The 43,640-nt window shown below is 76.7% G+C and carries 47 protein-coding genes and 1 tRNA gene; 25 read left to right on the top strand and 23 right to left on the bottom strand.

All coding sequences use genetic code 11. The features are described from left to right. A partial coding sequence (locus ACI8AC_RS19870; RefSeq protein ID WP_456899560.1) for an integrase core domain-containing protein occupies nucleotides 1–132 on the top strand: 132 nt, incomplete at its 5' end. Here the strand turns inward: ACI8AC_RS19870 and ACI8AC_RS19865 are convergent. Then, nucleotides 129–1,085, bottom strand: a complete 957-nt coding sequence (locus ACI8AC_RS19865) for a cation diffusion facilitator family transporter (RefSeq protein ID WP_456899559.1) — start codon at nucleotides 1,083–1,085, stop codon at nucleotides 129–131. The genes ACI8AC_RS19870 and ACI8AC_RS19865 overlap by 4 nt on opposite strands. Nucleotides 1,086–1,160: 75 nt before the next feature. Then, the gene (locus ACI8AC_RS19860) at nucleotides 1,161–2,132 is read right to left on the bottom strand and encodes a M23 family metallopeptidase (protein ID WP_456899558.1); all 972 of its coding nucleotides are present in this window, start codon (nucleotides 2,130–2,132) and stop codon (nucleotides 1,161–1,163) included. A gap of 288 nt (nucleotides 2,133–2,420) precedes the next feature. On the opposite strand from ACI8AC_RS19860, the gene ACI8AC_RS19855 reads away from it, so the two are divergent. The 3 genes from ACI8AC_RS19855 (at nucleotide 2,421) to ACI8AC_RS19845 (ending at nucleotide 5,858) form a co-directional block, all read left to right on the top strand. Further along, entirely contained in the window at nucleotides 2,421–3,602 is a 1,182-nt protein-coding gene (locus ACI8AC_RS19855; RefSeq protein ID WP_456899557.1) for an alcohol dehydrogenase catalytic domain-containing protein, read from the top strand. 156 nt (nucleotides 3,603–3,758) lie between these two features. After that, nucleotides 3,759–4,970 (top strand): MFS transporter, encoded by a 1,212-nt coding sequence (locus ACI8AC_RS19850; protein WP_456899556.1) that lies wholly within the window; start codon nucleotides 3,759–3,761, stop codon nucleotides 4,968–4,970. A gap of 9 nt (nucleotides 4,971–4,979) precedes the next feature. Beyond that, nucleotides 4,980–5,858 carry an oxidoreductase gene (locus ACI8AC_RS19845; RefSeq protein ID WP_456899555.1) on the top strand — a complete coding sequence of 293 codons (879 nt, stop codon included), beginning with the start codon at nucleotides 4,980–4,982 and terminating at the stop codon, nucleotides 5,856–5,858. A 24-nt stretch (nucleotides 5,859–5,882) separates the two neighbouring features. Here ACI8AC_RS19845 and ACI8AC_RS19840 read toward each other — a convergent pair whose 3' ends face one another. Continuing rightward, nucleotides 5,883–7,220, bottom strand: coding sequence for a D-arabinono-1,4-lactone oxidase (locus ACI8AC_RS19840; RefSeq protein WP_456899554.1), 1,338 nt, complete (start codon nucleotides 7,218–7,220; stop codon nucleotides 5,883–5,885). Nucleotides 7,221–7,308: 88 nt separating this feature from the next. Here ACI8AC_RS19840 and ACI8AC_RS19835 point away from each other — a divergent pair, with 88 nt between their 5' ends. Further along, nucleotides 7,309–8,517 (top strand): alanine racemase, encoded by a 1,209-nt coding sequence (locus tag ACI8AC_RS19835; protein WP_456899552.1) that lies wholly within the window; start codon nucleotides 7,309–7,311, stop codon nucleotides 8,515–8,517. Between the two features lie 212 nt (nucleotides 8,518–8,729). Here ACI8AC_RS19835 and ACI8AC_RS19830 read toward each other — a convergent pair whose 3' ends face one another. Continuing rightward, nucleotides 8,730–10,349 (bottom strand): ABC-F family ATP-binding cassette domain-containing protein, encoded by a 1,620-nt coding sequence (locus tag ACI8AC_RS19830; RefSeq protein ID WP_456899551.1) that lies wholly within the window; start codon nucleotides 10,347–10,349, stop codon nucleotides 8,730–8,732. 31 nt (nucleotides 10,350–10,380) lie between these two features. Further along, nucleotides 10,381–10,575, bottom strand: a complete 195-nt coding sequence (locus tag ACI8AC_RS19825; RefSeq protein ID WP_117378051.1) for a three-helix bundle dimerization domain-containing protein — start codon at nucleotides 10,573–10,575, stop codon at nucleotides 10,381–10,383. A 166-nt stretch (nucleotides 10,576–10,741) separates the two neighbouring features. On the opposite strand from ACI8AC_RS19825, the gene ACI8AC_RS19820 reads away from it, so the two are divergent. Further along, entirely contained in the window at nucleotides 10,742–11,392 is a 651-nt protein-coding gene (locus ACI8AC_RS19820; protein WP_456899550.1) for a phosphoribosyltransferase, read from the top strand. Nucleotides 11,393–11,521: 129 nt separating this feature from the next. Here ACI8AC_RS19820 and ACI8AC_RS19815 read toward each other — a convergent pair whose 3' ends face one another. Genes ACI8AC_RS19815 through ACI8AC_RS19805 form a run of 3 tightly spaced genes read right to left on the bottom strand, consistent with a single transcriptional unit; the run spans nucleotide 11,522 to nucleotide 13,046 of the window. Then, the gene (locus ACI8AC_RS19815) at nucleotides 11,522–11,647 is read right to left on the bottom strand and encodes a hypothetical protein (protein ID WP_255419349.1); all 126 of its coding nucleotides are present in this window, start codon (nucleotides 11,645–11,647) and stop codon (nucleotides 11,522–11,524) included. 10 nt (nucleotides 11,648–11,657) lie between these two features. After that, a complete protein-coding gene (locus tag ACI8AC_RS19810) occupies nucleotides 11,658–12,257 on the bottom strand; it encodes a class I SAM-dependent methyltransferase (protein ID WP_456899549.1) in 600 nt (199 codons plus the stop codon). A gap of 48 nt (nucleotides 12,258–12,305) precedes the next feature. Beyond that, entirely contained in the window at nucleotides 12,306–13,046 is a 741-nt protein-coding gene (locus ACI8AC_RS19805; protein ID WP_456899548.1) for an SDR family NAD(P)-dependent oxidoreductase, read from the bottom strand. 232 nt (nucleotides 13,047–13,278) lie between these two features. Between ACI8AC_RS19805 and ACI8AC_RS19800 the strand changes: the two genes are divergently transcribed. From ACI8AC_RS19800 to ACI8AC_RS19790, 3 genes are read left to right on the top strand one after another with little or no spacing between them, the layout of a single operon-like run. Further along, nucleotides 13,279–14,082 carry a cation:proton antiporter regulatory subunit gene (locus ACI8AC_RS19800; protein ID WP_456899547.1) on the top strand — a complete coding sequence of 268 codons (804 nt, stop codon included), beginning with the start codon at nucleotides 13,279–13,281 and terminating at the stop codon, nucleotides 14,080–14,082. Between the two features lie 47 nt (nucleotides 14,083–14,129). Further along, entirely contained in the window at nucleotides 14,130–15,209 is a 1,080-nt protein-coding gene (locus tag ACI8AC_RS19795; RefSeq protein ID WP_456899546.1) for a winged helix DNA-binding domain-containing protein, read from the top strand. Nucleotides 15,210–15,266: 57 nt separating this feature from the next. Then, nucleotides 15,267–16,238 (top strand): aldo/keto reductase, encoded by a 972-nt coding sequence (locus ACI8AC_RS19790; protein WP_456899545.1) that lies wholly within the window; start codon nucleotides 15,267–15,269, stop codon nucleotides 16,236–16,238. A 45-nt stretch (nucleotides 16,239–16,283) separates the two neighbouring features. Here the strand turns inward: ACI8AC_RS19790 and ACI8AC_RS19785 are convergent, their stop codons facing one another. Next, complete coding sequence (locus ACI8AC_RS19785; RefSeq protein ID WP_456899544.1) at nucleotides 16,284–17,252, bottom strand: ABC transporter substrate-binding protein; 969 nt, start codon at nucleotides 17,250–17,252, stop codon at nucleotides 16,284–16,286. 82 nt (nucleotides 17,253–17,334) lie between these two features. After that, nucleotides 17,335–17,778, bottom strand: coding sequence for a nitroreductase family deazaflavin-dependent oxidoreductase (locus ACI8AC_RS19780; protein ID WP_456899543.1), 444 nt, complete (start codon nucleotides 17,776–17,778; stop codon nucleotides 17,335–17,337). Nucleotides 17,779–17,881: 103 nt separating this feature from the next. Between ACI8AC_RS19780 and ACI8AC_RS19775 the strand changes: the two genes are divergently transcribed. From ACI8AC_RS19775 to ACI8AC_RS19760, 4 genes are read left to right on the top strand one after another with little or no spacing between them, the layout of a single operon-like run. After that, complete coding sequence (locus ACI8AC_RS19775) at nucleotides 17,882–18,730, top strand: formate/nitrite transporter family protein (RefSeq protein ID WP_456899542.1); 849 nt, start codon at nucleotides 17,882–17,884, stop codon at nucleotides 18,728–18,730. Between the two features lie 7 nt (nucleotides 18,731–18,737). After that, on the top strand, nucleotides 18,738–19,370 hold the full coding sequence (locus ACI8AC_RS19770) for an SIMPL domain-containing protein (RefSeq protein ID WP_456899541.1): 633 nt from the start codon (nucleotides 18,738–18,740) through the stop codon (nucleotides 19,368–19,370). Then, nucleotides 19,367–20,278, top strand: coding sequence for a KPN_02809 family neutral zinc metallopeptidase (gene ypfJ, locus ACI8AC_RS19765; protein ID WP_456899540.1), 912 nt, complete (start codon nucleotides 19,367–19,369; stop codon nucleotides 20,276–20,278). The genes ACI8AC_RS19770 and ypfJ overlap by 4 nt, the downstream gene beginning before the upstream one ends. A gap of 2 nt (nucleotides 20,279–20,280) precedes the next feature. Further along, nucleotides 20,281–21,060 carry an enoyl-CoA hydratase/isomerase family protein gene (locus tag ACI8AC_RS19760; RefSeq protein WP_456899539.1) on the top strand — a complete coding sequence of 260 codons (780 nt, stop codon included), beginning with the start codon at nucleotides 20,281–20,283 and terminating at the stop codon, nucleotides 21,058–21,060. Between the two features lie 15 nt (nucleotides 21,061–21,075). Here the strand turns inward: ACI8AC_RS19760 and ACI8AC_RS19755 are convergent, their stop codons facing one another. Next, nucleotides 21,076–21,921, bottom strand: coding sequence for a siderophore-interacting protein (locus ACI8AC_RS19755; RefSeq protein ID WP_456899538.1), 846 nt, complete (start codon nucleotides 21,919–21,921; stop codon nucleotides 21,076–21,078). Nucleotides 21,922–22,292: 371 nt separating this feature from the next. Here ACI8AC_RS19755 and ACI8AC_RS19750 point away from each other — a divergent pair, with 371 nt between their 5' ends. The 5 genes from ACI8AC_RS19750 to ACI8AC_RS19730 all read left to right on the top strand — a co-directional run bounded on the left by ACI8AC_RS19750 (nucleotide 22,293) and on the right by ACI8AC_RS19730 (nucleotide 26,626). Beyond that, the gene (locus ACI8AC_RS19750) at nucleotides 22,293–23,120 is read left to right on the top strand and encodes a hypothetical protein (protein ID WP_456899537.1); all 828 of its coding nucleotides are present in this window, start codon (nucleotides 22,293–22,295) and stop codon (nucleotides 23,118–23,120) included. A 7-nt stretch (nucleotides 23,121–23,127) separates the two neighbouring features. After that, entirely contained in the window at nucleotides 23,128–23,655 is a 528-nt protein-coding gene (locus ACI8AC_RS19745; protein ID WP_456899536.1) for a phage holin family protein, read from the top strand. Between the two features lie 31 nt (nucleotides 23,656–23,686). Continuing rightward, nucleotides 23,687–24,388, top strand: a complete 702-nt coding sequence (locus ACI8AC_RS19740) for a DUF3618 domain-containing protein (RefSeq protein WP_456899535.1) — start codon at nucleotides 23,687–23,689, stop codon at nucleotides 24,386–24,388. Between the two features lie 139 nt (nucleotides 24,389–24,527). Then, a complete protein-coding gene (locus ACI8AC_RS19735) occupies nucleotides 24,528–25,826 on the top strand; it encodes an ATP-binding protein (RefSeq protein ID WP_456899534.1) in 1,299 nt (432 codons plus the stop codon). 107 nt (nucleotides 25,827–25,933) lie between these two features. Continuing rightward, on the top strand, nucleotides 25,934–26,626 hold the full coding sequence (locus ACI8AC_RS19730; protein ID WP_456899533.1) for a hypothetical protein: 693 nt from the start codon (nucleotides 25,934–25,936) through the stop codon (nucleotides 26,624–26,626). Here ACI8AC_RS19730 and ACI8AC_RS19725 read toward each other — a convergent pair. Next, a complete protein-coding gene (locus ACI8AC_RS19725; RefSeq protein ID WP_456899532.1) occupies nucleotides 26,608–27,309 on the bottom strand; it encodes a response regulator in 702 nt (233 codons plus the stop codon). The two genes, ACI8AC_RS19730 and ACI8AC_RS19725, sit on opposite strands and share 19 nt — an antisense overlap. 326 nt (nucleotides 27,310–27,635) lie before the next feature. Here ACI8AC_RS19725 and ACI8AC_RS19720 point away from each other — a divergent pair, with 326 nt between their 5' ends. Next, nucleotides 27,636–27,926, top strand: coding sequence for a hypothetical protein (locus ACI8AC_RS19720; RefSeq protein ID WP_456899531.1), 291 nt, complete (start codon nucleotides 27,636–27,638; stop codon nucleotides 27,924–27,926). 109 nt (nucleotides 27,927–28,035) lie between these two features. Continuing rightward, nucleotides 28,036–28,176 carry a hypothetical protein gene (locus ACI8AC_RS19715; RefSeq protein ID WP_456899530.1) on the top strand — a complete coding sequence of 47 codons (141 nt, stop codon included), beginning with the start codon at nucleotides 28,036–28,038 and terminating at the stop codon, nucleotides 28,174–28,176. 245 nt (nucleotides 28,177–28,421) lie between these two features. On the opposite strand, the gene ACI8AC_RS19710 is transcribed toward ACI8AC_RS19715, so the two are convergent. After that, the gene (locus ACI8AC_RS19710) at nucleotides 28,422–28,985 is read right to left on the bottom strand and encodes a methyltransferase domain-containing protein (protein WP_456899529.1); all 564 of its coding nucleotides are present in this window, start codon (nucleotides 28,983–28,985) and stop codon (nucleotides 28,422–28,424) included. Between the two features lie 277 nt (nucleotides 28,986–29,262). Between ACI8AC_RS19710 and ACI8AC_RS19705 the strand changes: the two genes are divergently transcribed. Next, nucleotides 29,263–30,255, top strand: coding sequence for an alpha/beta fold hydrolase (locus ACI8AC_RS19705; RefSeq protein WP_456899528.1), 993 nt, complete (start codon nucleotides 29,263–29,265; stop codon nucleotides 30,253–30,255). 252 nt (nucleotides 30,256–30,507) lie between these two features. Here ACI8AC_RS19705 and ACI8AC_RS19700 read toward each other — a convergent pair whose 3' ends face one another. The 5 genes from ACI8AC_RS19700 to ACI8AC_RS19680 all read right to left on the bottom strand — a co-directional run bounded on the left by ACI8AC_RS19700 (nucleotide 30,508) and on the right by ACI8AC_RS19680 (nucleotide 34,257). Then, nucleotides 30,508–32,241, bottom strand: a complete 1,734-nt coding sequence (locus ACI8AC_RS19700) for a DUF222 domain-containing protein (RefSeq protein WP_456899527.1) — start codon at nucleotides 32,239–32,241, stop codon at nucleotides 30,508–30,510. A gap of 229 nt (nucleotides 32,242–32,470) precedes the next feature. Beyond that, nucleotides 32,471–32,543: transfer RNA gene (locus ACI8AC_RS19695), tRNA-Ala, on the bottom strand. An 87-nt stretch (nucleotides 32,544–32,630) separates the two neighbouring features. Continuing rightward, entirely contained in the window at nucleotides 32,631–33,044 is a 414-nt protein-coding gene (locus tag ACI8AC_RS19690; RefSeq protein ID WP_456899526.1) for a VOC family protein, read from the bottom strand. A gap of 20 nt (nucleotides 33,045–33,064) precedes the next feature. Then, the gene (locus tag ACI8AC_RS19685) at nucleotides 33,065–33,478 is read right to left on the bottom strand and encodes a helix-turn-helix domain-containing protein (protein WP_456899525.1); all 414 of its coding nucleotides are present in this window, start codon (nucleotides 33,476–33,478) and stop codon (nucleotides 33,065–33,067) included. 56 nt (nucleotides 33,479–33,534) lie between these two features. Further along, nucleotides 33,535–34,257: a M23 family metallopeptidase gene (locus tag ACI8AC_RS19680; RefSeq protein WP_456899524.1), complete on the bottom strand. Its 723-nt coding sequence runs from the start codon at nucleotides 34,255–34,257 to the stop codon at nucleotides 33,535–33,537. 332 nt (nucleotides 34,258–34,589) lie between these two features. Between ACI8AC_RS19680 and ACI8AC_RS19675 the strand changes: the two genes are divergently transcribed. Further along, a complete protein-coding gene (locus ACI8AC_RS19675) occupies nucleotides 34,590–35,741 on the top strand; it encodes a CDP-glycerol glycerophosphotransferase family protein (RefSeq protein ID WP_456899523.1) in 1,152 nt (383 codons plus the stop codon). Beyond that, nucleotides 35,738–36,568, top strand: a complete 831-nt coding sequence (locus ACI8AC_RS19670; protein ID WP_456899522.1) for a phosphocholine cytidylyltransferase family protein — start codon at nucleotides 35,738–35,740, stop codon at nucleotides 36,566–36,568. Before ACI8AC_RS19675 ends, ACI8AC_RS19670 begins: the two co-directional genes overlap by 4 nt. A gap of 36 nt (nucleotides 36,569–36,604) precedes the next feature. On the opposite strand, the gene ACI8AC_RS19665 is transcribed toward ACI8AC_RS19670, so the two are convergent. Genes ACI8AC_RS19665 through ACI8AC_RS19645 form a run of 5 tightly spaced genes read right to left on the bottom strand, consistent with a single transcriptional unit; the run spans nucleotide 36,605 to nucleotide 41,531 of the window. After that, complete coding sequence (locus ACI8AC_RS19665) at nucleotides 36,605–37,675, bottom strand: hypothetical protein (protein WP_456899521.1); 1,071 nt, start codon at nucleotides 37,673–37,675, stop codon at nucleotides 36,605–36,607. Next, complete coding sequence (locus ACI8AC_RS19660) at nucleotides 37,672–38,331, bottom strand: SCO family protein (protein WP_456899520.1); 660 nt, start codon at nucleotides 38,329–38,331, stop codon at nucleotides 37,672–37,674. The genes ACI8AC_RS19665 and ACI8AC_RS19660 overlap by 4 nt, the downstream gene beginning before the upstream one ends. Continuing rightward, a complete protein-coding gene (locus ACI8AC_RS19655; RefSeq protein WP_456899519.1) occupies nucleotides 38,328–39,071 on the bottom strand; it encodes a YcnI family protein in 744 nt (247 codons plus the stop codon). Before ACI8AC_RS19655 ends, ACI8AC_RS19660 begins: the two co-directional genes overlap by 4 nt. A 28-nt stretch (nucleotides 39,072–39,099) precedes the next feature. Beyond that, on the bottom strand, nucleotides 39,100–40,887 hold the full coding sequence (locus ACI8AC_RS19650; RefSeq protein ID WP_456899518.1) for a copper resistance CopC/CopD family protein: 1,788 nt from the start codon (nucleotides 40,885–40,887) through the stop codon (nucleotides 39,100–39,102). Beyond that, nucleotides 40,884–41,531 (bottom strand): zf-HC2 domain-containing protein, encoded by a 648-nt coding sequence (locus tag ACI8AC_RS19645; RefSeq protein WP_456899517.1) that lies wholly within the window; start codon nucleotides 41,529–41,531, stop codon nucleotides 40,884–40,886. The genes ACI8AC_RS19650 and ACI8AC_RS19645 overlap by 4 nt, the downstream gene beginning before the upstream one ends. Before the next feature lie 86 nt (nucleotides 41,532–41,617). Between ACI8AC_RS19645 and ACI8AC_RS19640 the strand changes: the two genes are divergently transcribed. Both ACI8AC_RS19640 and ACI8AC_RS19635 read left to right on the top strand, forming a co-directional pair. After that, a complete protein-coding gene (locus ACI8AC_RS19640) occupies nucleotides 41,618–42,166 on the top strand; it encodes a sigma-70 family RNA polymerase sigma factor (RefSeq protein ID WP_456899516.1) in 549 nt (182 codons plus the stop codon). 349 nt (nucleotides 42,167–42,515) lie between these two features. Continuing rightward, a complete protein-coding gene (locus tag ACI8AC_RS19635) occupies nucleotides 42,516–43,532 on the top strand; it encodes a sulfite exporter TauE/SafE family protein (protein ID WP_456899515.1) in 1,017 nt (338 codons plus the stop codon). Nucleotides 43,533–43,640 lie beyond the last annotated feature (108 nt).

Below are 43,640 nucleotides of genomic sequence, written 5' to 3'. Positions count from 1 at the left end.
CTCAGCGAGTCAGCCCGCCGGAAAGCCCTGCCGGCCTGGCTGCACGAGTACAACCATCACCGGCCCCACACCGCGATCGGCAACCGCCCGCCCATCACCCGCTTGACCAACCTGTCCGAGCAGTACATCTAGTCGTGGTGGACCGGCGCCTCGTGGCCGGCGTGCGTGCCGGCCTCCAGCTGGAAGGTGCAGTGCTCGACGTCGAAGTGGTCGCCGAGGCAGGCGCACAGCGCGTCGAGCACCCGCCCGCCGTGCCCGGCCTCGAGCTCCTCGTCGGCGACCACCACGTGCGCGGAGAGGACCGGCATCCCCGAGGTGATGGTCCAGGCGTGCAGGTCGTGCACGCCGGTGACGCCGGGCACCCCGAGGATGTGCTGCCGCACCCGGTCCAGGTCGACCCCGCGGGGGGCCGCCTCGAGCAGGACGTCGAGAGCCTCGCGCAGCAGCGACCACGCCCGCGGCGCCACGAGGACGGCGATGACCAGCGAGGCCACCGTGTCGGCGGGTGTCCAGCCGGTGAGCGCGATGACGACGGCGGCGGCGATCACGGCGACCGAGCCGAGCGCGTCGCCGAGCACCTCCAGGTAGGCGCCGCGGACGTTGAGCGACCCGGTGCGGCCGCGGTGCAGCAGCGCGAGCCCGACCAGGTTGACGGCCAGGCCGAGCGAGGCGACGCCGAGCATGACGCCGGAACCGACCTCGGGGGTCTCCCCGATCCGGCGCACCGCCTCCACCACCACGTACGCGGTGACCGCGAGCAGCAGCAGCCCGTTGGCCACCGCGGCGAGGATCTCCAGCCGCTGCCAGCCGAAGGTCCGCCGTCCCCGGGGTGGCCGCTGCGCCAGGGACACCGCCCCCAGGGCGAGGCCGACGCCGAGCGCGTCGGTGGCCATGTGGCCGGCGTCGGCGAGCAGCGCGAGGGACCCGGAGACCAGGGCGCCGACGACCTCGGCGGCCATCACCAGGAGGGTGAGGACGAGCACCACCGCCAGCCGGCGGCGGTGCGCCGCCGACGCCGTCCCGGCCCCGTGGCCGTGACCGTGGCCGTGCCCGTGCCCGTGGCCGTGCCCGTGGCCATGGCCCATCAGCAGTCCCTCCCGGTCGCGCGCGGCATGCCGCCATCCTCCCGCAGCGGGCCGCCGGCGCCCGGGCGGCGACCGTCAGACGGCGACGCCGCGCTCCCGCAGCCACGGGACGGGGTCGACCTTCTCCCCGCCGAGCCCGCCGATGATGACCTCGAAGTGCAGGTGCGGGCCGGTGGACTGGCCGCGGTTGCCCAGCAGAGCGATCGTGTCGCCGGCGCGGACGACCTGCCCGGGCTGCACGAGGATCTCGTCCATGTGCCCGTAGACGGTGACGTCGCCGTTCTCGTGCTGGATGTAGACGACCAGGCCGTAGCCGCTGGCCGGGCCGGCCTCGAGGACGACGCCGTCCATGGCCGCGTACTCCGGCGTGCGCATCGGCGCGGCCAGGTCGATGCCGGCGTGCATGCGTCCCCAGCGCTCCCCGAAGCCGCTGGTCAGCCGGGCCCCGGCCACCGGGAGGACCGCCTGCGGCCGGGCCGCCTCGGCCGCCGCCGCGGCCGCCGCCTCCGAGGCGAGCCGGTCGGCCTCGACCTGCGCCTGCGCGGCCGCGGCCTGCTCGGCCTCGCGGGCGGTGCGGCTGGCCGTCAGCTCCTGCAGCCGCTCGGCGTCGGGCAGCACGGGGGTCGCGTCGGACCGGGTGTCCAGCCCGAGCTCCTCTGCCACGCTCACCGAGGAGCCGCTGCCCGCCGCCTGCGCGACCCGGTCCCCGACCGTGAGGGCGCCCAGCGCCGCCGCGCCCACCAGAGCCGCGGCCAGGTACGCCGCCGGACGACGCGCCCGGGCCGGGGGGGCGTGCCACCGGCGGCGGGGACGCCCGGGCAGCACCGGGGCGGGGGCGAGGTCCGGGACGCCGGCGAGGGCGACCGCCTCGGCGTCGGACGTCAGGGCGGACAGGTCGTCGACGGGAGCCAGCCCGGGTGCGGCCGCCTGCGGCGCGTCCCCCACGCGCCGGCCGATCCCCCGGTCGGCCCGCCGGCGGCCGGAGGGCCGGGCGGGGACGGAGGGGGCGGGCACCGTGCGGGACCGGTCGGGGTGGAGGGGGCTCATGCACCAGGCTTCCGGGAGGTGACAGGACTCGGCCCACCACCCCGGCGGGTGGTGGGCCGGGGCCCATGTAAACACGCCGTGACCATTTCGTGATGTGACGGTCGGGGCACTGACCAGCGCCTTTGTGTCCTGGCTCACCGAGATGCACCGGCGCGGTTCGACGGAGCGTCACCTGGTGTGACGCACCGCGCTCGACGCGCCGGGTGGGCTCAGGTGCCCGGGGCGATGCACCTCACGCCGGGCAGGAGAGGCCCGACCGAGCTCACCGACCCCCGAGGAGCAGCTCTCATGCGCGCAGTCACCTGGCACGGCCGGGCCGACGTCCGGGTGGACACCGTCCCCGACCCGACGATCCAGGAGCCGACCGACGTGATCGTGGAGATCACCTCGAGCGGCATCTGCGGGTCGGACCTGCACCTGATCGAGGTCATGGCCCCGTTCATGACCGTCGGCGACGTCATGGGCCACGAGCCGATGGGCATCGTCCGCGAGGTCGGCTCGGAGGTCACCGCCGTCCGGCCCGGTGACCGGGTCGTCGTCCCCTTCAACATCTCCTGCGGCACCTGCTGGATGTGCTCCGAGGGCCTGCAGTCGCAGTGCGAGACCACGCAGAACCGGGAGCAGGGCTTCGGCGCATCCCTGTTCGGCTACACGAAGCTCTACGGGCAGGTGCCGGGCGGGCAGGCCGAGTACCTGCGCGTCCCGTTCGGCAACACGCTGCCGATCAAGGTCCCCCAGGGCCTGCCCGACGACCGGTTCGTCTACCTCTCCGACGTGGTCCCGACCGCCTGGCAGGCGGTCCAGTACGCCGCGACCCCGCCCGGCGGGACGCTGCTCGTGCTCGGCCTGGGCCCGATCGGCGACATGTGCACCCGCATCGCCCGCCACCTGGGCATCGAGAAGGTGTACGGCGTCGACGTCGTCCCCGAGCGGCTCCGGCGGGCGACCGCCCGCGGCACGGAGGTCATCCGCTCCACCGACCAGGACGACGTGGTCTCGGCCATCCGCGACGCCACGCAGGGGCGCGGGCCCGACGCGGTCATCGACGCGGTCGGCATGGAGGCGCACGACTCGCCGTTCGCCTGGGCCGCGCAGAAGGCCTCGGCCGTGATCCCGGACGCGATCATGGAGAAGGTCATGCAGGTGGCCGGCGTCGACCGCCTGGCCGCGCTCAACACCGCCATCGAGGCGGTCCGCCGCGGCGGGACGATCTCCCTGTCGGGCGTCTACGGCGGCGCCACCGACCCGCTGCCGCTCATGCGGATGTTCGACAAGCAGATCCAGCTGCGCATGGGCCAGGCCAACGTCTGGCGCTGGGTGCCCGACATCCTGCCGCTGCTCACCGAGGGCGACCCCCTGGGCGTCGACGACTTCGCCACCCACCGGGTGCCGCTCGAGCAGGCCCCGGAGGCCTACGCGAACTTCCGGGAGAAGAAGGACGGCGCGGTGAAGGTCCTCCTGCAGCCCTGAGCGGGAGCCGGCGCCCCCGCGTGTGAGGAGCCCCACCCGGCGTGCGGGGCATGCCGCGCGGGGGTAGCGGCTTGGCCTGGGGGAGGGTCGTCCGCGGCCCCGGCCGGACGACGACGTCCGCCGCCCACCGTCGTCGTCCCCCAGGAGCCCTCCCCCGTGCCCCGCGGTCTGCTCGCCCTCGCCATCGGTGCCTTCGGCATCGGCACCACCGAGTTCGTCGTCATGGGGATGCTGCCCCAGATCGCCGGCGGGCTCGGTGTCTCCGTGTCGGCCGTCGGGCTGCTCATCTCCGCCTATGCGGTCGGCGTGGTGCTGGGCGCCCCCACGCTCACCGCCCTGGGGGTCCGCTTCCCGCCCCGGCGGGTCCTGGTCGCGCTGATGGTCGTCTTCACCGTCGGCAACCTGCTCTCGGCGCTGGCCCCGACCTACGAGACGCTGGTCGCCGCCCGGGTGCTCACCGCGCTGGCGCACGGCTCGTTCTTCGGGGTGGGTGCGGTCGCCGCCCGGAAGCTGGTCCCGCCCGGCCGGGCCACCCGCGCGATCTCGCTGATGATGACCGGGCTCACCCTCGCCAACGTGATCGGCGTGCCGCTGGGCACCTTCGTCGCCCAGCAGACCAGCTGGCGGCTCGTGCTCGGCGGGATCGCGGTCATCGGCCTGGTCACCATCGCCGGCCTGCTGGCCTGGTTGCCCGACGAGGCCGGCGAGGGCGGGGACCTGCGGGCCGAGCTGCGCGCCTTCCGGCGCGGCCAGGTCTGGCTGGTCCTCGGGCTCACCATGGTCGGCTTCTCGGCGCTGTTCGCCGTCTACAGCTACGTCAGCCCGATCCTCACCGACCTCGGCGGCATCCCCGAGGTCTGGGTGACCCCCGTCCTGGCGCTGTTCGGCATCGGCACCACCGTGGGGACGCTGGCCGGCGGCCCCCTCGGCGACCGCTTCGGCTTCGCCTTCGTCGTCGTGGGGCTGCTCGCCACGGCCGGCGTGCTCGTCGCCTTCGCCGTCCTGGCCCGGACCCCGGTCGCCGCGGTCGTGCTGCTGGTGCTCTTCGGCACGCTGGCCTTCGCCCTCGGCCCGGTCGTGCAGAACGGGGTGATCGTCGCCGCGCGGGTGCCCGGCGGCAGCCTGGTGTCGGCGGCCAACCAGGGCGCGTTCAACGTGGCCAACGCCCTGGGGGCGGCCCTCGGCGCGGCCGTGCTCACCGCCGGGTTCGGCTACACCGCCCCCGTCTGGGTGGGTGCGGTCCTCGCCCTGGCCGGCTCGGGCGTCGCCGTCCTCGCCCTGGTGGCCGAGCGGCGGGCGGCCGCGCCGGCGGCGCTCCCCGGCGACCGGGTCCCCGCACCGGAGGTGAGCGGCGCCGCACGCGGGTAGGAGGCGGGCATGACCGCCACCGCCGGCCGGTCCGGTGCCTTCCCCCTCGGCGACCGGTCGGTGCACCGGCTCGGCTACGGCGCGATGCAGTTGGCCGGGCCGCACGTCATGGGTCCGCCCGCCGACCGGGCCGGCGCGCTCGCCGTGCTGCGCCGCGCGGTCGAGCTGGGCGTCGACCACATCGACACCAGCGACTACTACGGCCCGCACGTCACCAACGAGGTGATCCGCGAGGCGCTGCACCCCTACCCGGACGACCTGGTGCTGGTCACCAAGATCGGGGCGCGCCGGACGCCGGACGGCGCCTGGCCCGAGGCGCTCTCCCCCGCCGAGCTGCGGCAGGCGGTCCAGGACAACCTCGACCACCTCGGCCTGGACGTGCTCGACGTGGTGAACCTGCGCATGCCCGGCTTCAGCGCCCCGGTGCAGCGCTCGCTGGCCGAGCCGTTCGAGGCGCTGGCCCGGATGCAGCAGGAGGGGTTGGTCCGGCACCTCGGCGTCAGCAACGTGACGCCGCAGATGCTGGCCGAGGCCCGGTCGATCGCCCCGGTCCTGTGCGTGCAGAACCACTACAACCTGGTGCACCGCGGCGACGACCCGGTGGTCGACGCACTGGCCCGCGAGGGCGTGGCGTTCGTGCCGTTCTTCCCCCTGGGCGGGTTCACCCCGCTGCAGTCGGCCGCGCTGGAGACCGTGGCGCGGCGGCTGGCGGCCACGCCCATGCAGGTGGCGCTGGCCTGGCTGCTGGCCCGCAGCCCCAACGTGCTGCTCATCCCGGGCACCTCCTCGGTGGCCCACCTGGAGGAGAACCTCGCCGCGGGTGCGCTGGTGCTCGGGCCGCGGGAACTCGAGGAGCTCGACGCGATCGGCGGCACGCCCGCGGCGTGACGCCGGCGGCCGGGCGCGGGACCGTCAGCGGCCGGGCGCGGGACCGAGGACCCGGTCGAGGTGCGCGTTGGCCAGCACCCCGGTCGGGTCCAGCCGGTCGCGCACGGCGAGGAACTCGTCGAAGCGCGGGTATCGGCCGCGCAGCGCGGCGGCGTCCAGCCCGTGCAGCTTGCCCCAGTGCGGCCGGCCGCCCACCGCCGCGGCGATCGACTCGAGGGCGCGGAACCACGGGCCCGGGTCGGTCCCGGCCGGCACGTGGGCGGCGACGTAGGCGGTGTCGCGCCCGCCGGCCGTCGACAGCGGGATGTCGTCCGCGGCGGCCAGCCGCACCTCGACCGGGAAGGCGGTGCGCCAGTCGCCCGCCTCGTGCACCCGGCGCAGCTCGGCGAGGACCGCCGGGGCCTCGGCGCGCGGCACCGCGTACTCCATCTCCAGGAACCGCACCCGCCGGCGGCTGACGAACACCCGGTGCGAGTGGTCGGTCCAGGTCCGCGGGCCCAGCGCCCGGGCGGAGAAGCGGGCCAGCGGCGGGACGAGGGCGGGCACCCGCCGCCCGGCCGCGACCACGCCGGCGAAGGCGACGTTGGCGAGCACCTCGTCGTCCCACACCGCCCTCCAGCGGGGCAGCGGGTCCATCCCGTCGTCCAGGCCCACCCGGGTGTGGCACTTGAGCAGCGTCGCGTCGGTGTGCGGGAACCAGTAGAACTCGACGTGGTCGGTGGAGGTCATGAGCTCCTCGAAGCGCTCCAGCGCCTCGTCCAGCCGACCCGGGCCCTCGACGGCGTGCAGGGCGAACGCCGGCTCGGCCTGCAGGGTCACCGCCGTCACGACGCCCAGCGCGCCCAGCCCGACCCGGGCGGCGGCGTACACGTCGGGGTGCTCCTCCGGCGTGCAGCGCAGCACCTCCCCCGCCGGCGTGACCAGCTCCAGCGCGCGCACCTGCGTGGCCAGCCCCCCGAAGGCGGCGCCGGTGCCGTGCGTGCCGGTGGCCAGCGCACCGGCCACCGTCTGGCGGTCGATGTCCCCCAGGTTGGTCAGCGCCCACCCCGCCCGGCACAGCTCGGCGTTGAGCCGGTAGAGCGGCGTCCCGCCCCCGACGGTGACCAGCCCGTCGCCGGTCACCGAGATGCCGGTGAGCCCGTCGAGCACCAGCTGGACCTGCTCCGGGCGGCCGATCGCCGAGAAGGAGTGGCTGCTGCCGATCGGCCGGACCCGGCTCCCCGAAGCGGTGGCCGCGGTCAGCTCGGCCACCACCTCGTCGACCGAGCCCGCGTGCACGACCCGGGCGTCGGCGCGCTCGTTGCCGGCCCAGTTGCGCCAGCGCGCCTCCCCCGCGTGCGCGACCGCCGCCGACCCTGGCACGCGGGCACTCTGCCCGGCGGAGAGTGCGCAGGTCAACCGGCCGATGCCACCCTTGACCCTCCGCGGTCGCGCGGCCACGCTCACCCCGGTGAGCGCCGTCCCACCCCCGGCCCGCGCCCGGCTCGACCGGGCGACCGCGGACCTCGACCCACCCCTCGCCGTCCTCGACCTCGACGCGCTCGACGCCAACGCCGACGACCTGGTGCGGCGCGCCGGCGGCCTGCCCGTGCGGGTGGCGAGCAAGTCGGTGCGCTGCCGGGCGGTGCTTCGACGGGTGCTCCCGCGGCCCGGCTTCGCCGGCGTCCTGGCCTACACGCTGGCCGAGGCGCTGTGGCTGGCGGGCGGCCCGGACCCGGTCAGCGAGGACGTGGTCGTCGGCTACCCCACCGCGGACCGCGCTGCGCTGCGCCGCCTGGTCGCCGACGGGATGGCGGCGGCGCGGGTCACCCTGGTCGTCGACTCGACCGACCAGCTCGACCTCGTCGACGCGGTGGCTCCTCCTCCGCGGCGGCCGCCGGTGCGGGTCTGCCTCGACGTCGACGCCTCGCTGCGGGCCGGGCCGCTGCACGTCGGGGTCCGCCGGTCACCGGTGCACACCCCGGCGGAGGCCGCCGCGCTGGCCCGCGCGGTGACCGGCCGGCCGGGCTTCGTCCTGGCCGGGGTGCTGGCCTACGAGGCGCAGGTCGCCGGCGTGCCCGACGCCCCGCCCGGGCGGCGGGCCCGCGGCCTGGCTGTGCGCGGTCTGCAGGCGGTGTCGGTCCGCGAGCTGGCCGGGCGCCGGGCCGCGGTCGTGGCGGCGGTCGCCGCGGTCGCCGGGCCCGGGTTCGTCAACGGCGGCGGCACCGGCAGCCTGGAGCGCACCGCCGCCGACCCCGCGGTCACCGAGGTCGCGGCCGGCTCGGGGCTGTTCGGGCCGACGCTGTTCGACGGCTACCGCGCCTTCACCCCGCGCCCGGCGGTCCTGTTCGCCCTGCCGGTGACGCGGCTGCCGGGCCCCGGGCTGGCGACCGTCGCCGGTGGTGGCTGGGTCGCCTCCGGCCCGCCCGGCGAGGACCGGCTCCCCCGCCCGGTGCTCCCCGCGGGCCTGCGGCTGCTGGGCACCGAGGCCGCCGGGGAGGTGCAGACCCCGCTGCGCGGCCCGGGGACGGCGGGGCTGCGGGTCGGCGACCGGGTGTGGTTCCGGCACGCCAAGGCCGGGGAGCTGTGCGAGCACGTCGACGTCCTGCACCCGCTGTCCGGGGATGCGCGGGGCGAGCCGCTCCCGACCTACCGGGGCGAGGGGCAGGCGTTCGGCTGAGGTCGGTCCGCGGACCCGCCGGCCAGCGCCCGCGCCGCCGTCACGTCGTCCTCGTCGAACCCCCGACCGTCGGGTCGGCCCGACACCGGGCCGACCGTCGGACGGTGATCACGGGGTTCTTGCCGGGGACACGCGCGGGCGCTCCGGCGGAGCGGGCAAGAAGCCCATGATCACGAGAGAGCCGAGGGCCCCCGCGTGCTCGGGCCACGGCGTCAGCGGGCGCGGGCCACCCGTGCCTCGTCGAACACCGGCTCGGCCGACTCGTAGACCCGCCCGTCCCCGCCGAAGACGAGGAAGCGGGCGAAGGAGCGGGCGAACCAGCGGTCGTGGGTGACCGCGAGCACCGTGCCCTCGAAGGCGGCCAGCGCCTCCTCCAGCGCTTCGGCGGACAGCACGTCGAGGTTGTCGGTCGGCTCGTCGAGCAGGAGCAGCGTCGCGCCGGAGAGCTCGAGGCGCAGGACCTGGAAGCGCGCCTGCTGCCCGCCGGAGAGCGTTCCGAAGACCTGGTCACCCGACGCCGCCAGGCCGTAGCGGCGCAGCGCGGCCATCGCCCGGCCGCGGTCGACCCCCGGCCGCCCGGGCTCGCCGTGCCACAGCAGGTCGACCAGGGTCCGGTCGAGCCACCCGGGGTGGGCGTGGGTCTGCGCGAACAGCCCGGGGACGACGCGGGCACCGAGCCGCCAGCTGCCGGTGTGGACGACGTCCTCCCCGGCCAGCAGCCGCAGGAAGTGCGACTTGCCCGCCCCGTTGGCGCCCAGCACGCCGACGCGGTCGCCGTACCAGACCTCCAGGTCGAACGGCCGCATGAGCCCGGTGAGCTCCAGCTGCTCGGCCACGACCGCCCGCACCCCGGTCCGGCCGCCGCGCAGCCGCATGGCAACCGCCTGCTGCGGCGGGCGGTCCGGCGGCGGGCCGGCCGCCTCGAACCTCGCCAGCCGGGTCTGCATCGCCCGGTACCGCGAGGCCATGTCCGGGGAGTTGGCGGCCTGCTGCTGCAGCGTGCGCACCAGGTCCACGAGGCGCTGGTGCTCCTCGTCCCAGCGGCGGCGCAGCTCGGCCAGCCGCTCGTGGCGGGCCTCGCGCGCCGGGGCGTAGGAGGCGAACCCACCGCCGTGCACCCACGCCGTCCCGCCCTCGACGGTGACCACCCGGTCGGCCACCCGCGCCAGCAGCTCCCGGTCGTGGCTGACGAACAGCACGGTCTTGCGCGTCTCCAGCAGCCGCTGCTCGAGCCACCGCTTGCCGGGCACGTCGAGGTAGTTGTCGGGCTCGTCGAGCAGCAGCACCTGGTCGGGCCCGCGCAGCAGCGCCTCCAGGGCCAGCCGCTTCTGCTCCCCGCCGGAGAAGGTGGACAGCTCCCGGTACTTGCAGCGCTCGTAGGGCACCCCGAGCGCCGCGACCGTCACGGCGTCCCAGGTCACCTCGGCCTCGTAGCCCCCGGCGTCCCCCCACTGCGCCAGCGCGTCGGCGTAGGCAAGCTGCGCGGCGTCGTCGTCGGTCTCCATGAGGGTCAGCTCGGCGGCCTCCACGGCCTCCCACGCGGATCGCACGGCGGGCGGCGCGAGGTCGACCAGGAAGCGCTGCACGGTCGTGTCGTCGCGGACCGAGCCGATGAACTGGCGCATGACGCCGAGGCCGCCGGAGCGCGCCACCGCGCCCGCCTCGGGGACGAGGTCGCCGCCGATGATGCGCAGGAGCGTCGTCTTGCCGGCGCCGTTCTCGCCGACCAGCGCCGCGCGGGCTCCCTCGCCCACCCGGAAGGACACCTCGTCGAGCAGCACCCGCCCGTCGGGGAGGGTGTGCCGGACACCGGTCACGTCGACGTAGCCCACCCCGACATGGTGGCGGGCGGGGCAACAGGTTTCAGACGCCGGCTTCCAGCCGGGTCCGGGCCAGCCGCTCGACGAGCTCCGGGAGCGCCGTCACGGGCACCCCCGAGAGGTCGCGGCGGCAGGTGCGCACGACGGTGCCGATCACCTGCGGGCGCAGGCGGGCGGCGAACTCGTCGGAGAGGCGGGCGACGGCCTGGTCGACGGCTGGGTCGTCGGTCAGCGTCATGCGGGGAAGACCCTCTCTCGCGTCCGGGCGCCGGTGCGGCGCGGAACGTCCCCACCGTCACTCCTGTCCCGCGCGCACACCAGGGCCCTTCGTCCCGGCCGGGGCCCGGGGGCTGCGCGGGGCCCCCTGCGGGGCCACGATGGGCGGCGACCGAGGAGGTGACCGCGTGCCCTTCGCCGACCGCCGGGACGCCGGGCGGCAGCTCGGCGCCCGCCTGGCCGACCTCGGGCCGGCCGACCCCGTGGTGCTCGGGCTGCCCCGCGGCGGGGTGCCGGTGGCGGCCGAGGTGGCCCGGGCGCTCGGCGCGCCCCTGGACGTGGTGCTGGTGCGCAAGCTCGGCCTGCCGGCCCGGCCCGAGCTGGCGATGGGCGCGGTCGGCGAGGACGGCGCGGTGGTGCTCAACCGGGACGTGCTCGCCCGGTCCGGGGTCGGCGAGGAGGCCCTCGCCGCGGTGGAGCGGCAGGAGCGGGCCGAGCTCGACCGGCGGGCGCGCGCCTTCCGCGGCGACCGCCCGCGGGTCCCGCTGGCCGGCCGGACGGCCGTGGTGGTGGACGACGGCGTGGCGACCGGGGCCACCGCTCGGGCGGCCTGCGCGGTGGCGCGGGCCCTGGGCGCCGCCCGCGTGGTGCTCGCCGTGCCGGTCGCCGCGCCCCGGGTGGTGGCCGAGCTGGCCGGCGAGGTGGACGAGCTGGTGGCGCTGGAGTCCCCGCCGGGGTTCCGGGCCGTGGGTCAGGTCTACGGCGACTTCACCCAGACCCCCGACGAGGAGGTGGTGTCGCTGCTGGCCGGCGGCGGAGCCGGTCAGCCCGACGCGTAGCCGTCCCGCCCGGCCGCGGGGGCCGGCCACGGCGTCGCGGACGCCCGCGGCCGGCCCTCAGCCCAGGGCGGGTGCTCGGCCCAGGGCGGGTGCTCAGCCCAGGGCGGGTGCTCGGCCCAGGGCGGGTGCTCAGCCCAGGGCGATCGAGAGCACCGTGGCCCCCGCGGCGAGCAGCATCGCCAGCACCACGACGGCGGCGACCAGCCGCCGGCGCCGCTCGGCGTCCCGGCCGCCGGCGCCTCCCATCCCCATCACGGCGCGGAGGCTACCCCCGGGCACCGATGGGCCGGGCCGCTGCCCGGCCCCACAGCAGGGTGTCGAGGGCGGTCCCCGCCGGGGTCTCCCGGCGCACCTGCTCCAGCCGGTCGACCTCCAGCAGCGCGGCCACGGGCGCCAGCCGCTCGACGCTGTGCAGGATCGCCGGGTCCTGCGGGCCGCCCACCCCGTGCGCGATGTTGTCGGCGTCGTGGCCCAGGACGAGCAGCCGGCCGCCGGGCCGCAGCCAGCCCACCGCCCGCCGCAGCAGCGCGGCCGTCTCGGCCTCGGGCAGGTGCAGGTAGGCCACGAGGACCAGGTCCAGCGAGCCCTCGGGCGCCGCCCAGGTGCGGACGTCCGCGGTCACCCACCGGACGCGGTCGGCGCCCGGCCGCGCCTGCCCGCGGGCCAGCCCGGTGGCGGAGAAGTCGACCGCGGTCACCCGCCAGCCGAGCCCGGCCAGCCACAGCGCGTGCCGCCCCTCCCCCGCGGCCAGGTCCAGCGCCCCGCCCGGTGGCAGGTCGGCCAGCAGCTCGGCGACCAGCGCGTTGGGCTCCCCGGACCACTGCTGGCTCTCGGCGTAGCGCGCGTCCCAGTCCTGTGCTCGCACGGCGCCGAGTGTGCCCCCGCCGTCCCGCGGTGGCGCAGGACGCCCGCATCAGTGCAGGACCATCCCCCCGGCCACGTGGAGGGCGTCGCCGGTCAGGTAGTCGGAGTCGCTGGAGGCGAGGAACACCGCCGCGCGGGCGACGTCCTCGGGCTCCCCGACCCGGCCCAGCGGGGACAGCGCCGACCACGAGGCGGCCTCCGGGCGGTCGGCGGCGGTGTGCGGGTCGCGCACGTAGCCCGGGCACAGGCAGTTCACCGTGATCCCGTGCGGGCCGAGCTCGTGGGCGGCCGCCCGGGTCAGCGCCATGACCGACGCCTTCGCCGCGGCGTAGTGCGCCTGCCCGCCGGCGCCCCTGCCCGCGCTGGCCACGTTGACCACCTTCCCGGCGCACTCGTCGCCGGGCGCCCGGAAGCCGACCATGGCCAGGGCCGCGGTCTGGGTCGTGGTGAGCATGGTCCGGGCGGGCAGCGAGAAGCACGAGGCGAGCTCCGCCGGCTCCATCTCCAGGAGGGGGGCGAAGCGGCCGGGCCCGGCGTCGTTGACCAGGACGTCGATGCCCCCGAGCCAGGCGATCGCCTTCTCCATCGACTCGCGGGCCTGGCGGACGTCGTCGAGGTCCACCGCCCACGTCCGGCAGCCGATGGCGGCCGCGAGGCGGTCGAGCGCGGGACCGTCCCGGTCGAGGACGACGACCCGCGCCGCCTCGGCGGTGAAGGCCCGGGCGATGGCCGCCCCGATGCCGGTCGCGCCGCCGGCCACCACGACCCGGCGTCCGGAGAGCCGCCTCACCGGGCCGTCCGCCGGGGAGCCGGGGCGGGGGACTGCTGCAGGGGGTGGAGCATGGGCTCGCGGTGGAGCATGGGCTCGCGGTGGAGCATGGGCTCGCGTCTTCCGTCGGGGGTTCCGGTCCGCGCGCCCGTACCCACTCTCCCCGGCGGCTCACCTCCCTCTTCCGGAACAGCTCGTGCCGGATGGCCCGGCGGCGGGTGTGGGACCGCGCTGCCGGCGGTAGCCCCCGGGCATGGCCGCCGTCATCTCGCTGATCGTCGTCGTCATGCTCGGGCTGGTCGTCACCCGGGTGGCCACCGTCGCCCTCACCATGACGGGGATGACCCTCCAGCACGCCCGGTTCCAGGCCCGGTCGGCCTTCACCGGGACCGGCTTCACCACGTCCGAGGCCGAGTCCGTGGTCGACCACCCCGCCCGCCGCCGGATCGTCATGGTGCTCATGCTGGTCAGCGGCGCCGGTGCGGTGTCGGTGCTCGGCACCCTCATCCTCAGCTTCACCGGTGTCGACTCCACCGCCGGCGGGTTCGCGCGGGCCGCGGTCATCGTCGGCTCGCTGGCCGTGCTGCTCTGGCTGGCCCGCAACCGGGTCGTCGACCGGGCGCTGCGGCGGGTCATCGAGCGCTACCTCCGGCGCTGGACGGACTTCGACGTCCGCGACTACGCCGCCCTGCTGCACCTGCGGGGCCGGTGGCGGGTCGTCCAGCTCCCGGTGGCCGACGGCGACTGGGTCACCGCCCGCCCGCTGGGCGAGCTGCGGCTGCCCGAGGAGGGCATCACCGTGCTGGGCATCGAGCGCGCGGGCACCTGGATCGGCGCGCCGAGCCTGGACGAGCACCTGCGGGCGGGCGACGTCGTCGTCCTCTACGGCCGGGAGGCCATGCTCGCCGACGTCTCCGAGCGCCTGCACGGGGAGGAGGGTGACGTGGCCGGCGAGCGGGCGCGGGCCTGGCACGCGGCGACCCCGCCGATCGAGCGGCTCGAACGCCCGACCCGCCGCCGGGAGCGGGGCGGGCAGGAGGGCGGCGCCACCCGGTGAGCCGGCCCCGGGCCGTTTTCGTCGCAGGTCCGTGCCAGGGTCAGGAGGTGACCACGCCGGCCGGGGGGACGTCGCCGCGGGAGGTGGCGCTGCTGCGCCTGGTGGCCCAGCGGGTCGCCGGGCCGCCGTTCCCCGACGCCGCCGCGGCGGTCCGCGCCCTCGGCGCGGTCCAGGGCCAGGACCTCCCCGGCGCACTCGTCTCGGTGGCGCTGCGCACCGCCGGCCGGTCACGGGCCGGGGTGGCGGCCGCCCTGGACGCCGGGGAGGTCGTCCGCTCCTGGCCGATGCGCGGCACCCTGCACCTGGTCGCGGCCGAGGACCTGCCCTGGATGCTCGACGTGCTGGGCCCGCGGGTGCTGGCCGGGGCGGCGAAGCGCCGCGCGACCGTCGGCCTGACCGAGGCGGACCTCGAGCGGGCGCGGGAGGCCGCCGTCGCCGCGCTCTCCGGTGGCCGGCGGCTGGGCCGCACCGACCTGCTGGCCGCGATCGGCTCGGCCGGGGTCGACGTCTCCGCCCAGCGGGGCTACCACACCCTCTGGTACCTCGCCCAGACCGGGACGCTGGTCCTCGGGCCGACCGCCGGCGGGGACCAGGCCTTCGTGCTGCTCGACGAGTGGGTCCGCACGCCACGGCGGCTCGAGGGCGCGGAGGCGCTCGGCGAGCTGGCGCTGCGGTACTTCACCGGCCACGGCCCCGCCACCGTCGCCGACCTCGCCCGGTGGGCCGGCACCACGGTCCGGGACGCCCGCACCGGGCTGGCGCTGGCCCGGCCGCGGCTGGAGACGATCGCCGTCGACGGCACCGAGCTGCACCTGGACCCGGCCACGCCCGAGCGGCTGGCCGCCTGCCGGGCCGAGGCCGCGGCCCTGCACCTGCTCCCGGGCTTCGACGAGTTCGTGCTCGGCTACGCCGACCGCACCTGCGCCGTGCCGGCCGGGTTCGCCGACCGCATCGTCCCGGGCGGCAACGGCGTCTTCCGGGCCACCGTGGTCAGCGGCGGCCAGGTGGTGGGCACGTGGCGGTGGACCGGGCGCGGCACCGGCCGTGCGGTGGCCGCCGAGCCGTTCACCGCCTTCACCGACGACGTCGCCGCGGGCATCCCGGGGGCGGCCGCGCGGCTGCCGTGATCCGGGTGGCCGGGCCCCGGCCGCACGCGGTTGGCTGGGCGCGTGGAGTCTGGGCGCATGGAGTACACGCGCCTGGGCAGCACCGGCCTCGAGGTCTCGCGGATCTGCCTGGGGATGATGAGCTTCGGCGACCCCGCCCGCGGCAACCACCCGTGGAGCCTGCCGGAGGAGGACAGCCGCCGGCTGATCGAGAAGGCCCTGGCCGCGGGCATCACCTTCCTCGACACCGCCAACGTCTACTCGGACGGCTCGAGCGAGGAGATCACCGGCCGGGCGGTCCGGGACTTCGCCGACCGCGACGACGTCGTCCTCGCGACCAAGGTGCACGGCCGGATGCGCCCGGGCCCCAACGGCGCGGGGCTCTCCCGCGTGGCGATCATCCGCGAGTGCGAGGCCAGCCTGCGGCGGCTGGGCACCGACCACGTCGACCTCTACCAGATCCACCGCTGGGACCCGCACACGCCGGTCGAGGAGACGCTGGAGGCGCTGGACTGGCTCGTCCGGTCGGGGAAGGTGCGCTACCTGGGCGCCTCGTCGATGTGGGCCTGGCAGTTCAGCAAGGCGCTGCACACCGCCGGCGAGCACGGCTGGCACCGCTTCGTGTCGATGCAGGACCACTACAACCTGCTCAACCGCGAGGAGGAGCGGGAGATGCACCCGCTGTGCGTCGACCAGGGCATCGGCGTGATCCCGTGGAGCCCGCTGGCCCGCGGCCGGCTGACCCGCGACTGGGACGAGAGCACGCAGCGCTCGGGCACCGACGAGTTCGGCAAGCGCCTCTACGACCAGGTCGGCGACCGCGAGATCGTCGCCCGGGTCGCGGAGGTGGCCGCTGCGCGGGGGGTCCCGCGCGCCCAGGTGGCGCTGGCCTGGGTGCTGTCCAAGCCGGTGGTGACCGCACCGATCGTCGGCGTGACGAAGGAGGCGCACCTGGACGACGCCGTCGCCGCGGTCGACCTGGAGCTGACCGACGAGGAGGTCGCCCGGCTCGAGGAGCCCTACACCCCGCACGCCGTCGTCGGGTTCTGACCACCGGTGCCCGGCCGGCCCGCGGGGGGCCGGCCGGGCACCGGTTCAGCCCTCGAGCCCGGCGGCGAACTGCTCGAGGTCGTCGAGCACCAGCCCGGCGCCCAGCGGGCCGATGGCGAGGAACCAGCGGTCGTCGCTCACCTCGTAGGCCCGCCCCTCCTGCACCGCGGGGATCGTCTGCCAGAGCCCGCCGCCGGTGACCTCCGCGGCCGCACCGGCGCCCTCCGGGCCGTAGGAGGACCAGAAGACGACGTCGCCCCCGGCCTGCGCGATCTCCTCCGGGCCGACCTCGACGAAGGTCTCGGCGGTGCGCTGGACCTCCGGCCGGGCGAAGCCGACGTCGGCGAGGACGGCGCCGATGAAGGAGCCCTCGCCGTAGAGCCGGATCGCGGTGGGGTCGGTGAAGCGCACCATGCTGACCTCCGTGCCCGCCGGGTCGCCGTAGAGGGCGCCGACCTCGGCGGCCCGCTCCTCGTGGTCGGCCAGCAGCCGCTCGGCCTCCTCCTGGAGACCCAGGGCCTCCCCGGCCAGGAGCAGGTTCTCCTTCCAGGTCTCGCCGATGTCCTCCGCCATGACCGTCGGGGCGATCGCGCTCAGCTGGTCGTAGATCGCCTCGTGCCGGATGACGTTGGACAGGATGAGGTCCGGCTCCAGCGCGGCGATCCCCTCCAGGTTGGGCTCCTGGATCGTGCCGACGTTGGCGATGTCGGCCGGGTCGGCCCCGGCGTCCTCGATGTAGGCCGGCAGCTCGTCGCTGACCGCCGTGCGGACCGCGCCGACCGGCGTCACGCCGAGCGCCAGGGCCGTGTCGAGCTCCCCGGTGTCGAGGACGACGACCCGCTCGGGGGTGCCGGTGATCTCCGTGCTGCCGAGCGCGTGGTCGACCGTGCGGCTCTGCTCGGCCGCCGGTTCCGTCGTGGTCGTCGTCGCGCCGCCGTCCGAGCCGCACCCGGCGAGCAGCAGCCCCGCCACGGCGGCGAGCGCCCCCCGGCGGTACCGCACCGTTGCCTGCACCGTGGTCCTCCTCCCGCGCACCGGACCGTCCGGCACACGGAAGACAACTTAGGCCAGCCTCACCTCACCCGGTGATCCGGGTTCAGCGGCGCTCGACCACGAAGACGGGGATGTCGCGGTCGGTCCGCTCCTGGTACTCCGCGTACGGCGGGTAGGCGGCCACGGCGCGCTCCCACCAGGCGCGCTTCTCCTCGCCGTGCACCTCCCGGGCCACGCCGTCCCACGGCTCCGGCCCGTCCTGCACGGTCACCTGGTCGGGGTGGGCGCGCAGGTTGGCCACCCAGGCGGGGTCCGCGGGCGCCCCGCCCTTGGACCCGACCATGGCGTAGGCGCCCTCGTGCTCGACCCGCATGAGCGGCTGCTTGCGCACCTTCCCGGAGCGCGCGCCGCGGGTGCTGAAGACCACCACCGGGAGGCCGGTGTCGAGCAGGGTGTTCGCCTCGCGCCCCCCGGTGGCCTCGTAGCGCTCCACCTGGTCGCGGACCCAGGCCTCGGTGCTCGGTTCGTACTCGCCTTCCAGGGGCATGACCCGACCCTAGGGGTGCCCCGCCGTGCCCGCCGCTCGTCGGGAGGCCGCCCTCCGTTCCGGCCGCTAGCGTCTCGCCCAGGATCGCTGCAGGGAGGTGCCCATGACCGCGCGGCAACCAGCCGAGATGGCCCAGGCCGCCAGCGAGACCGGCGCGAAGAAGGTCCACCGGACGTGGGACCGGGTGCTCGTCAGCGCCTTCCTGGCCGGGGCCTACATCGCGTTCGGCGGCCTGGTGGCGATCACCGTCTCCGCCGGCCTCGACCCCGCGACCTGGGGCACGCTGCCGACGCTGTTCACCGGCGCGGTGTTCACCCTGGGCCTGGTCCTGGTGCTGATCGCCGGCTCGGACCTCGCGACCGGGAACATGCTCCTCGTCCCGCTCAGCGCCATGCACGGGCGGATCGGGTTCGGCGACATCGTGCGCAACCTGACCCTCGTGCTGCTGGGCAACCTGGTCGGCGCCCTGTTCGTCGCCTACTTCCTCGCGGTCTCCACCGGGGTCATCGGCGACGCCGGGGCCGAGCCGGGCAGCAGCGGGGCCCTCACCTACGAGCGGCTGGCCGACATCGCCGAGGGCAAGGCCGGCGGGCACACCGCGTGGGAGACGTTCCTGCGCGCGGTCGGGTGCAACTGGCTGGTCTGCCTGGCCGTCTGGATGTCCCTGGCGGCGACCACGGTGTCCGGGAAGATCCTGGCCATCTTCTTCCCGATCATGGCGTTCGTGGCGATGGGCTTCGACCACGTCGTCGCGAACATGTTCTTCCTGCCCGCGGCGATCTTCGCCGGGGTCCCCGACCTGGGCTGGGGGGACACGCTGCTCAACTGGCTGCTCGCCGGGGCCGGCAACCTCGTGGGGGCCGTCATCTTCGTCGGCACCTCCTACTGGTACCTCTTCCTCCGTGACAAGCCGGCAGAGCCCGCGCAGGCCGAGGAGGCCGAGCGCGCCTGAGCGCCCCGTGCCCGAGGTCGCGGTCCGCGGCGAGGCGCTGCTGGTCGCCGACCCCGAGGTCGCCGACCTGACCGTCTCGGTCCAGGTGCGGGCACCCGACCGGCAGCGCGCGCTGGAGCGCTGCACCGCCCGGCAGGGGGAGGTCACCCGCCTGCTCGACGCGGCGGGGGACGCCGTCGAGGACCGCCGCACCGCGCACCTGGCGCTCCTGCCCGAGGACGTCCCCGGGCGCCCCGGCTGCCGGGCCTCGCTCACCACCCGGGTGACCGTCCCGCCCGGTGCGGTGGCCGACCTCGCGGCGGCCCTGGGGCGGCTGGAGGACGTCGCGGTCACCGGCCCGCACTGGCGGCTGCGTCCCGACAGCCCGGTGCACGAGCAGGCCCGGCTGGCCGCCGTCCGCGACGCCGTCGTCCGGGCGCGGCACTACGCGGCGGCGTTCGGCGCCCGCCTCACCGCCCTGCTGGAGGTGGCCGACGCCGGCCAGGGCGGCCCCCGGGTCGCGGTCCCCCTGGCGGCGGTGGCACGGTTCGGGTCCGACGAGCCGCGGCTCGACCTCACGCCGGCCCCCCAGGAGGTGTTCGGCGCGGTCGAGGTGCGCTTCGCGATGTCGCCCCCCGACCCGGAGGTCTTCCGAGCATGAGGTACCGCGAGGACGCCAGCCTGGACACCTCCGGCGTCCGCGACCGCCGCGGGGTGCCCGGCGGTCGCGGGCTGGCCGTCGGCGGTGGCGGGCTGGGACTGGTGGGCGTCGTCGTCCTCGTGCTGTTCCAGCTGCTCGGCGGCGGGGACGGCGGTGGTGCGGGCGCCGCGCTCGGCGGGCTGTCCGGCCTCGGCCAGGGCGAGACCGCGGACAACACCGAGCTGGCGCAGGCGTGCCGCACCGGGGCCGACGCCAACGCCTCGCGCGAGTGCGCCGTCGTGGCCGACGTCGAGTCGATCCAGGACTACTGGACCGGCGTGCTCGGCGACGCCTACGTCCCCACCGAGACCGTCTTCTTCTCCGGCTCCGTGCAGACCGCCTGCGGCGGGGCCACCAGCGGGTCCGGGCCGTTCTACTGCCCGGCCGACCAGCTCGTGTACATCGACCTGACCTTCTTCGACGACCTGCGGGCCCGGTTCGGCGCGGAGGGCGGCGCCTTCGTGGACGCCTACGTCATCGCCCACGAGTACGCCCACCACGTGCAGAACCTGCTGGGCACCGACCAGCGGGTGACGCCGGGCGAGACCGGCCCGCTGTCGGGCACCGTCCGGCTCGAGCTGCAGGCCGACTGCTACGCCGGGGCGTGGGCGCGGCACGCCGAGACGGTGCCCGACGACTCCGGCGCCCCGCTGATCGCCGAGATCACCCAGGACGACGTCGACCGGGCGCTGGACGCCGCCGGCCGGATCGGCGACGACTTCATCCAGCGCGAGCTCGGCGGCGGCACCGTCGACCAGGACGCCTTCAGCCACGGCACCTCCGAGCAGCGGCAGCGCTGGTTCCTCACCGGCTACGAGACCGGCGACCCGGCGCTGTGCGACACCTTCGCCACCGACGACCTGGGCTGACCGTGACCGACCACCTGCGACTCGCCACCGACGGCCCCGTCGCCGTCCTCACCGTCGACCGGCCGGAGAAGCGCAACGCCTTCAGCGCGGCGATGTGGGCGGCGCTGCCCGAGGTGCTGGCCGGGCCGGCCGCCGACCCGGCCGTCCGCGTGCTCGTGGTCACCGGCGCGGGCGGGAGCTTCTGCGCCGGAGCGGACATCGGCGACCTGCTCGGCGGTCCGGACGCCGAGGACCCGATGGCCGCCCTGCGCCGCGACAACCTGGCCGCGCAGGCCGCGCTGCGGTCGTTCCCGAAGCCGACGATCGCCATGGTGCGCGGGCACTGCATCGGCGGCGGGGTCGAGCTGGCCACCTGCTGCGACCTGCGGCTGACCGACCCGACCGGGCTGTTCGGGGTGACCCCGGCCAAGGTGGGCGTCGTCTACGCGCCCGAGTCCACGCGGGCGCTGCTCGACCTGGTGGGGCCGGCGACCACGCGGTGGCTGCTGTTCAGCGGCGAGCTGCTCGACGCCGACGCCGCACTGCGCACCGGGCTGGTCGACCGGGTCGTGCCGGCCGACGGCCTCGAGGCGGAGGTGACCCGGCTGGCCGGGGTGCTGGCGTCGCGCTCGGCGCTCTCGCAGCGGGCGACCAAGGAGGTCGTCGCAGCCCTGACGACCGGCCGGGACGGGCAGGCCGAGGCGGCCCGGTGGTACCGGGAGACCATCGCCTCCGGCGAGCTGGCCGAGGGGGTCGCCGCCTTCGCCGCCCGCCGTCCGCCGCGCTTCCCCTGGCGCGGCTGACGCCGCCGGACCCGGTCAGGAGGCCGCCGCGAGCTCCTGGTCGTCGGCCTCGACGGCGGCGTTCCAGTCCGCCTTCTCGGCCCGCCACCCCTCGTCGGTGCGGCCGAGCCGCCAGTAGCCGGAGGCGGAGAGCAGCTCCCGCGGCACGGCGAGCTCGGCGCGCAGGTGGCGGCGCAGCTCGCGGACCGCGCCGGCCTCGCCGTGCACGAAGGCGTGCACCCGGCCGGCGGGCAGCTCGGCGGTGCGGACGGCGTCCACCAGGGCCGCACCCGGCCGCCCGTCGCGGTGCACCCAGACCAGCTCCACCCGGGGCGGGAGGTCCAGCGGCTGCTCCTCGGTCGCGTCGGCCACCTCGACGAAGACGCGGGCCGCCGCCCCTGCGGGGAGCCGCTCGACGGCCGCCGCGATCGCCGGGAGGGCGGTCTCGTCGCCGGCCAGGAGGTGCCAGTCGACCTCGGGCAGCGGCGCGTAGGCGCCACCGGGGCCGAGCAGCTGCACCAGGTCCCCGGGGCGCGCGGCGACCGCCCACGGCCCGGCGACGCCCTCGTCGCCGTGGACCACCACGTCGAGGGTGAGCTCGGTCGCCGCGGCGTCCCAGCGGCGCACCGTGTAGGTGCGCAGGACCGGCCAGTGCTCGCGCGGGTGCTCCCGCTGCACGTCGTCCATGTCGAAGGGGGCGCGGTAGCCGGCGCCGGTCGGCGGCAGGACCAGCTTGACGTAGGAGTCGGCGTGCTCCGGGGCGAAACCGGCCAGCCCCTCCCCCCCGAGGACCAGGCGCACCACGTGCGGGGTGACCCGCGAGACCTGGCGGACGGTGGCCAGCCGCGGGGTCCGCGGACGGCGCCGGGCGGGTTCGGGCATCGGGGACTCCTCGCCTCGGATCAGGGAAGCCTCACCTTACCCGGCCCGGTGGGGCCGACGGGTTCGCCCACCGGCGCACCCGCGGACGGGCCTGTTTCGCCGAGGCGCGACCGGGGGTATCCCGATCGCGGTGCGCGGCAGCCGGCCTCGCACCCGGACCGAGCGGCCGCCATCGGCGCCCGGCCGCTCCCCACCACACGGTCGCACCGTGCGCGCCCGTCCGGGGCCCTCCCCCGATGGCACCGGCGCGCCGACCTGCACACGGATGGTCGACGACCGTTGATCACCGATGTGTGGGTGATCGCGTGGTGGGTACGCGCCTCAATCGACACCAGATCGTCACCTTCGTGACCCACCGCCCAGGAGGAGCGATGACCCACTCCGTAGACACGCCGTTCCCGCCGCCCCCCGCAGCCGGCACGGGCGGCCCCGGCGCCACCTCCCCGCAGTCCCAGGGCCAGTCGACCAAGGACGTCGCCAAGGACGAGGCCCGCGCCGTCGGCCAGACCGCCGGCGAGCGCGGCAGCCAGGTCGCCTCGACCGCCGCGGACCAGGCCAAGGAGGTCGCCGCCGAGACCAAGCAGCAGGCCCAGGCGCTGGTCGACCAGGGCCGCAGCCAGCTCCGCTCGCAGGCCGTGTCCCAGCAGCAGAAGGCCGCGCAGGGGCTCACCGGCATCGCCGAGCAGCTGCGCTCCATGGCCGAGGGCAACGGTGCGCCGTCCGGCCCGGCCCGCGACCTGGTCACCGAGGCCACCGACCGCGTCGAGCAGGTGGCCCGGTGGCTGCAGGACCGCGAGCCGGCCGACCTCCTCGACGAGGTCCGGTCCTTCGCCCGCCGCAAGCCCGGCACCTTCCTGCTCGGCGCCGCGCTCGCGGGCGTCGTCGCAGGTCGCCTCACCAGCGGGGTGAAGGCCGCGCACTCCGACTCCGACAGCAGCCGCGGCCGGTCCGCCGGTTACCGGCAGACCAACTACGTGGAGCCGGCGCCCACCTACTCGACGACCCCGGGCTACGGCGAGACCGCCGGCTACGCCGAGACCACCACGCCGGCCACGACCGCCCCGACGGCCGGCACCACCGCGGGCACCGCGGTGCCGCCGCCGCCGTACGGCACCGTGCCGCCGGCCGGCACCGCCGTCCCCCCGACCACCCCGGCCGGCTGGGACGACCCCACCCGCCGCCCGGGCCAGGGGGTGTGAGGCGACGATGAGCTCTCCCTACTCCGGCGCCACGCCGGTGACGCAGCAGTCCCCGCAGGCCGGGGCCTCCACCCACGGCAACTACACCGTGCCCGCCGACCAGGACGCACCGCACAGCGGCGACATGGGCACCCCGATGACCGCCGAGGGCCGCCCCGACGTCGCGGGCACCAGCGTCGGCCAGCTCTTCGGCGAGGTCGCCAAGGACCTCTCCACCCTGATGCGCCAGGAGCTCGCCCTGGCCAAGGCCGAGGTCAAGGCCGAGGCCGGCAAGGCGGGCAAGGGCGCCGGCATGCTCGGCGCCGCCGGGTTCGCCGGCTACATGGTGCTGCTGTTCCTCTCCTTCGCCCTGTGGTGGGCCCTGGAGAACGTGATGGACGCCGGCCTGGCCGCTCTGATCGTGGCCGTGCTCTGGGCCGTCGTCGGTGGCATCGCCTACGCGATGGGCAAGAAGGAGCTCAAGCGCGTGAACCCGAAGCCCGAACGCACCGTGGACACGCTGCAGCAGGTTCCCGGCGCCCTCAAGCCCCACTGACCCCGCCCTCCCGAGACCTGGAGCGACAGACATGACCACGAGCAACGACCCGGACGCCATCCGCCGGCAGATCGAGCAGACCCAGCGCGAGATCAGCTACGACGTCGACGCGCTCAACGAGAAGGTGAACCCGGCCCGCGTCATGGACCGACGGGTCACCTCGGCCAAGGGCCGGTTCTCCCGCATGCGCGACCGCGTCATGGGCAGCGCCCACGACACCCGGGACTCGGCGCGGTACCGGGCGCACGACGCGGCCGGTTCCGTCCAGGACCGGGCCCACGGGGCGGCCGAGTCCGTCCAGGGCGCGGCCTCGTCGGCGGCCGACTCCGTCCAGGGCGCGGCCTCGTCGGCGGCCTCGGCCGTCCAGCAGGCCCCGGACACCGTCGTCCGGCAGACCCAGGGCAACCCCCTGGCCGCCGGGGTCATCGCCTTCGGCGTGGGGTGGCTGGTCTCCAGCCTGCTGCCCGCCTCCGAGCGCGAGCGTCAGCTGGCCCAGCAGGCCGAGCAGGCCGTCCGCGAGCACAAGGACGAGCTGCTGCAGCCGGCCAAGCAGGCCGCCCAGGAGATGCGCGAGGAGCTCCAGCCGGCCGCCCAGCAGGCCGTCCAGGAGGTCAAGTCCACCGCGCAGGACGCCACCGAGACGGTCAAGCAGGAGGGCCAGTCCGCGGCCCAGGACGTGCAGGGCCGCGCCCAGCAGTCCCGGGAGACCGTGCAGAGCAACTCCGGCAGCTGAGCCCCGCACACCCCCGTATGCACCGCGCCCCCCGTCCGGCACCGCCGGGCGGGGGGCGCGGTGCGTCCGCCTCCCCCGTCGGGGTGAGGTCCGCTCCGATCGGCTGCGGCCGGGCGGCCGGGCGGCCGACGTCCTCCGTGTGCCGCCCGCGCCCGCCCTGCCCCCGCGCGCGCCGGCGGACACGGACCCGCCGGCGGAGCCGGCCGAGGCCGCGCTGCGGGCCGAGGTGGAGCGGTTGCGCGCCGAGAACGCCGAGCTGCGCGCCCTGCTGCGGCAGCCCGGCGGTGACCAGGCGGACGACCCGGCCACCGCGGCCCGCATGCTGGCCGCCCGCGCCCGCACCATGACCAGCGTCGTCGACGCGGTCACCGAGCAGTCGATCATCGGCACCGACCCCGACGGCGTGGTCCGGGTCTGGAACCCCGGCGCAGAACGGTTGCTCGGCCTGCCCCGCGCCGCCGTGGTCCGGCGGCGGCGGGTCACCGACTTCCACCTGGCCGAGGAGCTGGACGCGGCCGGCGGCGGGCTGGAGGCGCTGGTCGCCGCGGCCCGCGCCGAGGGTCGCGACGTCCGGGACTGGACCTACGTCGCCGCCGGCGGCCGGCGGCGGACCGTGTCGGTGGCCGTCACCCCGCGCGCCGACGAGGACGGCGCCCCCGCGGGCTGGAACTTCGTCGGCACCGACGTCACCGACGCCCGCGAGACCGAGCGGCTCAAGGAGCAGTTCCTGGCTCTGGTCAGCCACGAGCTCCGCACGCCGCTGACCTCGATCCTCGGCTACCTCGAGCTCGTCCTCGACGCGCCCGGTCTCGACCTCCCCGAGCCGCTGCGCGGGTACCTGGCGACGGTGGGCCGCAACGCCGAGCGGCTGCAGCGCCTGGTCGGCGACCTGCTGTTCACCGCGCAGGTCGACGCCGGCAGGTTCTCCCTCGACCGGGCCGAGGTGGACCTCGCCGAGGTGGTCCGGGCGGCCGAGGAGTCGCTCCGGCCGAGCGCCGGGGCCGCGGGTGTCGCCGTGACCGTCGCGGTGCCGCCCGGCGGGCTGGTGGTCTCCGGGGACGCCGTCCGGCTGGGGCAGGTGTGCGACAACCTCCTGTCCAACGCGGTCAAGTACACCCCGCGCGGCGGCCGGGTGGAGCTGTCGCTGGCCGGGGCGTGGCGGGCCCCGGACGGTGCGGTCACCGCCGACGAGGTCCCCGGGGCGGTCCCGGTCGCCCGCCTCACCGTGGCCGACACCGGGATCGGCATCCCCGAGGACGAGCAGCGGCTGCTCTTCACCCGCTTCGCCCGCGCCTCGACGGCCCGGCGCTCCGGGGCCCCCGGGATCGGCCTCGGCCTGGCGGTCACCGCGGCCATCACGGCGGCGCACGGGGGCGACCTCGCGGTGACCAGCGCGGAGGGCCGCGGGACGACGGTCACGCTCACCCTCCCCCGCTGACGCGGCCCCGCACCCCCGGGTCTTGCGGCGGTCTTGCGGCCGCCGGGCGGCGCTGCTGCGGCCGGCCCGGCACGGTGGACGGCGCACCCCACCGTCTCGGAGGACGCATGCCCGCCCACCGGCCGCCGCCCGCGGCCAGCCCCACCGCCCTCGTCGTCGCCGAGGACCCCGCCGACCGCGGCCGCGCCGCCGGCCTGCTCACCGCGGGCGGGTGGGCCGTGGCCGCCGCCGCGGACGTCCGGGAGGCCGTGCGGGCCGCCCGCCGGACGGGCCCGGACCTGGTGGTCAGCGCGCTGGCCCAGCCGTCGGAGAGCGCGGCGCTGCTGCGGCGGCTGCGCCTGGCCGGTTGCCGGGCACACCTGGTGGTCGTCGCGCGCGGCGCGCGCGAGGGGGACCGCGCCGAGCTCCTGGCGGCCGGCGCCGTGGCCTGCCTGCCCGACCTGCCCGAGCCCGGGCTGGTCGCGCGGCTGCTGCTCACCCGGCTGCCGGTGCCCGCGCCCGGGCCCGGCTCGCCGCCCCCCGACGACCGCGAGGTGGGCCGGCTGGAGGCCGACCTGCGGCAGGACCACGCGCGGGCGCTGCCGGCCCGCGTGCGCGCCGTCGCCGACGCGGCGCACGGCGGGGACCCGGTCGAGCTCGCCGCGGCCGCCGGCGCGCTGGCCGGGGTCAGCGGCCAGCTCGGGGACGCCGAGGTGGCCGAGCTCAGCTCGTCGATCGCCCGGGCCGCCCGTCGCGGCGAGGTCGCCGACGACCTGGTGGACGTGCTCGTGACCGTGGCCGGTCAGCCCACGAGCCGGTAACCGACCCCGCGGACGGTGCGGATCTCGGCGTCGGCCAGCCCGGCGGCCTGCAGCTTGCGGCGCAGGTTGGACATGTGCGCCTCGACCAGCCGGACGCTGCCGGCCCAGTCGGTCTGCCACACCTCGCGCAGCAGGGTCTCCCGCTGCAGCACCCGACCCGGCCGCGCGGCCAGCGCGGCGAGCAGGTCGAACTCGGTGCGGGTCAGGTCGACCACGGCACCGTCCACCCGCACCTCGCGGGTGTCCTCGTCGACCTCGAGGTCGGCCAGCCGGAGGACCGACCCCGCCGGCTCCGGGCCGGTCGGTCGCGCCGGCACCCGCGGCCGGCGCAGCATGACCTGCACCCGGGCCACCAGCTCGCGCGGCGAGAACGGCTTGGCCATGTAGCCGTCGGCGCCGACGGCCAGGCCGACCAGCAGGTCGACCTCCTCGGCGCGCGCGGTGAGCATGAGCACGTAGCACGCGCTCGACGCCCGGATCTGCCGGCAGACCTCGGTACCGTCGGCGTCGGGAAGGCCCAGGTCGAGGACGACGAGGTCCGGCTCGGCGCGCCGGATCTCGGCCAGCGCCGCCGCGGCGGTCCCCACGGCCGTCACCGCGAGCCCGGCGCGGCGCAGCACCGTGCTGACGAGGTCGCGGATCTCCTCGGTGTCCTCGACGACGAGCACCGACTGCTCGGTCACGGCTCTCGTGCCTCCTCCCGGCCGCGGGCGACGCGGTCCTGTCGGTGGCGTGGTCGGCACGCCCCCTGCCGGGGTGGAGCCGTGCCGGGCGTGCCTCCCCCGGGCGGATGAGGTGGGCCGATCCGTGCGACCGCGCACGCCGCTGGTCGCTGACCTGCGGAGCCCCGCCGCCGAGGCGGCCGGCCGCGTCCTCGACATCGTCCGCGGGATCGCCCTCCTGCTGGCGCTGGGCTGGCACTTCAGCCGGCACCCGAGCGGGTTCCCCGTCCTGGACGGGCTGCAGTGGCCGGGCGGGGGGTTCGGCTGGGCCGGCGTCGACCTTCCTCTTGCTCAGCCGCTTCCTGGTCGGCTCGCTGGTGCTGCGCGAGCGGCGCCGGACCGGCCGGTTCGACCGGTGCCGCTTCACCGTGCGCCGGGCGCTGAAGCTGTGGCCGGTGCTGTACCTGTTCCTCGCCGCGCAGGTGCTGGCCGGGTCGGTGCCGTGGGACGACCTGTGGCGCAACGGCCTCCACGTGCAGAACTACCTGGGCACATCGGTGGTGCACCTGTGGTCGCTGGCGGTCGAGGAGCACTTCTGCCTGGCCCTGGTGGTGCCGTTCCCGCTACTGACCCGGTGATCGCGCTCGGTGCGGCTGTGCCCCGGGGGGCTACACCGTCGCCTACCTGACCGCGGGCGCGTTCCTGCTCCTGCTGCACCGCGCGCCGGTCGTGGCGCGGGTCCCGGCGGTGTCGGCTCCGCTGGCCGCTCCGGGCCGTCACTCCTACGGCGTCCACATCCGGCACATCGCCCCGGCGCAGTTCGTGCTCGGCCGGCTACCCGCGGTGGGGTACCACTCGAGGACGCCGCTGGAGCAGCTCCGGAAGTAGGCCGCGGCGGTCGGCGTCGGCGTCGCCGCCACCCTGCTGGTGGAGCGCACGGTGCTGCGGCTGCGCGACCGGCTGCTGCCCGCCGACGGGCGGCGGGGGGACAGCGAGGCACCCACGTCGGGCTGGGGGACGGCCCGGTGCACCCTGCCACCCGCCGGGGCGACGGGCTGCCGCACCCGGTCGCGCCCGAGCTGGACCCGGTGCTCGCGCTCCGCTGACCCCGGCCGGGACGACCGCCGCGACGGTCAGCCGGCGGCCCGGTGCAGGACCACGGCGGCGGCGGGGGTCGGCGCCGTGGCCCCGCGGTGGGCGCCGGTGACGACGAACCCGTGCGGCGCCGCGGCCCGTGCGACGGCGTCGGCGGTGCTGCGGTCACCGCCCGGGCGCATGACGGAGAACGCCACGACCACCCGCCCACCCGGGACGAGGACGCGCCGCACGACGTCCCACTCGGGGGCCGGCGGCGTCCAGAACGCCCGCACGTCCACGGCGACCACGGCGTCGACCGCACCGGGCGGCAGCTCGGCGTCCACGAGCGGCGCGGTGAGCAGCCGCACCGCCCCGGCGTCGATCGCGGCCCGGTTGCGCCGGGCGGCCGCCGCGGTCATGGTCGCCGAGCGGTCCACAGCCACGACCTCCGCGCCGGCGGCGACCAGCAGCGACACCAGGACGCCGTGCCCGCACCCGACCTCGAGGACGCGCTCCCCCGGGCGGACGGCGACGACCCCGGCGGCCCAGGCCAGTCGCCCGGACGGCGCCGGGCCGGGCGAGCGTCCACCGCTCCCCACCCCCGCAACGCGCCGGCTCATGTCCAGACCGTAGGGCCCGGCACGGACCTGGGCTCGAGTCGATGAGCCTCACTGCCCGCCACCATTCGCTGACAAACGGTTCCATCCAGTGGTAGCCGTCGCTTCCACCGTCGTCCGCACGTGTCTAGCGTCACAGCTCCCCATTGCCGCAGCGGCGACGATGCCGCCGACGAAACGGAGCCCGGTCCGCATGCAGCACACCGCACGTCATGCTCGGCACAAGGCCATGGTGAGGGTCGCCTGCGGGCTCGCGTCCGCCTCCACCCTCGCCCTCGCCGTGACCACGCCGGCCCACGCGGCGCCGCCGGGGTCCGAGCCGACCGTGATCAGCAACCTCTCCTACGGCCCGGCGAACCCGGGCAACCTGCTGGACCTGCACCTCCCGGACGTCCCCGGCAAGGCCGCCCTGCCGTTGGTCATCTGGCACTCGGGTTCCGCGTGGTTCAGCAACGACGTCAAGACCGGTGACGGCGCCCTCGACGTCGCCCAGGAGTTCACCAGCCGTGGGTACGCCGTCGCGACCATCAACGTGCGCTCCAGCGTCGACGCCCGCTTCCCGGCGCAGGGCCACGACGTCCGCGCCGCCGTCCGCTACCTGCGGGAGCACGCCGCCGAGTACGGCATCGATCCGAATCGCTTCGGGTTCATGGGCAACTCGTCGGGCGGATGGTCGGCGGCCTTCGCCGCGACCACGAGCGACATGCGGCAGCTGCCCGGCGAGATGGGCGTGGACGGCACGTCCAGCGCCGTGCAGGTCGCCGTTCCGTTCTTCCCGCCGACGGACTTCCTCTCCATGGACACGTTCGCGGCGGAGAACGGCCTGCCGATGGCGCCCGGCATCTATCCCCACGACGCCCCGACGTCTCCCGAGAGCCGACTGATCGACTGCCCCGGCGAGGTCTTCCCGACCGACCTCGTGAGCATCCAGGCGTGCCCGGCCGAGACCGAAGCAGCCGACCCGAGCAGCTACATCGAGGGCACCGAGATCCCGGTGTGGGTCCTGCACGGCCTCAGCGACCCGCTGCTGCCCTACAACCAGAGCCGGCTCGTCTACGAGACGACGACGGCAGCAGGTAACGAAGCGCGGTTCACGCTCGTGCCCGGCGCCGGTCACTCGGTCGACGACATCATCGGCGCCGCGACGTCCACGACGTGGTCGACCCACCGCGGTGGACACGAGAGCGTCGTCGAGGGTGCGGCACCGACCTGGGACGACATCGAGCAGTTCCTGCACGAGAACCTCAGCCGCGCTAGGGGGAACGGCCGCTGAGTCGAGCCTGCGACGAGACGCGACGTGTGCCCGGGCGAGCAGCCGGCCCGGGCACACGTCGTGGCGCGGCACGACCGGGTGGACGGCCACGTTCGTCGCCTCCGCGGTCGCCGGCGCATCGGCAGCCCGTGGGCACAGGCCCAGGACCCCGTGCCCACGACCGACCCCAGGATGCGCTCTCCCGGCCGGTGCCGGGGTCGCGGCCGTGGTCGACGCGCCGCCGCGTTCCTGCGGGAACGCCGGGCCCGGGTCTCATGGCACCTGGGCCTCCCGGTCGGTCGCGCCCCCGTCGGCGGCGAGCCGGGCGAGGTGCTCGCGGTGCCCCATGAGGACACCCACGACGTAGGCGAGGTTCATGCGCTCGCCGGTGGGCGCGAACCCGGCCGGGAGGTCCGCTGTCGGCGACCCCAGGGCCTCCGCCACCGTGCCCGGTACGGGCACCGGGGCGGCCGCGCGCCGGACGCGGCCGGCACGGGTGCGGCGACCGGGCCCACGGGCCGGGACGGGAGTGGCCGGTCGAGCGCTGCCCCTGTCCCGCCGGGCGACGGGCGGCCGCACGGCGGACGCGGCGGGCCGTGCTGCCGCGCGGGAGCGGCCGGGCGACCTCGCCGGCTCCGCGACGACGGGACCCCCAGGACGGCGACCGGTCCGCCGGTCGACGGGGTGGACACCCGTGAAGACCTCGTCAGGGTCGGGCCCGGCAACCTGCTCGGCGGGGTACTGGACGGCGGGATCCGTGCGGCCGGCCGCGGCGAACACGGCGTCGGCAGGACCCCAGACGCGGCGGCCGTCGGGGGTGGTGACGACCAGCCGGCCGTCGCGGCGGGTCATGGTCAGGTCCAGGTCGTGGGCCAGACCGTGGTCGGCATCGCACAGCAGCACCAGGTTGGGCAGGTCGGTACGCCCGCCGAAGATCCAGTGCCGCAGGTGGTGGGCGTGCAACCGCTCGATGCGGGTCTCGTCGCATCCCGGGCGGGCGCACCCGCCGTCGCGGCGCAGCAGCGCCCGGCGCTGGCCTCGGGTGGCCAGCCGGCGACGCCGACCGCAGGCGAGCACCTCCGGGCCGGCGTGCACCATGCCGACGACGGTGGCCTGGCAGGGCATGCGGCGCACCCGGGCCGGCGAGAGGGCCGGCCCGCCCTCGAGGTGTGCGCGGCCGGCCGCCGCGTCGTCGGCGAGCACCGCCGCGTCGACGTGGACGACCACCTCACGGCGCGGCGGGTCTCCGGCGCGACGACCGGTGCCGGCTGCGACCTCGGCCAGCGACACGAGGGCCGCACAGCGGCGAGCGGTGGTCACCGATCGGTGTTCTCGACGGTCAGCGACGCAGACGTCCGCACCCGGGGCCCTCCCCGGGTGGATCGCGGCGGCGTCCGGCACCGTGGCCTCCGCGGCCTTCTTCCCTGCCGCCCGCTCGCGGCGGGCGGTGCGCTCGGCGAGCGAGTCGACGGCGGCCAGCAGGTGGGCACCCTCCTCCGCCGGGAGCCGGACCCGCAGGTGCAGGCTGCCGCCCTCCGCCCAGTCGACGTCGAACCGCGGCTCGGCGGGAGCCGGGGTCGGGTCCGCGTCGCGGTCGGCCCGTCGCCACTGCCGGATCACGCGCTCGGTCTGGGAGGCGGTTGCGGCCAGGGCGAAGTCGAGCAGCGCGGTCTCCGTGTGCGGCTCGGCGACCCGGGTGAGCGCCCGCACCTTCGCGTAGGACAGCCGCCCGGCGGCATACGCGGCCGCCGTGACGGGCAGCCCGCGCAGGGCGCGGGCGACGCGGACGTGCTCCCGTGCCGTGCCCGGCGAGATGCCGCACTGCCAGGACAGCCAGTGGGCGCAGGAGCGGACACCGAAGCCGCCCCAGCCCTCGCGCTCGTCGAACTCCGCCACCAACGCCAGCCATGCCGCGCCGGCGGCGGCCAGCCGCACCGCGCCGGCGCAGATCTCCCGTGCCAGTTGGTCCACCGACCGCGCTCCGGCCGCGTCACCGTTCGAAGACATGTTCGAACGGTAGGCCCAGGCACCGACATAACCGCAGGTCGGAGGCGCGCCTGCAGGCACGGCACCTCGGCCGGGGACATCGGCAGGGGTGGCCTCCGGACCGCCACGGCTCCACCGGAGGAGGCGTTCCCGCTGGAACGCCAACGGCGCCGGCCGGGTACGGGCCGAGCCACTGCACCCCGCGACGAGTTCGGGCCGGGACCCCTGGCGGAGGTCCCGGCCCGATGGGTGGAGCTGAGGGGACTCGAACCCCTGACCCCCACACTGCCAGTGTGGTGCGCTACCAGCTGCGCCACAGCCCCGTGCTCGTCGGCCCGGCGCGAACCCCCCGAGCCGTGAGCAACTGTACAGGGCCGTGCGCGCCCCCCGGCGCGGGGGGGGGCGGCGGGTCAGCCCTCCTTGAGCTGCGCGATGCGGACGTGGTTGCCGAACGGGTCGCGCAGGCCGAAGTCGATCCCGTAGGACTGCTCGGTCGGCTCCTCGGTGAGCTCGACCCCGCGCGCCCGGAGCTCGGCGTGCGCCGCGTGGGCGTCGTCGACGGCGAAGAAGAGGTGCCCCCCGGCCGCCCCCTTGGTGACCAGGTCACGGACCTGCGCGGCGGTCTCCTCGCTCATCGCCGGCGGCCCCGGCTGCTCGAGCAGGATCTTGTGGTCGGGGTCTCCGGGGACGCGCACGGTCAGCCACCGCATGAACCCCAGGTCGACGTCCGTGTCGACCTCGAGGCCGAGCTTGCCGACGTAGAAGTCGAGCGCCTGGTCCTGGTCGAGGACGTAGATGCCGGAGATGTTCAGTCGCTTCATCATGGGCTGCACGCTAGGGACGGTCAGGACGGCGGCGCTTCTCCGAAACTGCTCGGTCGCAGCCAGGCCCGCGCGAAGCAGGAGGGGACGGGCCCGATCGGCCCGTGGCGGCGGTAGGCCGACGGCGACTCCCCGACGATCTCGCGGAAGACCCGGCTGAACGTGCCCAGGCTGGTGAATCCGACGTCCATGCAGATGTCGGTCACCGAGCGGTCGGTCGTCCGGAGCAGGAACATCGCCCGCTCCACCCGCCGCCGCTGCAGGTAGCGGTGCGGCGTCTCGCCGAAGACGGCCCGGAAGGAGCGGATGAAGTGCGCCTCGGAGACCAGCGCGATCCGGGCCAGGGCCGGGACGTCGAGCGGCTCGGCGTAGCCGCGGTCCATCGCGTCCCGGGCGCGCAGCAGCCGGCGGTTGGCGTCCTCGGTGGCCGGCCCCACGGCGGCATCCCACCACGGCGGGCACGCCCCCGGGGCGGGGACCGGCCGCGGCGGGCTCACACCTCGACGCCGCGCGCCGCCAGCCACGGGATCGGGTCGACCCGCTCGCCGCCGATGCCGCCCTCGTGCACCTCGAAGTGCAGGTGCGGCCCGGTGGACTGCCCGCGGTTGCCCAGCAGGGCGATCGTCTCCCCCGCCTGCACGTACTGCCCCGGCTCGACGAGGATCTCGTCCATGTGGCCGTAGACGGTGACGTCGCCGTTGTCGTGGAGCAGGTAGACGGCCAGGCCGAACCCGCTGGCCGCCCCGGCCCGCAGCACGACCCCGTCGACCGCCGCGTACTCGGGCGTCCGCATCGGGGCGGCGAGGTCGATGCCGTGGTGGAACGTCCCCCACCGGGCTCCGAAGCCGCTGGTCAACCGGGCCCCGTCGACGGGGAGCACGGCCTTGGGCCGGGCGGCCTCGCGGGCGGCCTCCGCGGCCGCCGCCTCGGCCTCCGCTCGGGCCGCCCGGGAGGCGGCGACCTCGGCCAGCCGCGCCTGCGCCTCCGCCACCGTGATGGCCGCCTGCGGCAGCAGGGGCAGCTCGTCGTCGCCCGTGAGCAGCTCCTGCTGCGCGGCGAGGACCGAGGTCGGCCCGGCGGCCGCCTCGGGGGCCCCGGTCCACCCGGACACCCCGGCGACGAGCGCGCCGGCGACCAGCGCGGCGAGCAGGAAGGGCACCCGGCGGGCGAGCGGCACACCGGGGACCCGGGTCGTCGCGCGACGCCGTCCAGCCATGCACCTGCCCCGTCTCGTGGGAGGACGCCCGTTCGGGCCCGGTTCGGGGAGTCATCCAAACACTGCGTGACCGACCTGTGACCCGTAGTCCGGCGTGTCGATCGGGACGCGCCGCCCCGGCACCCCGTCCGCCCCACCGGTCACACCCGTCCCGTGCCGCGGGCCGCTGTGATCCGCGTCCTCCGGGTCGACGGCCCGGGTCCCCGCCGTGTAGTCATGACACCGACACCCGCACCACCCGACGACCCCGGCCTCGACGACGCCGGCCGGGGCGGGTCGACCAGCGCGTGAGGGGGATCGCCCGCACGAACGACGCCGAGGGGTGATGCCGCATGCCGACCGCACCGGGTCCCACCGGGGCGCGGGTCCGCCGCCGGCCTCCCCTCCACGTCGTCTGGTCCTGCTTCCGCGGTCTCTACGGCGACAACCCGCGCGCCCTCCACGAGGGGCTGCTGGCCCACGGCGTGCCCGCCCGCCACACGTGGCTGTGCCTCCCCGAGACCGTCGGCACGGTGCCCGCGGGGGTCACCCCGGTCCTGTACCGCACCCCCGGGGCCCGGGCCGCCCTGGAGTCCGCCGACGTCGTGGTCGCCAACGACTGCCTCTCCATGGAGTGGGACAAGCAGCCGGGCACCTTCTACCTGCAGACCTGGCACGGCACCCCGCTCAAGCGGATCCACCACGACGTGCAGCCGGCCCGGCCCGGCTGGCTGGACGCCGCCGACCGCGACGTCGCCCGTTGGGACCTGCTGCTGTCGCCGAACCCCGTCTCGACCGGCCGGCTGCGCGGGGCGTTCGGCTTCGCCGGTGAGATCGCCGAGACCGGCTACCCGCGCAACGACGTCCTCTCCTCCCCCGACCGCGACGCCGTCCGGGCGCGCGTCCGGGAGCGGCTGGGCATCCCCGACGGCGTCACCGCCGTCCTCTACGCCCCGACCTGGCGGGACGACCTGGTGCTCGACCGGGCCGGGGACGCGCCGGACTTCGAGCTGCCCGTCGACCTCACCGACTTCGCCGACCGGCTCGGCGGGGACCACGTGCTGCTGGTGCGGCTGCACAACATCGTCTCCGGCCGGCTGTCCGTCCCGCCCGGTTTGCCCGTCGTCGACGTCACCGACGACACCGACACCGCCGGGCTCTACCTGGCCGCCGACGTGCTCGTCACCGACTACTCCTCGGCGATGTTCGACTTCGCGGTGACCGGCAAGCCGATCCTGCTGTTCACCTACGACCTCGAGCGGTACCGGGACTCCCTGCGCGGGTTCTACGACGACCTCCAGGCGATCGCCCCGGGCCCGCTGCTGCGCACCAGCGAGGAGCTGGTCGGGGCGATCCGAACCGTGACCGAGCACTCCGCGCGTTGGGCCGGCGCCTACGCGCGCTTCCGCGACACTTTCTGCTCTCTGGAGGACGGGCACGCGACCGACCGCGTGCTCGACCTCCTCTTCGGCACCCGGCCGACGACTCCACCAGGAAGGGGATGACCGTGCGGACCCACGACCGAGCCTCGACGAGCGCTCCGCGAGATCTGGCCCGCCCCGCGGCGCCCCGCCTGCTGCACGCACCGGTGCAGGTGGTGATCCTCGCCGCGGGCATGGGCACCCGCCTGGGCCGGCCCCTGCCCAAGCCGCTGACCCCGCTGCACGACGGGCGGAGCATCCTGCAGCGCCAGCTCGACGTGCTCGACGCGGTGCTGGGCCCCGGCGTCGACGTGACCGTCGTCGTCGGGTTCAAGGCCAAGCGGGTGATGCGGGCGGTGCCGCACGTGCGCTTCTCCTACAACCCGCACTTCGCCGTCACCAACACCTCGCAGAGCCTGCTGCGCGGGCTGCGCAGCTCCCGGGACGGCGGCGTGCTGTGGTTCAACGGCGACGTCGTCTTCGAGGCCGGCGTGCTCGAGCAGGCGCTGCCGGCCCTGCGCGCCGACGAGAGCTTCGTCTGCGTCGACACCTCCACCGTCGCCGACGAGGAGGTCAAGTACACGCTCGACGCCGAGGGCTTCATCGCCGGGCTGTCCAAGAGCGTGTTGGGCGGGCTCGGCGAGGCGGTGGGCATCAACTACGTCTCCGCCGCCGACAAGCCGGTGCTCGTCGAGCACCTGGCCGCCTGCGGCGACCAGGACTACTTCGAGCGGGGCATGGAGACCGCGATCACCACCGAGGGCCTGCGGTTCCGGCCGCTGGACATCTCGCGGTTCCCCGCCGTCGAGGTCGACTTCGAGACCGACCTGGTGCGGGCCAACGAGCTGCTCGCGGCCCGCGCGCGGCTGCAGGCCCTGGCCGGGGACCCGGCCGCGACCGTCACCGCCTGACCCGCCGCCGGCGGCGACCCGCCGCCGGCGGCCCGCTCAGCCCACGTGCTGCGGGTCGCCGGCCGGCTCGGGTCGCCGGCCGGTCTCCCGGAACCGCCGCCCGGCGGCCAGGCCACCGAGCACCAGGCCGGCCCCGAGGGCGACCAGCACGGCGACGGCCGCACGGGCCGGCAACGCCGGCCCGGCGGCGAGCACGTGCGCGGTCCACAGGACGTCGACGTCCGGCAGCCCCTGCACGAGCAGCAGCCACCCGAGGACGACGGCGAGCAGGCCCACCAGCGACCCGCGACCGCGGCGCGCCGCCCACAGCCCCAGGCCGGCCACCGCCAGGGCGGTGAGCGCGGGCAGCAGCGCCGACGCGATGGCCCCGGCGTGCGAGGCGACGCTCGCCGGCGGCTCCGGTGTGGCCAGCGCGTGGTACAGGGCGGCGACGCCCCCGACGAGCAGGAGGGCGCCCAGCGGCCGGGGCGTGCGGGCGGCCAGCCCGGCGGCGAGCCCCGCCGTGGCGAGCAGCGCGTACGCCGGCCACACCAGCCAGGCCGGGGGCGGCGGGCTCCAGGTGAGCTCCCCGCGCGCGGCCAGCGGCGTGCCGCCGTGGCTCATGGGCACCAGCCACTCGAAGACCAGGTGCTCCCGGGTGGGGTCGGCGGCGACCGCCGGGGGCAGCACCCCCTCGCTCATCCAGTGGGTGCGGTGGTCGTGCCAGACGTAGGCGGGCTCCGTGGAGACCCGCTCCCAGTCCGGTGCGGCGTCCGGATCGGCGGACGCCGGCAGCGCCGTGCGGCCGAACCGGTCGAGGTTGATGTAGGTGGCCGGGCTGTTCGCGTTGCGCCAGACGCCGTCCGGACCGATGCGCAGGTAGGGCTCGTCGGAGTAGCCGGGGACCTCGACCTCGGCGGCGGTGCCGTTCACCACCTCGAGCTCGTCGCCGAAGGAGAGCACCCGCACCGACACCCCCGGCACGGCCGGCTCGACCGACAGCACCCGCGCGTCGAAGTCACTGCCCGCGGCGCCCCCGCCCACGTGCGCGGTGGCCGGCCCGGCGAGGAGCAGGGCGGCCACCGCGGCGAGGACGACGACCAGCAGGCGGGCCGCCGCGCGGGTCACCCGCCCGCCACCTGCGTCAGGTCGGCGGCGATGTCGCGGCTGGTGTTGCCGGCGTCGAACGCCACGTGCGCCTGGTCGTCGGCGCCGTACAGCAGCAGGAGCGAGGAGTGCAGCCGTCCCTGGTCCTCGGCCAGCGGCACCCCCGCGGCCAGCTGCGCCTGGTCGATCGCCTGCTGGTCGCCGGTGAGCCCGGTGAAGGGCACCGGCAGGTCGGCGTCGAAGCGGTCCAGGTACTCGCCGAGCACCTCGGGGGTGTCGGTGGCCGGGTCGGTGGTGACGAACACGACCTGCACCTGCTCGGCCAGCGCGGGGTCCACGCCGCGCAGCGCGACCGCGACGTCGGCCATCGTGGTGGGGCAGATGTCGGGGCAGTCGGTGTAGCCGAAGAACAGCAGCGTCGGCCGGCCGGCGGTGGCCGCCCGGAAGTCGTAGGGCTGGCCCGCGCCGTCGGTGAGCGTGAAGGAGGGCCGCTGGTAGGGGTCGGGCAGGTCGATGCCGGCGAAGCGGTCCTCGGGCCCCTCGACGACCGCGGGGCCACCCGAGTGGTCGTGCCCGGCGGCGGCCCCCTCGTCGGCGGCGGCACCGCCGCAGCCGGCCACGGCGAGGCCGGCCACGAGGGCCAGGGCGGCGGTCCGGCTGCGGCGGTGCGAGCTCACGAGGACACGGTACGACGGCCGGCGCGCCAGCCCAGGAACGCACCGGCGGCGCCCAGCAGCAGCGCGACGACGGAGAGCACGAGGGCCGCGGTCCCGGTGCCACCGGCGTCCGACGCCGACGCGGCCTCCTGCACGGCCGGCTCGGCCGCTCCGTCGCTGCCCGCGGCGCCGTCCCCGCCGTGCCCGCCCGCGCTCCCGGCCAGGGTCAGCACGGGCGCCGGACGCTCGGGCTCGGCCTGCCCCTCGACCGTGGGCTCGATCCAGGCCGCCTCGGTGCCGTCGCTGTAGACCTGCACGGCCGGGAAGGTGAGCGAGGTCGCATCGGGCAGCGGACCGCCGGAGAGGGCGAACTCCTGGAACTGGCCGGGCTGGATGCCGGCGCCGTCGTCGGCGCGGAACTCCACCACGGACACGTAGGAGGTGATCTCCTGGCCGTGGCTCTCCAGCGGCTCGGCCAGCTCGGAGGTGGTGAGCGTGGCGGTCCAGCCGGGCACCGGCTGCACCCGCAGCGAGGCCATGGCCGACTCCTCGGGGATCGAGATGCGCAACGCCACGGTGCCGGCGGTGTCGCTCTCGTTGGGCACCCGGAAGGTCAGCTTCCCGTAGCCCCCCGGAGCGGCGTCGGTCGAGGACACGGTGACGTGCGCGGCGGCGGCGCCGGCGCCGGCCAGCAGCGCGGCGAGCACCGCGAGCAGGACGACGCCCAGCCGGGCGAGCGGGCGGGTGCGGGACGAGGGCACGGTTCTCCTGTTCATCGGGGGACCCCGATCAGCGGACCGGGAGCGTGGTGGTCGCGGTGCCGGCGGTGAACTCGTCGAACCGCACGGTGACCGCGAGGGTCCAGGTGCCGGCGCCCGGGACGGTCATCCCGTCGCCGACGTAGTGGCCGGGGCCGGCCGGGGCGAGGTCGACCTCCAGCGGGCCGATCTCCTGGGTGGGCTCGGTGAGCGTGACCCGGATGCCGGCCGGCTGGGCCAGCCGGCCGGCCTCGTCGAAGAGGTAGACGTGCAGCGTGTTGGGCCCCACCGCGGCGGGGTCCACCGAGACCTGCAGGCTGCCGGCGGCGCCCGCGGAGGTCTGCACCGGCAGGGTGACGTCGACCGGCTGCGCCACCGCGGAGCGGGCCGGCGGCGTGCCGACCAGCACCGAGGAGACGGCGAGCACGACGACCGCGACGCCGAGCTCCACCAGCACCGACCGGCGCAGCGCCGGGCGCTCGACGACGGCGGCCTCGGCCAGCTGCCCGGCACGGGCCTCCGCGGCCGAGGTCACCGCCGGGTCGGCGCCCGCGGGAGCGGCCAAGGCCTGCGCGGGGACCCGGCGGCGGCCGGCGGGGCGGGGCCGGGCGATGCCCAGGTGCTGCTGGACCCACACCCGGGACACCCCCGCGGCGGCCAGCAGCAGCAGGACCAGCGCTCCCTTGGCCAGCAGCAGCCAGCCGTAGGTGGTCGACACCAGCGCAGCCGGGGAGCCGACCTCGCGGACCGCCTGGACCACGCCGGTCACCACCAGCGCCGTCACCGAGCCGGCCGCCAGCCGGGAGAACGGGGGGAGCGCGGCGGCGAGGTCGGCGGCCGGCGCGTCGGTGCGCAGGACCTCGGCCAGCAGCGCGACCAGCCCGCCCAGCCACACCGCCATGGCCGCGACGTGCACCGCCGCGGCGGCGACCGCGAGCAGGGGCCAGACCCCGGCGACCGGGTGCCCGACGGCGGCGGTGGCCAGGACCAGCGCGCCGGCGAGCCCGCCCGCGGCGACGACGCGCGGGCGGGCCGGCGGGGCGCCGGCCCCCCAGGCCGGGCGCAGGGCCAGCAGCAGCGCCAGCGCCAGCACCGCGCGGGCCGCGAGCGCGATCCCGGTCGCCGAGCCGAGGGTCGCCCCGAGCAGGGCCGGGTCGAGGGCGGAGGCCGGGCCGCTGCCGGCCGCGTACGGCCCCTGCAGCAGGAGGGTGAGCAGCGCCGCGCCCGCGGTCCCCGCCAGCCCGGCGGTGGCCAGGGCCCGCAGCCGCGGCGACGCCCAGCCGGCCGGCCACCCGGCCAGCAGCAGCACGGGGATCCCGAGGCCGAGGGCGAGCCCGGCGAAGCCGAGCCAGCGGGTCACGGGCAGGGCCACCGCCACGACCGGATCGGTGCCCCCGCCGGCCGCCGCGGCGTCGGCCGGGACGAGCTCGCCGTCGCCCACCGCGAACGACCACGCCCCGGACACCGGGTGGGAGTCGGCCGACACCACCCGGTAGGTGACCAGGTAGCCGCCGTCCCCCAGGTCGCTGCGCAGGGGGATGACGACCGTGTCGCCCTCCACGGTGGCGGTGCCGGTGTCCACGCGGTCGCCGGAGGAGTCGAGCACCCGCGCGTAGCCGGCACCGAGACCCACGCCCTCGGTGAAGGTGAGGGTGACGTGCTCGGGGGCGGCCTCCAGGCGGGCGCCCTCCCCCGGGTCGGTGGCGACCAGCTCGGCGTGCGCCGCGGCCGGCCCGGCGGCGGCGACGCCGGCGAGCAGCCAGCCCGCGAGGAGGACCAGCAGCAGCGCCGGCCGGGCGAGGGTGGTGCGGACCGTCACGCGGTCACCCGCTCCCGGGCCAGCGCGGGGAGGGCCCGCGAGCGGCGGCGCCGGCGCCAGGCGAGGGTCGCCACCAGGGACAGCCCGGCCAGCAGCAGCAGGTGGGTGACGGCGCGGTCGGCGTGCACGTGGCCGGCCCGCAGGTCGGCGACGGTCAGGACGGCGAGGAGGGCGGTGAAGGTGCCGAGGAAGGGCAGGGTGCCCGGCGCCAGGCGGGGTGCGGCCGCGACGGCGAGCAGGGCGGCGGCCACGCCGAGGTTCCAGGCCCCGGTCTCGTGGGCCACGTGCACCGGGGCGCTCATCGCCCCCGCCCCGCTGGTCAGCGCCGGCCACGCCCAGGCGGCCTGCGCCACCCCCACCGCCAGCAGCGCCAGGCGGAGCGCCGAGGTGACCAGCCGGGACCGGGCGGCCACCCGGGCACCGGGCATCGTCCGCGGCAGCGCGATGAGCACCTCCCGGGTGAGGTCGGGCACCGGTGGCGCCGGGGCCAGCCGCGCCCGCCGGGTGACCAGCTCGGCCCGCTCGGCCCACCCGGCGCACGCGGCGCAGCCGGCCAGGTGGCGGTCGAGCTCGGCGGGGTCGACCCCGGGCGGCTCGCCGTCGAGCCGTGCGGAGACGGCCTCGCGGCATGCGGGACACTGCATACCGGAGTAGTCGTCGGGGGCGCCCGGCTGGTTCCCCTCTTCTTCGGGACGTCGGCGCGCGCCCCGCCCCGGGGAGGATGCGGCACGTGGACGAGCTGGGGCGGCTGGCCGCCGACGCCGCCGGCGGGGACCCGCTCGCGGCGGCGGCACTGGTGCGCGCCACCCAGTCCGACGTGTGGCGGCTGTGCGCGGCGCTGGGGGACCGCCAGTCCGCCGACGACCTGACCCAGGAGACCTACGCCCGGGCCTTCGCCGCGCTGCACCGCTTCGAGGGCCGGTCCTCGCTGCGCACCTGGCTGCTCTCGATCGCCCGGCGCGTGTGCGCCGACGCCATCCGCGCGCGCCGCCGGCGGCGGCTGACCCTGGTCCGCGACGACGCCGACCTCGAGGCCCTCGGCCCCGCCGGGGCCGGCGACGGGGTGGCCGAGGGGGCGGCGGTCGGCGACCTGCTCGCCCGGCTCGCCCCCGACCGCCGGGAGGCCTTCGTCCTCACCCAGCTGCTGGGCCTGCCCTACGCCGAGGCCGCCGAGGTGGCCGGGTGCCCGGTCGGCACGATCCGCTCCCGGGTGGCGCGCGCCCGCGCCGACCTGGTCGCGGCCCTCGGCGAGGAGGAGGTCGGGTCGGCCAGGGCGTGAACCGGCCGGTGGACGGCGGCGCCCTGCGCTCCTCCGCGCTGATCACCGGGCTCCCGCGCTCACCGGCCCCACCCCCGGCCGCCGTGACGTCGGCCACCCCGCTCGAGGGGCGTCCCGCTGTGCGGGACGCCCCGAGGCGCATATCCCGATCGATCTGGTAGACATTCCGCCGTGGCGGCGACGACGGTGCTCCTGGTGGGGCGGATCCACGTCGACCTGCTGCGCGTCTGCACCGCCCGCTGTCCGGGCCGCTGACCTCGCGCGCGCCGCGCGCCCCCTCTCGCTCGTCCCGCGTCGTGCTGCGCCCTGCCGCGCGCCCGCGGCCCCTCCCCGGATCCGGAGACGCACCGTGAAGACCCTCGTCCTGCTCGCCCTCGTGGGCCTGGGCGCGCAGCTCGTGGACGGCAGCCTGGGCATGGCCTACGGCGTCACGTCGACCACGCTGCTCCTGGCCATCGGCACCAACCCGGCCGCGGCGTCGGCCACCATCCACCTCGCCGAGATCGGCACGACCCTCGCCTCCGGGCTGTCGCACTGGAAGTTCGGCAACGTCGACTGGCGAGTGGTCGCCAAGGTCGGCGTCCCCGGTGCGGCCGGTGCGTTCCTCGGCGCGACGGTGCTGTCGAACCTCTCCACCGCGGTCGCCGCCCCGGTCATGTCGCTGATCCTGCTCTCGCTCGGGGTCTACCTGCTGATCCGCTTCACCCTGCGCGGGGTGGACCGCCGGCACCTCGGCAAGCCGGTCCGCAAGCGCTTCCTCGGCCCGCTGGGGCTGGTCGCCGGGTTCGTCGACGCGACCGGCGGGGGCGGCTGGGGGCCCGTCGGCACGCCGGCGCTGCTGGCCAGCGGCCGGATGGAGCCCCGCAAGGTCATCGGCTCGATCGACACCTCGGAGTTCCTGGTGGCCCTCGCGGCCAGCCTGGGCTTCCTGGTCGCGCTCGGCTCGCAGGGGATCGACGTCCTGTGGGTGCTCGGCCTGCTCGGCGGTGGGCTGGTCGCCGCGCCGATCGCCGCCTGGCTGGTGCGGCACGTGCCGCCGCGGATGCTGGGCTCGCTGGTCGGCGGCGTCATCGTGCTGACCAACACCCGCACCCTGCTGCGCAGCGAGTGGGTGGACGCCGCGGACGCGGTGCGCTACCCCGTCTACGCGCTGCTCGTGCTGGTCTGGGTCGCCGCGGTGGTGCACTCCTTCGGCGAGTACCGCAAGGACCGTGCGCTGGAGTCGGCCGACGCACTGGCCGCCGACGGCGCCCGGGTGCACGACGAGGCCCGGGTGCACGACGAGATCGACCTGCCGGCCGACGCGGCCGACGCCGCCGACCTCGGCCGGGTGTCCTCGGGCCGGCCCAGCGCCCCCCGCGACTGAAGTCCCGACCGCGTCCTGGCTCACCGTTGCCGGGGCGGGGGGGGGCCCCCGGGGGGGGGGGGGCGGGGGGCGCGCGGCGCCCCCGCGGCGCGGGCGGGGCGGGGGGCG

Source organism: Geodermatophilus sp. SYSU D00758, assembly GCF_054049955.1.
Note: the sequence above shows the minus strand (reverse complement) of the source record. Positions and strands in the feature narration are given on the sequence as shown.

What these genes read in the sequence shown, in the direction of transcription:
- ACI8AC_RS19865 (WP_456899559.1), bottom strand. Translation starts at nt 1,085, where the DNA reads ATGGGCCATGGCCACGGGCACGGCCACGGGCACGGGCACGGCCACGGT.
- ACI8AC_RS19860 (WP_456899558.1), bottom strand. Translation starts at nt 2,132, where the DNA reads ATGAGCCCCCTCCACCCCGACCGGTCCCGCACGGTGCCCGCCCCCTCC.
- ACI8AC_RS19855 (WP_456899557.1), top strand. Translation starts at nt 2,421, where the DNA reads ATGCGCGCAGTCACCTGGCACGGCCGGGCCGACGTCCGGGTGGACACC.
- ACI8AC_RS19845 (WP_456899555.1), top strand. Translation starts at nt 4,980, where the DNA reads ATGACCGCCACCGCCGGCCGGTCCGGTGCCTTCCCCCTCGGCGACCGG.
- ACI8AC_RS19825 (WP_117378051.1), bottom strand. Translation starts at nt 10,575, where the DNA reads ATGACGCTGACCGACGACCCAGCCGTCGACCAGGCCGTCGCCCGCCTC.
- ACI8AC_RS19800 (WP_456899547.1), top strand. Translation starts at nt 13,279, where the DNA reads ATGGCCGCCGTCATCTCGCTGATCGTCGTCGTCATGCTCGGGCTGGTC.
- ACI8AC_RS19790 (WP_456899545.1), top strand. Translation starts at nt 15,267, where the DNA reads ATGGAGTACACGCGCCTGGGCAGCACCGGCCTCGAGGTCTCGCGGATC.
- ACI8AC_RS19780 (WP_456899543.1), bottom strand. Translation starts at nt 17,778, where the DNA reads ATGCCCCTGGAAGGCGAGTACGAACCGAGCACCGAGGCCTGGGTCCGC.
- ACI8AC_RS19775 (WP_456899542.1), top strand. Translation starts at nt 17,882, where the DNA reads ATGACCGCGCGGCAACCAGCCGAGATGGCCCAGGCCGCCAGCGAGACC.
- ypfJ (WP_456899540.1), top strand. Translation starts at nt 19,367, where the DNA reads ATGAGGTACCGCGAGGACGCCAGCCTGGACACCTCCGGCGTCCGCGAC.
- ACI8AC_RS19755 (WP_456899538.1), bottom strand. Translation starts at nt 21,921, where the DNA reads ATGCCCGAACCCGCCCGGCGCCGTCCGCGGACCCCGCGGCTGGCCACC.
- ACI8AC_RS19750 (WP_456899537.1), top strand. Translation starts at nt 22,293, where the DNA reads ATGACCCACTCCGTAGACACGCCGTTCCCGCCGCCCCCCGCAGCCGGC.
- ACI8AC_RS19745 (WP_456899536.1), top strand. Translation starts at nt 23,128, where the DNA reads ATGAGCTCTCCCTACTCCGGCGCCACGCCGGTGACGCAGCAGTCCCCG.
- ACI8AC_RS19740 (WP_456899535.1), top strand. Translation starts at nt 23,687, where the DNA reads ATGACCACGAGCAACGACCCGGACGCCATCCGCCGGCAGATCGAGCAG.
- ACI8AC_RS19730 (WP_456899533.1), top strand. Translation starts at nt 25,934, where the DNA reads ATGCCCGCCCACCGGCCGCCGCCCGCGGCCAGCCCCACCGCCCTCGTC.
- ACI8AC_RS19710 (WP_456899529.1), bottom strand. Translation starts at nt 28,985, where the DNA reads ATGAGCCGGCGCGTTGCGGGGGTGGGGAGCGGTGGACGCTCGCCCGGC.
- ACI8AC_RS19700 (WP_456899527.1), bottom strand. Translation starts at nt 32,241, where the DNA reads ATGTCTTCGAACGGTGACGCGGCCGGAGCGCGGTCGGTGGACCAACTG.
- ACI8AC_RS19690 (WP_456899526.1), bottom strand. Translation starts at nt 33,044, where the DNA reads ATGATGAAGCGACTGAACATCTCCGGCATCTACGTCCTCGACCAGGAC.
- ACI8AC_RS19680 (WP_456899524.1), bottom strand. Translation starts at nt 34,257, where the DNA reads ATGGCTGGACGGCGTCGCGCGACGACCCGGGTCCCCGGTGTGCCGCTC.
- ACI8AC_RS19675 (WP_456899523.1), top strand. Translation starts at nt 34,590, where the DNA reads ATGCCGACCGCACCGGGTCCCACCGGGGCGCGGGTCCGCCGCCGGCCT.
- ACI8AC_RS19670 (WP_456899522.1), top strand. Translation starts at nt 35,738, where the DNA reads ATGACCGTGCGGACCCACGACCGAGCCTCGACGAGCGCTCCGCGAGAT.
- ACI8AC_RS19645 (WP_456899517.1), bottom strand. Translation starts at nt 41,531, where the DNA reads ATGCAGTGTCCCGCATGCCGCGAGGCCGTCTCCGCACGGCTCGACGGC.